Here is a 55,932-nt window from a genome sequence, read left to right as displayed (position 1 = left end):
GCTATGCAGAAATCGTGCGCGCTGCTGATGAAACCCTTAAGCATGCATTAATCGAAGAATCAGAATTTATAACAGAGAATGATATAAAAATCATGCTTAATGAGCGTCGTCAAATGTCGCATCAATTTGCCAGCTGTAAAGTCTAATCAACTATAAACTTCCAGGGTAGTTAAGTTATGTCAGGGAATGACGATAAAAGACGACACTTTATTATAAGTGGTAGCATTACATCAGCCCCTTATATTTCCCCCAGAAGAGGTGGAGAATCAAAGTCTCTACCTCTTCGTAATCGCAAAGAACACGGCAGAGAATTATTGCGACAATTAAAAGATTTAGAACCATCTTTTAATGAAGCACGTGAAGCACAGAAAAATGTAGGAATGAAAGACGACATAGGCTTCTATGTTGAGTTTGAGAGCTTTACTGATATAGAGCTAGCTTTCCAATCTCTTGCACGAGAAAAGTCAGGCATAGAGCTACTCAATGTTAGACATAGTTCAGAAAAAGAAAAAAGCTTCGCAACTGTTTTAGTACCAGATGGCAAACTAAATATATTAGAAAAATTAGTATATGCCTATCTTGACTCTGAGAAAGATAGCATAACAAAAGACAATACAACTAAACCTAGAAACAGCGCTCTTTTAAACACTATATCACAAATTCGTAGTGCTACCCTCGAAGCTCTTTGGACTGACAGTCTTGAAGAATTTCCTGATAAAGACGACGAGGAATTTTGGTGGGAAGTATGGCTACCTAAAGATAAAAAGTCAGAAGAGAAAGTTGTATATTTCAAAAAATTAGCTATTGAGCTAGGATTCAAGGTAGCTAAAGGAGCAGTTTCATTCCCTGAGCGAAGTATTGTTATGGTATATGGCTCAGCAAAAAGGATGAAGGTCTCATTAAAAACATTAAACATGATTGCCGAGCTGCGAAGGGCCAAGGAAACTGCAGAGTTCTTCGACAATCTAATACCTAGTGAACAACGTGAATGGGTGGATGATTTACTCAGACGAACTAAATACTCACTAGAATCAGAAACAGTTCCCTATATATGCTTGCTAGATAGCGGTGTAAATACTGGCCATCCTTTTTTAGCTCCGGCTATATCTAAAAAAGATCTACATACAATTGATCCTAACTTTGGAAGCAACGATCAAAATGGTCACGGTACAGCAATGGCTGGTTTAGCTATCGCAGGGGATTTAACTCCATGGCTGTCTTCTCAGACCAATCTCAATATCATACATCGTTTAGAGTCTGTTAAATTATTATCCGATAGTGGTGCTAACGGTAGCGATTCAATAAACCATGGTTATTTAACTGTTGAAGCCGTTTCTCGTCCAGAAATAACTGCCCCGGACCGTTCACGCGTGTTCAGCATGACAATCACAGCTCGTGACAATAGAGATCAAGGGAGACCATCTGCTTGGTCGTCCACAGTAGATAGATTAGCTATTGACGCAGACAATGACTTCGAAACTCCTAGGTTGTTTATTCTTTCCGCAGGGAATATCACAGACTCCCAAGCTTGGACCAGATATCCTAGCAGCAATTCTAAAGATAGCATACATGACCCCGCACAAGCATGGAATGCTCTTACAGTCGGAGCTGCGACTGAAAAGGATTACATCACTGAGAGTGATACACAAGATTATACTCCTATCGCACCTAAAGGTGGGCTTAGCCCCTTTAGCACTACATCTAAAACATGGCATCCTCATTGGCCATTAAAACCCGATGTAGTATTTGAGGGTGGGAATGTGGCTGCAGACACTCTTGGGGCAGCATGGATGCCCAGTTTATGTCTTCTTACAGCAAATTTTGAACCGCAAGAACGACTACTCACTACAGCAAATGCTACAAGTGCAGCTACGGCCTTAGCCTCCCGCATGGCAGCTCAACTTATGGCTGAATACCCACATCTATGGCCAGAGTCTATACGAGCTCTAATAGTTCACTCTGCAAGGTGGACCACTGCAATGCATAAGACTTTTTTACCAAAGGGTTTAAAATCTAACAAGTCAGACTATTTACAACTTGTTCGTCACTGTGGCTTTGGTATGCCTAATCTCAACCGTGCTATGTGGAGCTACAACAACTCTCTTACTTTAATTAATCAAGAGAGCATCCAGCCATATAAAAAATGCCGCAAGAACGGCACTAGTATGAATGAGATGAATATTCATCACCTCCCTTGGCCGCTAGAAGAGCTAGAGGCTCTTGGTGAAACAGAAATAAAAATGCGTATAACCCTTTCCTATTTTATTGAACCAAGCCCATCGGCTCGAGGAATAACCTCACGTTATCGCTACGAATCTCATGGTCTACGCTTCGACGTTAAACGACCATATGAATCAGAACAAGATTTTCGGAACCGAATTAATTCTCACTCAGATGATGAAAACAGTGACAGCAATTCAAGCAAAGGGAACGACAACAACTGGATAATAGGCCCAAACAATCGTCATAGAGGATCGATCCATTCCGATATTTGGGTGGGTAGTGCTGCCGAGCTAGCGAGCAGGGGTATGGTAGGTATATGCCCAACAATGGGCTGGTGGCGTACACGAAACAAGTTTGGTCGATATGTAAAAAAAGTACGCTATACATTAGTGGTTTCTCTTGAAACACCAGAAACCAATATCGACCTTTATTCTTTAATTGCTAACAAGATCACCAACACAGCTACTATTAGCGTCTAAATAAAAGCTTATAACTTATAGAGAAGAGTCATAATATATAGTCGAGTTATGGCTCTATCTCTCACACCTCGACCACTACCACCGGCAGGCGCGGAGCCACGCCAGTGATCTGGTCCCCCTCCACGTAGACCATGCCGCCCACCTGGGCATCGCCCTGGCAAGTGCGTACCCCACCCCCTACCAGATCCACGCGAACGCGCGAGCCGCTGACGCTGATCACCTCGCCTACCTGGCGCGGCGTGGTCGGCAGCAACGCCAGCAGGCGGCGATATGGATTGGCCATGCTATCCCCCTCCTTTGCTTGAACTGATACCACACGACGCCATCACAGATGGAATCTCTGCAGCTCGATAGACTGACGCACGCTCAGGGCACGCCCCTGCAGGCTGGCGCTGACGCTCACGCCACGCGAGACACCACGCCAGCCATCGCACTCGATCATCATGCCAGGCAGCAGCAGGCCGCCCAGAGAGGCCGCCAGGGGCATCTGCATGCTCTCGGTGCTCTGGCGTAGGGTAGCGGCCAGCTCAGCGATCCCGCGCGATTGGGCCGGTGCCTGATCGGTGATCAGGGCATCCACCACGGTGGGTGCCAGCTGATCGCCTGCGGTGCCCTGCCGGATGATCTGGGCCTGGATGCCGCCGGTGTCGCCATGGAGCCAGACGGCATTGCGGGCATCGCCTGGCTGCTGATCGCTGCCCAGCTGGGTGATGATGTCACGCGGCACCGCCAGATCGACCTCGCTCTCAGCCCAGCTCCAGGGTGCTGCCTCGAAGCGTGGCGCCACGATGATGGTCTGATCCTGCTGATGGGCCTGCACATAGCCGCCGGCCGCCTGAGCGATCCGCGAGATGGCGTCGATGGGCGCGAGGCTGTCATAACTCCACGCGCCGGCGGGCACCACCCAGTCAGTCATGCGCCAATCCAGTGACCAGCCCTCTGGCAGCTCAGCACGGGCGAGCTGCGAGGCGGTGGCCTGGCTGTCCTCGGTGTAGCTGCGCGCGGTGGCGTAGGGCGCGCCCAGGTACGCCGCGAGCGAGCGGCCGCTGATGGTCACGCTATGGCTCTGCCAGCTCTCAGAGCGTCGCCAGCCATCCACCAGGCACCGCCACTGCTCGCCATTGATCTCGGCCATCACCTCCACCGGCTGGCCATCGGTGCCAGTCACCAGCGCTTGAGCGTCACGCCCTGCCAGGCCGGCAGAGAATGACCATGCCCAGCTGTCAGCGTCGATGCTGAGCGTCATCTGGGTGGCCGGCAGCTCCAGGCCATCGGAGAGGCGCACCAGGCGCGCGGAGTTTTGCACGATATAGAGCCTTTTGACGGGAATGGTCGGGGTGGGTATCTCACACGTCAGACCGAACTGCAGTACCCACGGGGCGCTCGGCATGGCGTGGCAGAATTGCAGGGTGGTGCTGCCCTCCACCGGCTCGAGCACCGGCGGCTCAGGCGGATCTGGCGGCAAGTCGATGCCAGGCGGTGGCCGGCGGGCCTGCTCCCAGGGCACGCGCCAATCGTCGCCGGTGGTGCGCCCCTGCTGATAGGGCACATCCATCGTCACCGGCTCGAGGGTGCGGGCCTCCTCATAGCGCGAGCGCCGGCGGGCATCATTGCGGGGCGGGTGCTGATAGCCACTCGAGCGAGCCGTGGCAATGCCCTGCCCCTGCTCCCATACCGGCCGAGAAGCGCGGCGGACACGCGGCAGCTGCAGCCACTGGCTGCCACTGAGGGTGCCCAAGATGCGCTCGGCCTGCTCCCACCGCGAGCCACTGATGGCATCGGTGCGGGGCCGTGCCGACCACTGGCCCCCCTGGCTGGCCGCAAGCGTTGCGCCCTGCTCGAAGGCTGACGCGGTGGCTCCATAGGGGCGAGCCGGCTGCTCCCAGCGGGTGCTGCCCTGGGCCTCGAGCGGGACCGCGTTCTCGAAACGGGCACCGGCACTATCTGATGGCCCACGAAAGACATTGATGTCCCGAGTCATGGCGACATCGATAATCGCTGGTACGCCCAGCGTGGCGACGACCTCGATCAGCAGCCCTTGACTGAGCGTGGCATCCAGCTCTGGGGGCGGCAGCGTAGCATCTACTGCCAACGTGATCCGCTCTTCACCTTTGCCGCCGCTGAAATCCAACACCAGCTGAAGGGCATCGCCTGCCAACGGCTGCCCAGTGAAACGCAGATCGATTGAAGTCACATCAGGCCTCGGCGAAAATGATTCGACTGATTCGGGTAATGATGCCGCGATAAATCGTCGTCGAGCTGATGGTCACGTCAGCGCCTGATCCCTCGATGCCGACATCCAGATCCATCACCCAGCCACCCTCGCCATCCACCAATCGCGCCCAGGTGGCTTCGCCGTCGGCGTCGGCCATGACTTCCTCGAATCCGGCCCCTGTCAGCACTCCGCTCGAGATGTCAGCCGCGAAGGGTTGGGGCACCTCCAGCGTGGCCAGCGCCACCTGATCGGTGACGGCAGCGCTAGGTGATGGGCGAGAGCCTGAGTACACAACGAAAGATGCCGGCGACTCGCCGGCATCGATAGCGGTGGCAATGGCTGCCAGCCGCGCATTCTTCACTGCTGTCGAGAATTGGATCACGGGCTGTCCTCCAGCTCAGGATGCACGTTGTCAGATACCACCGCGTTCTGCTGCAGGGTGTGATCGAACGCCATCACAAAGAAGGCGCGACGCGGGTCGAGGTCCGTAAGTCGGTATTTGCCATCGGCATCACTCCACGTCTCGCGCACGATGCGGCCAGTGGCGCGCTCATGCACCCGCACCCGCCGGCTGACGGGCTGCGCCTGGATGTCCAGAACGGTGCCTGCAATGACGCCCATGCGCGTCGGATCAGAGACGCCGCCAGTCGGCGTGCCATTGGCACCACTGCCATCGACTTGATCGAGGTGCGACATGCCTACCCCTGCCGTTGCCTCCACCCTCTGATCGCTCATGCCTCTGCTATCAATCGCGGACGGATTGGGCACCGGCACGGTGGCGGTGGTATACCCTTGGGGCTTGGGGCGAGCTAGTGGGCGCATCGACTGCTTGGGCATCCTTGCCTCTGCCAGCATGCCGAAACGGGCCGTCAGCGCCAGTACCTCACTCTCAGTCAACAGCCGGTCATAGGACGTGAACGCTCCAATAGCGCCAATAAATCCATCACTGCCGGTGTCGGGGTTTGCGCCTATGGCAACTTGCGTGGCCTCAGAGTCGGAATGGCCAAACGCCGCATTGCTCTCTGACAGCACCCCATCTTCATAAATACTGACAACACCATCACCCACCAGCAGCACCAGAAAATGAGACTTTCCATCGAGCTTCAGCCGGTGATTGAGATAGGTATTACGATTTGCCCCAGCCCCCACCTCATAGAAGGTATACAGGCGAGCAGACACATCAATGCGCCACGAATAGTAGTTACTGGCCACATCCTCGCCAGGGCTGCCCAGCGTGACCAGGTTGGAAAAATTGTCGTGACCGATAGAATCCATGCGATAGAGCATGGCAATGGTGTGGTTTTTGGTCTTGATCATGGCGGGGCTACTGTCACTTCGCAGCATGGCCTCACCATCAAACGCCATGGCAGGCACGCCGCCTAGGGTGGTAGGTGTTGCCCCGACGATCTCAGCATCAATGCCCCCGACCTGATCGACCACCTTGCCCCCGGCCACGATGCTCATGTCATACGCCGCGATCTCCCCGCCAATCCCGCCGACTGCCCAGCTAGGGCGGAAGTCACGTACCGCAAGACTCATCGCTGCTTGGTCTTGCTCGGGTCTGGTTAGCGCTTGGTCATACCCTCGAACATCGACCACGCGCAGGTCAGCCACAGTGACCTGAGAGATGGTCAGCGTTTCGAGTGGCATGGCAGCCGCCGGCCTCTCGATGCCTTCTCGCCCATCCAGTGCCACGCCGATGCTTGCCCCGTCATGCGTGATAAAAACGGTGTGATAGTAGCCAGGGTAAAATCCCTGGGCCTGCACGCGCTCGCCGGATACGACAAGCCAGAGGCCATCAGCATCTGTCTCTAGCGCGATGCCGCTGTCACCCAGGACAAGGCTAGTGCCGCCCCCTGCTGACAGCATCCAGACCTCGAGCGTCCAGGGTGCCGCCAGATCCATCGGGAATGAGGCGTTAGCACCAGGCACGGCTAGATCAAGCTCTTTGGTCGCCTCGAGCATCTGGCTCGGCGTCCAGTCACCCAGCGCCTGCTGAGCGGCAGAACCGCCCAGCGCCTCCACTAGATCGCCATCTAGCGGGTAATGGTGTGTGAGTGCCATTTATACCTCCTGCCAGCGATCAAGCCGCCACGCCATCAACGTCTCCTTGCCGGCATTCCCGCGACTGGCCGCCAGGCGAAACATTACGGGCACACCATCCATCTGGGGCAGATTGTCTATCACCGCCTTGTCGTACCCTGCCCCCGTATGGAGTGGCTGCAACATCCCCGGCATCGAGCCACGCACGCCGCCTGACTCAATGACCAACATCTCGCCCTGCGCCACATAGAAGCCATTATCCTGCGGATTTGGGTAGCTGATCAGGCTGCCGATGCGATCCCCGACACCCTCCAACGTCCAGCCCACCGCCCCAGGCAGCTGGTGCCAGGCACGCGCGATACTCATCTCGACGGATGAACCAAAATAGGGAAGCGCGCTATACGTCTCGTAAGTGTCTGAAGTTGAGGACCAAGTGCCATCCTGCAATCCCGCGACCACACAATGATATGCATCGCCTGGGCGTACCGTCTTAATGTCACCCCAGACAAACACCCCGTGCTTGCCCTGGCCGCCATAGCGGTTGAGATAGAACATCGTCAGACCATCCCCCAACAATGCCCAGTCTCGCGTCGTCTCCTTTGCCGAATAGGGCCATTGCCGTGACGCGGCCACGGTATACGTGTCGATGTCGATCATCTGTTCAATGAGACTGACACGCGCCTGGCGGCCACTGTTACTGCTATGCCCTCCCCAGGTGCCATTCTCCACCATCAGCATCACCTCGGTGGCACGCTCGCTGGTACGCTTGAACACTGCGCGATGATTGTCAGCATCCTCTGCTGCGATCTCCCAGCCGCCCACGGGTGCCGTCTTGATCTCGATCAGATCGCCGGTCGCCTCATTGGCAGCGGGCGCGGTATCGAGCGCGAAGCGCACCCAGTCGCTGCCGATGGCGGTCACTCGATGCTCGCTATTGTAGCCAGCCTGATCTGCCCCGCTGATGGCGATTACCTGCCATTTGAGATAGCCATGACCACTGCCCACGCTCGCGGTGGCTTGCTGGGTAGCGCTGTCATACGTCAGCGAGGCAATGGGCTTGGTGTTGAAGCCGGTCACGAGGCAGGCTTTCAGCAGCTCGATCAGCGCACCATATTGGTCGCCATTCTCGGGGCTGCCGCCCATGTCACTGCTGAGCCACTTCACCGGAAAATCGGCCATCTTGAACGTCTCCAGAAACAAGGCCGCCCAGCGAGTGGCTGGGCGGTTGAGGGATAGAGGGTTGCGCCTGCCGGTGGCGGTCAGGCGTTGGCGTTGCCACGGATCTGCAGCCGGAAAGAATCTTGCTGGCCGCTGGCCGGCCCCTGCAGGATCACGCGCGCCAGCCACATCGGGAAGCTCGCGCCGATGGTCGAGAAGCGGATCACGTTGCCATTCACCCAGCCGGCCCCGAAGCCGCCCGCCTTGAGGGTCCAGTAGGGCACGCCGTGATTGGGATTGGTGGGGGCGGTGTCTTCATTGATATTGCCCACGCCAATCTCACCTACAGTGCGACCGATGATGCGGAACGTGCTCGAGCCGGTGAAGATCAGCGCCCAGTCTTCGGTGATGGCCCCGCGGTTGGTGATGATGGGCGGATAGGTGGTCACGTTGTACTCGGCCAGGGTGCCGTCTGCGCCGTCGTTATCATCCTTGCTCCAGTCCCGGTCCCAGCTGGCGAGGTCGAAGAAATTGGTGACGCGCGCCTGCAGGTCACCGGCCACCATCGCGGCGCTGACCAGAGTGTCATCTGACGGGTAGTCGTGGCTCAGATTGCCCTTGAGCGTCAGCACGCCTGAGAGGTCCACGTCTCCCACCAGCAGCATGTCCTCGACACGGTGCAGGGCGTACCAGGGTTCGGGGTGGGTGGCCGTATCAGGCGCGGCGAGCTGCACGGTGCCGGCATCGAGGTCTGCACTGTACTGGGTGGCCGGCACCTCCTCGCCGGCGGCGTCCTCCACCACCAGACTGGCCAGACGGGTGCGTCCCACATCCAGCGTGGTGCCATCCGCCAGCCCCACGGGGAATGGCGCTCGGCCAGTGTGGTGCACCACCACCACGCCGCCGGCACGATAGATGGGCACGCGGCCATCGCTGGGCAGGCGCACGGGGTCGATACCGATCAACTCAGCCTCGAGCGGCAGCGTGGTCAACACCACAGCATTGAAACGGGCCGTGCTGGGGATGATCTGTGTTGGTCGCCAGATCATGCCGTCATCATCCACCGCAGCGGCGTCATACCAGCTTTCTGACTTCTCGGCGGCCGTCAGGCTGGTATCGGCTACCCGCTTGCCGAACATGACGCGCACCACGCCCGTCTCGAAGCTCACGCTGCCTGCCATCTCGTCACCCTCGATTTCGCCAGAGAGTGCCGCCTGGCCGGTGATCGAGCGACCGTCGAGCGTGGTGGCCTGAATCAGTAGACCACCCACCTGCAGCGGCGAGCCGGGCGTGCGGAAGAAGGCTTCATCCAGCGTCCAGGTGCCGAAGGTAGACACGAGTGTCTGCACGGTGATAGTGGCGCTGGTGCCTGTTGGCCAGTCAGTGATGCGGGCATCGCCGCTGCCATAGTCGATGGTGCCCGCGAGAACGCCGGCCCCGTTGCTGTCCACGCTGCGATAGAGACTGCCCTGGCGATCGATGAACGTATCGCCTCGGAAGATGAACGACAGCGTGCCAGGCACGACGCTATCTTGCAGCAGGGGCATCAGCTCGACATCGAGCGGGGCGAGATCCTGGGTGATGGTGTGGGTGGTCGGGGCGGCGCTGTCCAGCTGGCTGGTCAGCCACACACTGGAACCATTCTCGAAGTTGTCGCGCTTCTCGTAACTGCCCCACTCACGGTTAAGGTTGTCACCGTCGTCCCACTCCTTGACCTCGCGGATCTTCTCGACCTCGAAGGTGACCGCGCCGGTGGCATAGTCGATGCTGCCCTCCCAGCCACCATGGAAGCCACCCTGCCCATCGTCGGTGATGGTGTAGGTGACATCAGCTTCGCCGCCGTTCTGCTCGACCGTCTCATAGGTGCCATTGCGCGAGGTGCTGGTCTCATTCTCGGAGCTGGACCAGGTGCGCGTGACGGTCCAGGTGAGTGACACACTGCCCGGCCGCACTGGCGCATCGCTGATAGTCAGGCTGACTAGCCCCGCCCCATTGGCAGACGGCAGGAATTGCTCGGTGGTCGGGGCGCCGTAGTCGTATTCGATCTCGACCTGAGAGTTGGCATCCGGGAAGGCGTCGCCGTTGAAAGCGACATAGGCCTCGCCCGGCTGGGGGTTGCCGTTGCGGTCTGCATAGCCATAGACGATGCGGCCGGTGGCGGCACCACTCAGGGTGCCCAGACCATCATCGGTGGCAGTCTTCTGGCTACCGCCAGCGATCCAACGCACGGTGACCGAGTTGGGCACCACGCCCGGATGCTCGAGCGCGAAGGTCATCCACGGCTTGTCGATGGTGGCCTGGCCGGCACGGTCTTCGTAATGTACCGGCGTACCCCAGCTGAACAGGATGGCGCTGCCCACATCCGGCATGGCGCTGAGCGTGACGTTGACCGAGCCACTGGTGTAATCCACCCGCCCTGCACCATTGCCGGTGAGGTCGCCATTGCTGTCTTCATCTCTGAGTTCGTACCACTTGCCCAGGCTGCGGAAGGCGATCACCACACTGCCCGGGGCCGGCAGCGGATTCAGGCGATTGACATAGGTGAAGCCGCGATTGTTGAGCTCTACCGCGATCTGGGTGGTGCTGGCGATCTGCGCCACCTCGAAGGATTGGCCGTTGCTGCTGACGGTGATACTCGCCGTGCCGCCCACTTGCACGTCGGTCACTGCCTGCTCGGTGGTGGTGGCCGGTACCAGTGGCGCGTAGGTGCTGGCGACCTGCACGGTGTTGTCACCAAACTCAGCGGGCTGGGCCAGAGTGCTGACGCCATAGTATCGGGCAGCATCAGTGCTCTGCCCTTCGCGGATTACGGTGTCAGGGTCCACGGTGCCGGGCTTGGGCTGCACGCCATAGACACGCTGGCGCAGCGCAGTGGATAGCCCCAGCGTCAGCACGCGGCGCTCGAACGTCTGCACGCTGCTGCCATTCAGATACTCGAAGGTGCGGATCTCGTGATCGATCTCTGTGATACGCACGTACTGCACCTCGCCGGCGAAGTCGCCCTGCTCGGTGATCAGCGCCAGCACATCGCCCAGGTCCGGCAATGGGGCCTCGGTCATCTGAAACGTGGTGAGGCTGCGTTGCCCGGCGAGCTGATCGCCCAGCAGTGTCATGCGTGAATTGACGCCGGCGGTGACATAGCTTTCCACATGGTCACGCGCGGACTCCCGCTCATCCGAGGGGGAGCCGGTATCGAACATCACCACGCTGACGTTCGGGTCGGATGGCACCTGATCGATGATCGCGTGGGCGCCGAAATACTGGGCGGTGTTGTCGGTCAGTACGCCGGCACCCACCTTGCGCAGCGAGGTGCGCCCTGCAGCGCGATCAAGATCAGAGATGTCATCGAATATCTCATTGCTCGCGCCGTCCGTCACGGTACGCCCGGTGAGGCGACCACCGCCGTCGGCGTTGTCGGTCATGCGCTCAGACTGCAGGATGCGGATGTCGCCGCTATGAATCGTGTCGTCGGCCATGTGGCTGGCTCCAGCAGGAAGGTAAGAATCAGGCAGTGATCAGGCGCAGCGTGATGGTGTAGGGGTGATCTGGCCCTTGGCCGCCAGCGGCGAGGCGATAGACCTCGGTGGCCGTGACCGCCTCACCACTGGCACGATCGAACACGCAATCGAAGGTTTGTCCATCGCCCCAGATGAGCGTCATGGGCGTGCCGTCAGGCCGTGGCGTGGCCGCCAGCTCAGTGAGGGCCAACGCGGTGGCACGAGTTACCCAGGCCCCGTTGCCACTGGCGAGGGTGATGGGACGCCCTGCCGCCTGCGCAGACTCCTCGATGATGAGTGCCCCGGTCAGCGTGGGCGTCTGCACCTGGCCGACACTGTGGGACACCAGCTCATCGGTCCACTGGATGTCATTGGGCAGCACAATGCCCTCAAGGGTGATCGCCATGGCGTTCTCTCAATAGAAATGAAACGCCCGCCATCAGCGGCGGGCCGTCGTGCGTGAGGCTAGGGCCAATCGATCAAGAAAAGTATCGGCCTCGCGCTCGTCCACCCCGTTGAGGGTGACGGTCTCGTTACCGATGTTGAGGTCTACCGCCACGCGGCGCTGGGCCTGCACCGACTGGGTGAGCTGGCTGGTACGGTTCTGGGCGTCACGGTTGTTCTCGCGCTGGGTGGCCTCAGCCTCCTGCACGTTGCGCTGACGCTCAGCCTCATCTGCCAAAGCCTGCTGCTTCTCCTGCTCAGACTGGGCGCGGATATCCTCAAGGCGAAGATCGTGGGCGCGTTCCGCCAGCCGCAGCGACTCCTGTGCCGCGCTGATGGTCTGAGCATCGCCCAATGCCCGGGCGGCGTTGAGCGCTTCCTGAAGCTCGGCCTGTTGCTGCTGATACCGCAGCGCCTCGACCTGGGCGCTATCGCCCTGCAGGCTGGCGAGCTCCGAGCGCAGACTGGCCAGCGTGTCACTCACGCTATCTGACAGCGACTCGACCTGACTGCGCACCGACTGGATGGAGCTTTCGAGGCCGGAAAGGTCCGACTCATCGAGCAGGTCGAAGCGGCGTGAGAGGTCATCCATATCCTGCGAGAGTGCACTGGCTGGCGCCCGCCCTGCCTCGATCTGGTCAGTCAGCGATTCCACGGCGATCTTCTGCTCGAGGAAAGCTATCTCGGTCTGACGTGACGTGGTGGCGAGGTCCGTCATCCAGGCCGTGAAGCCGGTGGAGTCGAGACGGGTGGCGAGGTTGTCACGAAGATCACCGATTTCATGATCCAACTCGGCAATGCGGTCCTGCATGCCCTCGATGCCTTCGGCCTGGGTGTCGATCCCCCAGTCAGTCGCAAAGGCCTGATAGGCGGCGTCACTGAGTGACCGCATCTGCTCTTCCGTCTCGTGCAGGGCATTGCTCATCAGCTGGGCAATGGTCTGGGCACTGCGCGTGACAGAGGCCTCTACCGTCTTGGCCGTGTCGTCAGAGGCCTGCTGCGCCTTGTCTCCCGTATCCCGGGCTGCCTTGGCCGTGGCTTCCTGCGCCTCGATCCACTGCGCCTTGAGCGTGCGAGCCCCGGTCACACCATCCTTGACCAGCCCATCGAGAACCGCGCCGAAAGCCTTGATGCCCTCGTCAGAGCTGATCTGCTCCTTGGCACCGACATAGGCACGGCTAAGCTCCTTGGCGGATAGCTCGCCGGTAGAGGCGATCTTGGTGAAGGCATCAATGGCCGAGCGTTCCGCCTCGGTCACACCGGTGCGGATCTCTTCCAGGGTGGTGCCCATGTCCTTGGCCAGGCGGGCACCAGCAGACTTCCACTTGGTCGCGAGAGTATCCGCGCCGGTCACGCCGTCATTCACCAGCTCATCGACCTGATCCTTGAGGGCGGCGATACCCTTGTCAGACTTGATCTTGTCCTGCGCCTTCTCGAAGGCCGTCGCCAGCTGCGCCGCACTCAATTCACCACTGGCCGCCAGCGTGGCGAAGGCATCGAGGGCCTCCTGTTCGCTGTCCGCGATACCACTGGACAGCTCGCCCAGCGAGGTACCGAGCGAAGTGGCGGCGTTTTCCAGTGCCTTCTGGCGTTTGGCGGCCGCATCCGCTGCCTGCTTGGCGGCCTTCTCTTCCTCCTCGGCACGGCGCTTCGCAGCAAGGGCAGCGGCTTCTTCTTCAGCCCGAGCCTTTGCCGCTGCAGCCGCTTCCTTTTCAGCTGCCGTCTCGCTGTTATCAAAGGCATTGGCGGCATCTTTCCCGGACTGCACCACGGACTTGGCGTAATCCCAGGTATCACTCGCCAGTTCTTTGACAGATTCGCGAGCTGAGCTCGCCTTGGCAGACAGAGTAGAAAAGGCCTCATCTGAAACCAGTCGGATCTTGTTGAGCCCTTTCGCCACAAACTCAGTGGCTGACAGCGCTCCGGCCTTGTAAGACGCCCAATACGTCTTCGCGACTGACAGACTTGTATTGACTGACTGGAAAACCCCTTTGATGGTGTTCCCGAGGAATTGAGCTGTATCGATGATCGTCTGCATTGAGCTGACAATCTGATCACGCTGCTGAATGAAGCTTGTGACCCACTCGCCACTTGCCCGAATGACCCCGCCGATAGCCGTGGCGAGGTCATCCAGCAAATCAGTATTCTCAGCCAGTGCCTGCTCTAAATCGGCAGACACCTGATTGACCGCTGGCGACAGCTCGCCCAACAAGCGATTACCAACTCCCTGCAGCCTTCCCTGCAAGCGCTCAATGGCTGCGTTGGTCGCTTGCAGATTGGCGATCTGCTCCGGGGACATGATCAGCCCCACCTCGCTGGCTTCTTCCATCAGCGCCCTAAGCTCAGCGGCATTGTCGGCAAGCAGCGGTTGCAGGCGCGTGGCATCGTCTGCCAGCGATTCCAGCAGGTTGACCTGAGAGGCCTGGGGCAGATCCTTCATGGCATCGGCCAGGCGCAACATCATCTCGTCTGGCGCCAGCTCGATCAGCTCCTCGGCCTTGATCCCCAGTGCATCGAGGGCGTCCTGCGCCTCACCGCCGCCGTTCTGGTAGGCGTCACCAATCTTGTCGGCAGTGTCCTTGAAGATATCGGCGGTCTTGTCGGCATCGATACCGGCATGCTGAAAGGCGTACTGATAGCCCTGCAGCGCCTGAGTGGAGATGCCCAGCGAGCGCGACGTGATATCCAACTGCTGGGCCATCTCGGCCTGCTGGGCGGTGTAGCGCGTGGCCCAGCCAACGGCCAAGCCCACACCCGCCACAGCGGCGGCAGCTGCGCCGGCGGCCCACTGCTGTAATGATGCGCCAGCCTTTCTGAAACGGCTTTCGCTGCGCTCGGCAGCCTCACCGGACTCGCGGGCGGCCGCGGCGGTCTCACGCAGGCCGGATGCCAGCGAGGTCACGTCGTCTTCCAGCTCACGGGAGGCACGGGCCAGGCGCTGTTCTTCATCGGCCAGGTTGTCGATGTCCACACCCGCGGCGTGGGCATCCTGCTGCAGGCGCGCGAGCTTCTGGGCCTGAGCCTCATGACCGGCGGTCGCCTTGCCGGCTGCCGCGCGGGCCTTGTTGAGGGCCTTTTCCTGCTGCTTCAATTCACGCTCGACCGGCTTGAGCTCTGCCGTCAGCTGGGCCGCACTGGCGCTGGCGTTCTGCCACTCTTCCTTGGCGTTATCCGTCGCTTCGCGTTGCTGCTGAAGCTCATCACGCAGGCTGTTGAGGCTTTGTGCCTGGGCATCGTAGGCGTCTTTCGCCTGCTCCACGGCACCACTGGCCCGCGACAATGCTTGGCGCTGCTCGTCGGTGGCGTTGGCGCTCCGGCCGATCTCGGACTTGAGATCACGCACACGCTGGGCGGCATCGCGCCATGCCTGACGGGCGGCGGTGGTGGCGGTCTGGGCGCCCTTGTAGCTGGTCTGCAGCTGGGTCAGCGTCTGAGTCTGTGCGACATGCGCCGCCTTGGCGTCGTCCGCTTCTTGAGTCGCCCGCTGTGTTGCCAGTCGGAGCGAGTCCGCACCATTGGCGGAATTCTCATACGCGGCCTGCAAGCCATCGGCCTTGTCCACGGCTTCGCGCATGGCAGCCCCGGCGTCATCCACGACCGCCGCGACCTTGTTGATCTGGGTGACCAGCTTCTGTTGCTGGCCGATGGCCGACATCTCTTCAGACAGGCGCTCGACCTCGGCTGAGGCCTCGCTGCTGTCCTGCCCGAGATTGTCCAGCTCGCTCATCAGCTTGCCGATGTCTTGCAGCCCATCGACCGCGGCCTGAATGCGCAGCTGAATGTCACTCTGATTGGCCATCGTGTCGTGCTCCGGACATGAAAAAGCCCGCCATATGGCGGGCTAGGTGGTGCAACTCACAGCAGGCAGGCTCAGACCTTGCCCGCCTTCTTCAGGCGTTCCAGCTGGCGCACCTCGACGGTGAGGGAGTCGCCGGCGACATATTCCTTGCCGGCGTGGCGATGCGCCTTCTTGAGCTTGACGCTCACCGAGTCGGTGGGCTCGGCTTCAGTGCCAGTTTTGCCTGTAGCGATCTTGTCGGTCATGGCTCGCTCCCGTTAGCTGTACATGGTGGCGGTGTAGGCGGCGCCCTTGCCGGGCGGCACCACCAGCGAGCCGGACAGCTGCCCGGTGATGAACTCGGTGCCCATCAGCTCGGTGGCCTGGTCCGCCGACAGCACGGCACGGAAGATCTCGACCCGGGTACGCTTGCCGGTGGCGAGGTTGATGCCATCCACCAGGATGTAACGCGGCTTGGAGATCTCGGTGTCCCCCATCACGCGATGGCCGGTGACCGCCTCGGTATCGTAATCCACGGTGACATCGCCTGCCGCGGAAGCGGTGCGTGCCTTGATCAGGCCGGCACTCAGGTTGATGTCGCAGTCAGCAGTGACATCGGTAGCGTCCTTGGTGACCACGACACTGCCCGCGGCCAGCGAGGAATGCGGCAGCGCCGCCCAGGCCCCTTCCGTCAGGGTCAGCGCCTCGCCGGTCACGCTATCAGCTTCGGCATCCGCCAGCTCTGCCGTGCCACCGAGCGTTTCTGCCAGCATGGCGGCCGGCATGGAATCGAACTGGATGGTGACACTGGCCGAATCGCTGGGCAGGTTGACGGCATCCAGCGCCTGGCCGTAGTTGTCCTTCTGGAAGGAAGGGCGGGAAATGCGGTTCACGCTGGTCGGCGTGATGCTCAGGGACGGCACGTTCATCGGGCCATTCAGGGCGCCGAACTTGCCGTCGGCATCCACCTCGGCCATGAAGATGTCGCCAGACATGATCAGGCCTGTGTCTTTGAAGTCAGCCATGAGTTACCTCGTGCGGGTGTAGGTGATGGTCACGGGCAGATAGATGGGAAGAATGCGGCTGCCCAGCTCCGCATCATCCAGTTGGGCTTCACCAGTCGTGATGGTGACCGCCAGCCCATCGAGCAGCACCTGGCTCTCCGGATAGATGGCGTTGTAAAGATCATTGAGCAGCGCATCCTGACCCGCACGCCCATGGGTCTTGAGGTCGAGGTAGGCCTCGATCTGAAGGCTGATCGATTCCTTGCGCGTCCCCCGCCCGGCACGGGCCTCCACGTTGCTGGTCAGACGACGGACATGCAGCAGTGGCAGCGGGGTCTCCGAGCGCAAGTTGATCTGGATGGCCTCGGTCTCGATATGCGCGATGTCGGTGGCATGGCCATTGGCCGTCGAGATGGCCGCCAGTTGTGCCACGAAGGCATCGATCACGCGGGTGATGGGCGTCATGTGGCTCTCTCCTTGGCCAGGCGAGCGAGGAAGCGTTGCTGTAGATCGAAGGCGACCTGCTTGCGCAGCTCGCCATTCACCTGATGATTCCAGTGGTTCTTGAGGGTCCAGCCGTTGGCACGGGTGAGGCGACGCTGGCTGCCCTTGCGGTAGCGCACCAGCGGTGTCTTGCTGCCGCCCTTGGGATTGACGAAGCCATAGACCCGCATGCGCTGGCCGCCCTTGCGAATCCAGATACTGGCGCGGGTGCCAGTGCCATCCTCCACCTCGGTGCGGTACTGCCAGAACTTGAAGGGCACCGGCGAGCGGCTGAGCGTAAGACTGGCGCTGGGCTTATCCTTGCTGGCCTTCTCGACCGTGATGCGCGAGCGCACCGCCGTCGGCCTGACCTTGCCATCGGCGCTGATGTCGTCGATGAGCTGATTGCGGGTCGCGGATGCCTGCTCATTGATGGCCGAGGTCATCGCGCGGCGGGTGGCCGCGGGGAGCGCCTTGAACTCCGCCAAGCTATCGGTCAACCCCTCGATGGCCACGCCCTTGGGCAGCCGTGAGTTCTTGCCACGCTTGCGCGCCATGCAGCCTCCTGTCAGCGAGGGATGGTGAACAGCTGCACGCTGATGCCGTCATCACTGCCTTCCACGATGCCTTCGATCTCGAGCGCCAGGCCGGCGATGTGGATCCTGTCGCCGGGCTCCAGCCACGGCCAGCGCAGCTCCGGCTGCAGCACCTCGACCACGTTGCGGGCCTCATTGGCCTGGCCGATGAAGATGTTCTGACGGTGCAGCCATGCCTGAATGGGGTAGGCCTCACCACTCATCGGCTCATACTCGGCCATCACGCCTTGCAGGCGACGCGCGGCAATCTCCACCATGCTGCGTGCCGGATCGAGGGATTCGATGATGAACAGCACTCCGTCGCGGCGGCGGATGATCTGGCCTGCTGCCAACTCATCGCGGGGCCGCATGCGCACCAGCGTGGAGGATGGGGCACGGATGCCCGACTGCTCTTCTCGCCCGGCACTCTTGGGCTCCACGAATTCGGCCCAGACCTCACGCAAGGTGGGCCAGCTGGGCGGATGCCCGGTGCGGCTACCCAGCAGGGTGACGCGATGACGAAGCTGTCCGGCGCGCATAGTCACCTCATGCGAAATGGTAATGGGTGTAGTGATCGACCAGGGCGCCCACGGCCATGGGTACCTCTGAGGTGATGGTGCCGATGACCACGGCTTCACGGGTCTCGTGCCAGTGGCCGATCAGCAGCAGCATCGCGGTGGTGATGTCGTCATCGATGACCAGCGCGTGCTCATCCCCTTCTGCCGGGATGGCGTCGTGGGTTTCATACAGCGTGCGCCCCGTGCGTCCTTCAATGACGCGACGGGCCGCATTGGAATAGGTCTCCAGGAGCTGATCGTCCTCGGAGAAGTCCGGCTCCAGCCGGACGTGCAGCTTGATGATGTCCAGCTCGAGCATGGGCGTGCCTCATGGGGTTGGCCCCAACAGGCAAGGGCCGCACGATGGCGGCCCCTGTGTCAGGTGGTGGATAAAGATCAGGCCGCCTTGCCGGTCAAGGCCTTGATGGCGGCGGTATCCTGCAGCACGCAATCGAAGCGATGGAAGGCGAGGAAGGCCGTCTGGTCGAACTCGGCATAGCGTTCGACCAGACGCTTGAGCGTCATGTAGTTGATGCGGCGAATCACGAACTGCTGGAAGTCACCGGCGAACATGAATTTCTTGCTCGCGGCCATGTCCTCGAAGCCCTGATCAATGAAGTAGGCCTGACCGAGCACAGTAGATGGCGCCAGGCCCGCGACGGCCGGCAGCCACAGCGGGCGACCCTGGCCATCTTCCATCTCGGTGATCTTCTGCAGGGTGTTGTCGTTGAAGCCCAGACGGAAGTTCGCCGCGCGACGGTACGCCGGATCAATGCTGTGGATCAGCTTGGTGATGTCCTTCCAGTTCAGGCTGGCCGCAGCGGCTGCCGCCACGGTGCCAGTGACCGAGGTGGCGAGGCCCTTGGGCTGCTGGGGAGTGCCGGCACCGGTACCGCTCACCAGGTACTTGGCTTCGGCGCGACCGATACGGGAGCCGATGCGCGAGGCCAAAAAGCCCTCGATGTCAAAGGCCGAGTCCTGCAGCAGCTCGTTGGAGACACGGATGACCTTGGAGCTCAGCTTCTTGGCGCCGAGGTTCTGGATGCCGAACTCGACATCCTTTTCACTGGCGGCGGTGTTCTCGCCCAGCAGCTCGCCCTCTTCCCCGGTACCGTCAGACACCGGCCATTCGATGGTGGCGCCATCGGAGGTATTCAGGATCTGGGCGACCGAGGCCAGCCCGCCATAGTCCTGCATGGACTCATGGATGCGGTTGAGCATGGTGGTCGGGACGGTGTAGCCGCCCTTGTCATTCTCGCCCGCTGCCTGAGCTCGCATCTCACGCATGATCGCGCGCTGCTCTTTGCTCATGTTGCCCATGCCTTCACGCACGAAGGCATCGAAGGCCGCGGCACGCTGCTCATCCACGCTCGGGCCCTGGGACTGTCCAGCTTCAGACGTCTGAGACTGGCCGCGCAGCTCCTCTTCGTTGTCACGCACGAAGCGCTGATCTGCATCGCGCAGGGCTTCTTCGCGATCGATCTTGTCCTGCAGGCCATCCAGCTCGCTCTTCATGGACTGCCACTGGCTGCGCTGCTCATCCTTCCATTCGGTGTCGCCGGCATCTTCATGCATCTTGCGCATGTCCTTGGCGATGGCCGCGTACTTCTGCTTCAGTTCAGAGAGTTTCATGTAGCCTCCACGGGCTCAGGCATTGATGAGTTCAAGGAAGCGCTCGCGGGCGCGGCGCTGATTGACGGCACGCTGCGTGATCTCTCGGAGTTCATCGCAACGGGCTTGGAGCGACCGCTTGGCGGCGCCCGCATCGGGGTAGGCCGGATAGGTCACGGGGGACACATCCAGCAGGCGGCTGAATCGGTGAATGGTGCGCACGATCACGCCGTGCTCGTCCTCGCCCCACTCGTCACCATCGGGGGCGACACGGAAGGCGAAGCTGGAACCGGTGATGTCACCCCGTGCCAGCGGCGCCATGACCAGATCACGCACCGACTGGGTGTCGGGTGGGTCGATCTCATAACGCAGGCCCTCTTCATCCACGGACAGCGACAGCGTGTTGCTGAGGGTGCGGCCGAGCACGAAGTTGGGGTCATGGTTGAACAGGGCGCGCACGTCATCGCCCAGCACGTTGTCGAATGCACCGGGGGCGATCTGCTCCTTGAACATGCCCATGATCATTTCGCTGCGCTTGTTGAAGACGGCGCCGTGACCAATGATCCGCAACGGCTGCCCTTCTTCGCCCGCTTCGGCGCGGACCTCGCACGTCAGGGCGCGCTTTTCTGTCTCACTCATGATGTGGAGTCCTCGGGCGAGGGTGACTGGCCCAGCTGACTGGCTGGGGTGGCGTTGACGCTGATCAGCATCTCGCTGAGGCCATCGCGTGGGTTCATGTCTTCCAGGGCGCGGACTTCGTTGCGATCCATCCAGCCATCGGTGATGGCCTTGTGATAGAACTCGGCACGCTCCGTGGGGGTGCCGCGCAGCAGCCCGGCGAGGTTGAACTTGGCGTAGTAGCCAGCCCGACGCTCGGTGGGCGTGAAGATGGCGCGGTTGATCTCCTGCTCCCAGTTGATGACCCAGGGCATCATCGTGTGCCGCACGAACTGGATGGCCTGCTCGGAGATGTTCGAGAAGGTGGCCTTGTCCAGGTCGTTGATCATGTGCGCGGGCACGTTGAAGATGCCGGCCACCTCGGAGCGGTTGAGCTTGCGCGTCTCGAGGAACTGGGCGTCCTCCGGCGCGATGGTGATCGACTTGTAATCCAGCTGTGCGGGGAGCATCAGCGTCTTGTTCTCGGACTGGCGCAGACTGGCCACGGCCTTGGCCCAGGTCTCCTTGAGGCGATTCCAGCTGTCGGCGCTCAAGCTGTCCTTGACGGTGACAAGCCCGGTCGGGCGCCCGCCTCCCTCGAAGAAATCCTTGCCGTAGCGCTGAGCCGCCAGCCCGAGGCCGATGGTCTCGGCGTGCTGACGCACCACGCTGACGCCGGTGCGATCGTGCGAGCCAAGCGCGCGAACGTGGATCATGTCCTCGGTGGCGACGGCACGTGAGCCATCCTCATCGGTGACGGCATATAGCCAGCGGTTGCCGCGCTTCACTGGGCTGCAGTTCCACGGGCAATGGCGTTGCAGGGAGACGGCATTGCCCCGCGCATCCCGAACCACCTCGGTGTAGCCATTGCCCCAGCCAAGCACGTGGGACTGGGCCGTCTCGCGCCACTTGTAGCTGGTCTGCCAGTCGTTGGGCTCGTCATGCAGCAGCTGATACGCGGGGTGGTCCGTGGCGGCGGTGATGACGCCGTTCTGCTTGCGCATGACGTGCAGCGGCAATTGCGCCAGCGAGGATGACAGCACGTAGATGCAGGCGTAGACCGCGCCAAGCGTCATGGCGCTCTGCTGGTTGACCGTGATGCTGGAGTCGCCATGCAGATAGTCCGCCAGCGTCTGACCGGTGAGCGGTGTTGCCGGGTTCTCGACCGAGCGGGTGGAGAACAGTTGATCGAGAATCATGAGGCCCCCTTGCGCATGGCGCGTGCGCCGAGCAGTGCCAACACCAGTAGCAGGCTGCCACTGACCATCAGCGCGTCCGCGAGGCCGAATCGCAGGTACAGGCCGCCCGTCAGGCTGGCGAAGCCGGCCAGCCCGAGGGTGTCGAACAGTAGGTTTCGCATGTCACATGACCAGGAAGTCGTCGTCTGAGAGGGAGTCGAGAAGGCTGGGTGGCTCGACATCGAGGGTGATGGCACGCCCCAACGCCATGAGCAGCGCGATGATGCCGTCGATCTTGTTGTCGGCGGCTTCCTTGCGCGGGTAGATGTTCTCTTTGGCGTCGGCCTTGGCGACCACATTGCTGGCCATCCAGGTGAGCAGCGGGTCAGCCGGGTGCGTGAAGCGACCACCAGTGACGGCGGCCTCCATCTCGCGCATGGCGGGGCTCATGTTCTGGACCGTGTTGCGGTACTCGATGACCGGCGCGCCTTCCTGCATCAGCTGATGGGCGAGCTGGGTGGCTCGCCACGGATCGTAGGCGACTTCCTGCACATCGAAGCGACTGGAGAGATCGAGGATGTCTTGCCGGATGACCTCGAAGTCGAGCTCCTCGCCATCAGTGATGATCAGGTGGCCGGAGTTGACCCAGCCCTCATAGGCAGCGCGGTTGCTGCTGGCGCGCTCGATCGCACCTTCCGGCAGGTAGCTGCGCACGAAGGCACGCCACTCGACCTTGGCGTCTTCGCGCACCTTGCGGAAGATCAGGCCGATGGCGGCGATGTCGGTCTTGCTGGCAAGGTCAACGCCCAGCCAGCAGGGCTCGCCCTCCATCTGGTCCAGCGACATCGAGTCATCGCCGGCCGCCAGCCAGGTGGCCATGTTCAGCCAGGCGCTGCGTGCCGAGACCCAGACATCGAGGTGCTTGGTCAGAAAGGAGTTCTGGCGACTGGGATACTGGATGGCATCGCGCTGCGCCTTGAGCAGGAATTCCTCGCTGACGCTGACACCGAAGTTGGGGTTGGCCTTGCGCAGCACGTCCGGTGACTGCCAGTCGTCGCCCTCATCGATGGTGTAGATCAGCGCGAAGAGTTCAGGGTTATCAACCACACCCTCGAGCATCTGCTGCGCTTGCCGGCGCTTGTCGTAGCAAGGGCCAGCGAGGTTGAAGCCGGCAGTGGTGATGATGAACATCAGCGGCTGATCGCGGGCACCCATGCCGGTCAGCATGGTCTCGTAGAGGCTGGGCGATTGGTGCTCGTGGAACTCATCGACAATGGCGCAGCTGGGGCTCGAGCCGTCGCCCGGGTCACCGATCATCGGTTCCAGGCGGGAGCCGTCACCGGGGATGCTGATGTTCTTGGCCATCACCTCAATGCCGGCGGCGCTGATCAGGGCCGGTGACTTCTGCAGCATCAGCTTGGCCGGGCGGAAGACCTCCCAAGCCTGCTTCTCTGTGGTGGCACCACAGTAGACCTCGGCGCCGTATTCCCCATCGGCGGCCAGCATGTAGGTGGCCACGCCAGCGGCGATCACTGACTTGCCGTTCTTGCGCGGTACCTCGATGTAGGCCTCGCGGTAACGGCGCTGCCCGCTGCGCTTGCTCATCCAGCCGAACAACACACTGAAGATGAAGAGCTGCCAGGGTTCGAGCGTGATCAGCTTGCGTTCGCGCGCCCACTTGCCCTTGGTGTGAGGCAGCAGCTGGATGAAGGCGCATGCCCGCTCGGCGGCGTCACGATCGAACCGATAGGGAAAGGCGCGCGTCTTGGCCGCCTTCTGTTCATCGACATGACGCTGGCAGGCAAGGCGGACCCACTTGCAAGCGGGTATCCGGCCAGCCACCACGTCCCGAGCGTACTTGTTCGCAGCATTGACGTTGGGATAGCTGGCCATTGAGTGTCATCGCTTGTTGCCACCCAGCAGCTCGGCGAAGGGGTTGGCGGCATCCTTGGACCCGGGCACGGCCAGGCGAGCTCGGCTGGACGGGTCGAGACCGAGTGCGCTGCCGAATGTGGTCATCTGGCGGGCTGCCTCATTCTTCGCGGTCAGAGCTGGGTTCTTGATGGGGGCACCGGTGGCAGGGCTTTCCAGCACCAGGCCGCATTGCTGGATCTCGACCACGGCCTGACGCCAGGTGGCGTAGGCATCGCAGTAGGCCTCGAGCTGATGCAGGTCAGAGCGCGTCAGGATCTTGGAGCCGACCAACCAGGGCGCGAGCTTGTCCCAGGCATCACGGCCGATCTCGCATAGCCAGTCGGGTGCCGGCGGGACTTCATCAAGTGCATCGCCCTCGGGCTCGTCATGGTTGATGGCACGCTTGCCGGCGTTGCCCTGCACCGCCTTCAAGTGGCTTGGTTTGGGCTTGCGACCTCGTGTCATCTGAGAATCCTTCGCGCTAGGCTGATTTTTCAATTTCGCGGGTGTGAGAAAGAAACGTAACGGAACGGTGGCCGCCCCCAAAGGTGGTAGAGATTGCACCCCCTCCCCCCTCTCAGGGCCTGCCTAAATCTCCTGATCTGGCCGCCAGTGCCTCGCTTGCCGTCTTGGCTTGGTGGCAGACCTTGCAGATCGCCTCGAGGTTGTCAGGAGCATCTGTGCCGCCCTGAGCCTTACCCACAATGTGATCAACTTCAGTAGCTGGCGTGATGCGATTCACGCGCTCACATGGCTGACAGAGGTAGCGATCACGCTTGAGAATCGCGTTTCGCAATCGCCGCCATGGCCGACCACCTCGTCCTTGCCCGCCTCGCTTACTCTTGCCCCAGTTGATAGCGCGATCGACATGCGCCTCGCAGTACCCGTGAGAGGCAGCCGTCTTGCCACCACACATGGGTGCCTTGCAGGGTCGTGGTGGTTTGATAGGCATATAAAGCCCTCAACATGAGCGTCGATAGATATTTTTATTCTTATTGATGCAACTAATTTAGTGCACCAAGATTAACAAGACATATCTACACAAAGAGAGGCCGAGATGACGGCTCCTAGCAGCATCCGCGTGGTCGCTAGAGGCAACCAGTGGGCCGTGAAGCGAGAGGGGAAAACGCTGTGTATCAGATGTTTTACAACACAATACGATGCGATTGATTACGCACGCGCCCTCGCGGCCCGACTGAGAACCAAGCTCGTGATTGAAGCAAGAGGCGGAAACATTGTTGATAAATACTCACCATTACTACAGTAAGAACTACACATATATCGATCACAGGAGCCTTTCATGATGCTCGAGCTATATCTCTACCGCTGCACTGACGGCTGGGCAGTACGTCGTGAGCTCGAGGATATGCCGCACAAGACATTCAAGCAGGAAGCCGAAGCCCGTGAGTACGCAGAGGCTCTCGCCCATATCAAGGGATACAAGCTCTATGTCATCCGCGACGGAGGCACTGGGCGAGACCGCGTGCTGTGACCAGGGCAAGGGAGTGATCATGAGTCGATGGGTAACGCCATCTGGAGCTCTTGCCGCCAGTAGTCAGCGCGAGACTCCAGCGCCGGCTTGACCCACCGATGGCTGGCCAGCTCGCGACCGGCAAGGCTGCCCTTGGCATTCTGGTCATCCAGTGCGCGACAGGCCTTCTCGAACTCTTGCATAGCGCTCAGCTCACCGCGCATCAACGCATCGATGCGCAGGTCACACCAAACGGCGAAATCGACATCCAACCATCGAGCAAAGACCACGGCCAATTTAGGATGCAGCCACGTTCCACCTTCACTCCCGGCCTTTGTGATCACTAGACCTGACTTCTTTGCCAGCCTCAGCATCTTGGCCTTAGAGGCAGACCTTACGCCATCTAACTGCTTGATAATATTGAATTCCCGCAGAAGATCACCTTTACCAATAGCTTTAGAAAGGGCGGCTATATACCTGATGCTGTCACGCTGCACCAGCCAATCATTCGGCTCCTTCCCAAAGCGCTTGGCAATGTCGGTGGCATTGATCCAGCCATCCGTGTTGAAGCGGATGAACTGTCCTTCGTAATCGAACGGGATAACGTTTGTCATCGGTAGAAGCCTTTTAGAGATAGAGCCTGTCACCCAGGAGTCGCCAACCCAGAGAGGCCCGATGAAGCCATCGGCGCTCCTCAGGCTCTATCCTGAAAGGCTCTGGTAAGTGCCGGGCGCGGGTGAAGCGCCCACAAAAAAGCCCCGCCGGAAGGCAGGGCTTTTCAATTCTTGTGGTGTTACTCAACAGTCGTCTGCTCGACCCCATCAGGGCCATCGGACAGGCGCTCGAGGATCGAGGCCGTCGCCGTGCGGTCAGCATTGAAGCGACGGCGCTGTGACTCATAGTCAGCCAGCAGGCTGAGCAGATCGCGGTTGGATGTCACTGGCCGATCAGGGGCAGGCAGTGGATTGAGCAGGTAGCTCGGCACTTCGGGCGTGCACTGCCACTCAGTGGGCATCACCACTGGCTTGCTCTCGAAGGCGCTGCAGCCACTCAGCAGCAGCGTCAGGCACAGGCCGGTCAGCCCAATCCCCAGTCGGCGCATCGTCTCTCTCCATCCGGCGTGCAGCTGCCCTGGCAGCCATGATTGAACGGTCATCCAGAGCGCGGCTGGCCTCGCGTGCCTCCAATGCGACGGACAATCGCTTCATCTGATTGCCGTAGTGCAGCGCCATCATCTCGAGCCCGCGGTTGACCGCCTTCTCGGTGGATAGCTCAGCCTTGAGATCATTGGCATGCTGCTCGGCCTTGGTCGCCTCATAGGTCTTCATCGCACCCCAGCCCAGCACCACTGCCATCAGGATGACCTCGATCTTCACGCCTGATATCAGCTTGCGGCCCCATGCCCACGCGGTCGTGATCAGTGCAGCCATCGTCCCAGCACCTTATCGAAGATGGCGTCAGACTTGGCACGCAGCCACTCGACACCGAGGAAAGCGATCGCAGCCCCGATGGCCACGGCCATGTCCTGATCCAAGCCGCCCCAGTCCAGCAGCGGCTTGAGCGCCAATGTCAGGCCACCCACCAGGGTCGCCTCGAGCAATGACTTGTAGAAGCGGCCACCAGCATGCAGGCCGCGCAGCAGTGCGATCACGAATGACAGACCCGCTGCATAGAGGTTGGCTTGATACGGCTGTAGCCACTCCAGCAGCATCTGCCATGTCGATGGATCGCGGTGTGGCATATCGGCGGGCTCGTGGTCGTCGTCATGCATATGGCCTCCTGAGTCGGTAGGCCCTGCGTAGTTCGTCGTTATCGTTATGCGATGTGGCCGCCAGCACGCACGTACACGCCCAGCAGCTCATCGGTATCAAGCTCACGCTGCCCGTACCCTGCCCCCGGCAAACTCGCCCAGATGCGCCGACAGGCGTGGATGGCCTCACCGATGCGCCCGTCATACACCAGCCCCAATGCCCGGCACTGGCGGATCAACTGCTTGGCCGCCTCATCCTGAGAGGCTGGCGAGAAGTCCGGCAGGTGGAAGCGCTTAGCCAAGTCATCCCAGGTACGGATCAGAAATTGATAGCGGCCAGCTGCCGTCGAGTGAATGCCCAGATTCGGCAGCCATACCGACTGGCGGGGGTGATCATCGAAGCCATCGAAGGTCTTGCCACCCACCAGCACGTCATAACCCTCAATCGAGCTGAAGCGGGGCGTACCCTCGGCATAGGCAATGGTGTCCAGGAAGGCCGCCAGATTGCTGGCGTCATCAGCTGCCTGATCAACAGGCGCATCGAAGCCCACCAGCTCGACCTCATCGAGCCAGTGCGCGGGGGCATGTGCAGGCATGGGAATCACCGGTAAGCAGATACGAAAAAGCCCCGCCGGATGGCAGGGCTCGGAAAACACATGGAACACACTACGAATATTGTCTGCGGGAACGACCGTGCTTCAGCGCTGCCAAAGCAACCTCGTGAGTGAGCCGTGTAAATTCACATTCCTCAATGACAACATCCAAGTCTATCCCCATGTCGTCACACACAATGCATAGAGACTCGCCAAGAGGCCTGAAATCGCCCCCTTTGGCCATCTCCACATGAGTCACACAAATGATGTCATCGAGCATGGCCGTCCTTAAAGGAAAAAGTCCGATTGATACCTCTCGCTTGCTCCAGCCTGCGCGCAAGCTCCTCCTCGTGACAGGCCGAATCTGCTATGTCACTCGTCAGTCCTACGTGTCTATAGCGTTCGAGTAGCTCCGAGAAGGTTAGCTCATCCCGGTTTCGCTCTCTATTCAGCAAAGCCCCTAGAGCTAGAAGCTCCGAAGGGTCAGCCTTAGCTCTTTCAACGAGTCCAGCGTCTATGTGATTCATGTTATCCCCTGCTCAGAGTGCCCCCATCAGTGAGGGTGAGCCATATCGGGGAGAAGAGCCAAGTTACCTATCAACGATATATAAACCAAAAAGCCCCGCCAGATGGCAGGGCCTTGAAATGAGTGGTGATCCAGAGACACAAGAATCACACAGTAGCTGAATCGTACCCTCAAACCCCCGGTTGTGCAACATATGGTAGTCAGGCGGCCATCTCGGCCTGAGAAAGCACCATATGCAGTAGAGATTCACGCGCTCTCGTGGCCGCTCTTTGCAACGACTTCACAGTACTGAAGGGCTCTGCCACCTTCACTGCCCCGGGCACCCACCCCAGCCGCGCCAGAATCGCCACCTGCGCCGACACGGCCTGCGATTGGGTCATCATGCGCGGCGACTGGCAATGCTGCACCGGCGGAATGGCATAGGCCGCCAGCAGTACCGCCATGCGCTGCCGATCACTCAGGCGTGACAGCAGCGCTGCCGCCATCGTCCGCCACTGGCTTTCCTGCTGATAACGCTCTGCCGCCTTGCCGACGTGATCCACCAGGCCCGTGCACTCACCACGCCCTTCCCCCATACCGCCCACTGATGACACCTGATGCCATCCGGCATTCTGATGGCGCAGCCCGGTGCGATACTCGATCTCTTCCTCGAGCAGCTCATCCAGAGCATGTGCCAACGCCTGCTGACGCCTCACGCCCTCCGGCAGCTTCTCGATCAAGCGGAAGGTCTCCGCCAGCCCCATATCCTCGATCCGCTGCATGTCCCCTCCTGCTCCGTGAGCCTTATGCCGTTGCCTTGCGCCACTCACTGCCATGCGGCATAACTTCTGGCTCACCGGCCACCACCGTCTCGGGCCAGCTCGCATAGGCCACCAGCACCGCCTTGGCCTCATCCACGCCCTTGGCCAGTACCGCCAGATAGCCATTGCCCTCCATCTTCTCCAGCCACTCACGCTGAGACTTCGCCAGGGCGGCATCGTGAGGGGGCGCAGCTTTGAACTCGATGTAGAGCCCGTGATGCCCACCGCGGGCTGTGGCCACCACCAGGTCACTCACTCCAGCCCGCACGCCTTGCATCTTGAGGTCTGCCGCTGTCTTCTTGTTGCGCTTCCCGCCATTGGGGACGTGGTAGACCACACCGCCCAGCAACTGCCCTACCTGCATGCCGTTCTGCTGCTGAGCGTACAGCCAGCGAATCAGCACCTTCTGCTCCAACCCTTCACGATCGATGCGTGGCGCCGACTTGCGGGCTTTACCGGCGGTACGGTTTGGCGACTTGCGGGCCTCCACCTTGGCGGAAGGATGTGTTGCCCAGCTCATTCAGGTCTCCTTTGCGCCGACTGCCAACGTCGGAAGTTGGCGATGATTCGTGGCAGCATCTGGCCAGATCGCTTGCTCTTGTCCATCTCGGCCAGGGACGAAACACCACACGCTTTGCAGAGGAAATCCACGCCATCCTCATATTGATGAGTCCCATCCGGAATGGTGTTCTCATCAAGCTTGTAGCGATGCCGTTTGGCGTGATCGAGAAATAACAAGAACCCCTCAGCAGCCAACAGCATCTCGGCCATCTGGGCATACTTGCCCTCTATGCTTGCCATCACCCTGCTCCCCTTATCCGAACACCCTTGGCGTTGTAGTGTGGCCTACCCAAAGCAATGCAGCGCTTGCACGTGCCCAGGCACCCCGCCAGCTGTTGGATCGCTACCCGCTTACCACAGGCGAAGCAGCGGCGCCGGGTAGAAGGGTTCGGCCGCGCGAAGCTGCCAGCGGGGCGATAGCTCACTGCAGAGCTTCCAGCATGTCGGGCTGAGATTTGCCCCGCGTCAGACGCAGCAAGCGATACTCATGGGCCGCACTCCCCCCGCGGCGGCGACTCTCCACTCTTACCCCATGATGGCGACGCAGATCTCGCAAGCGCGCACTGATGGCAGCTTCACTATCCAGCCGATCGAAGCGGGCAAGGATCTCGGCGGCCAGCTCATGCAGCATCAGCCATGAGCGCGATTCACTGAGCGCCAGATAGGTACGGCCCAGCTGACTTGCGGGATTGTCCAGCGTCGCACGTCGTGGCCGTGGGGTTCTGCCAACATTGGCACCGCCCGTGGTTATGAATGCATGATGCTCATGATTACCCATGTGCTAACCCTCCCCGCATAATCTTCAGTGCTTGAGTCGGTGTGATGCCTACCAGATCCCCCGCTGCTTGGCGTGCTTTGTCTTCCCCCGCCATGGCGGCACGTTCTGCCGGTGACAGTTGGCCGTCATGCCCAATCGCTGCTTGCGGCTTGAGGTCATCACCCCGTGCGAAACGCTCCACCACCTGCTGGTAATACACGCGGAAGGCGCGTTCGTGCTTGTCCATGCGCTGATAACTGGCAGAGGCCATGCCGTGAAGGTCCATGTACTCGCCCGCGGCGGCGATGGCCTCATGTGGGTACGGCTTGCCGGTGAAGGCGTGGTCCTGCAATGCCTGCCAGGCAGTGTCGAAGTCCGGCAGGCCCAGCCCCTCGGGTGTCATCTGGCATAGCTCGGCGAACTGCATGGCGCTGTCAGGCGGGAAGGCGTTGCCGCGCTGTTGGAGCGACTTGGCCGTGCGGGCTTTCTCGGCCTGCAAGCCACAGCGCAGGTGCTGGGCACTCAGGTGGCTCAGGGCCGCAAGCCACTCACCTTCCGCGTCACAGCTCACCCATTGGCCATTCTCTTCAGTGCCCCAACCCATCTCGCGGCAGCGGCGGTGCCAATGGGCGCCATGCAGCTGGGCCAAGCGATCGAACAATGCATCCACCGCCTTCTGGCTCACCCGTGGCAGGTCATCGCAGCCACTCGCCATCGATGATGTCGCCGGACGGCGGCTGGCCTTCGGCTTGTTCACGGCGGCGCTGCTCAATGAGTGCACGCCCTTCAGCGGCTGAGAGTTTCGAGTTACGGATTGGACCAGTTGAGCGACGGCTTCCATGGGTGCCTCCAGTGTTGCGAGCATGGTTGTTGTTGGATGAGGTGTTGGTGCTCTGGCTCATGCGGGCCTGACGGGCCGCCTCTCGCTTGCGGTTATCACTCACCCAGCGCACGAACTTGGCGCACCAGGCATGATGCGAGTACGTCCGCCCCGGTTGATCCGCAAAGTGCGCGGTGAAGTCCGCCAGCTCGCCCTGATCCCATGTCAGCGATGGATCACCGCGGCGCAGCGTCTCTGTCTGCCAGTGGGTCGCATCTGGCTGCCAGTCCAACGTCATCGGCATCTGGCGGGCGCCGGCAGTCACTTGCGGCTGGCCGCTGTCAGCCTGTTGAGCGGCATTTGCAAAGATCGGGTGCTCATCAGAGTCAGCAGCAGGCTTGGCAGATGCTTCCTCTTCATCTCTACCTACCATCAGTGCCTCAAGCTCTTCTGGTGACGGCTCATCGGCGGCTTGCTGCTGCTGAGTCACGCCCATGGAGAGACGGTAGAAATTCGAGGTTTGACGGCCGGTCTTCGTCTGACGTGGCACCACTTCCATCAACCCCTGCTCGACCAACGCCTCAATCGAGCGCTGTACCGTGCGCATCGAACAGGCCATCTCATCTGCCAGGCGACGGATGGACGGCCAGCACACACCCTGCTCATTCGCGTAATCAGCCATCAGCATCAGCAACAACCGTGGCCCCGCCTTGATCGCTCCCGGCAGCGTGGGCATCGCCTCGCGAGCCCATGCCATCGCTTGAAGACTCATGCCCCACCTCCTGCCAACTTCAAGTGACGTGCCGCAAGTTCCCGGTGCCACTTCATGCCGCCCAGCTCATCGCCCTTGTCACCGCGGCGGGCAGCGAGAATTGCATTGCACTTGTGCCAAGTGGCATAAGCTTCGTGATACTCACGGGCCCGCACCGGCTGCTCATGGCGGACATCTTCTCGCTGAGCAATATGACGACTCGCGCGAGCCATCTCGGCTTCAATACGTGCCGTACTCATGCTTGCCATTATGGACATGCCGTTACCTCATCACCCTTGGCAGCCATCCCCAGCGACAAGCGCTCATAACGTCCTGCCTCGCTCATGTGGTGGTCGATCGACAGGGTGCGGCGAGCATCTGCCTGAGCCGACTCACCCTGCCCCTTGCCGCACTCCAGCAAGGCCACTACGGCCAGGTGGTGCTGCATGCTCATGCGCAGATCAATCACGCCACCCACTCGCTCACGCTGCTCTATAGCCACCGCCAACCGGTAGGTCTCTGTCTTGAGCTGCTCGCAGCCCCATCCGCGATAGCTGGTCAACATCTGCCTGGCTTCACTCGTCTTGATCGTCATGCCATACTCCCTTGGCATAGTGAGATGCATTCCCCCGGATTGGTTTGGACGCCTTCGGGGGATTTTTGTATCTGGTGCCCGGTTACCGGCCCACCACCTTCAGCGGCTTGCGCATCGCCTGCAGCTGGCCCATCAGGGTGCTCATCTGCTGCTCGATGGCCTTGTGCTGCGCCTCAAGCTGCGCCGCCTCTTCCTCGTCTACCTCGCCATCTGCAATCGCCGCCTGAATCAACGCCGCCATCGCACCCTGCCCCTGCTGGGCATCCAGCACTGACGCGAACACGTCACCACGGCTCACCTCGCCCTTCTCGCAGCGCGGCACCGCCACCATGCCCAGGTAATCAAGGAACGGGGCGATCAGGCGCAGCTGATGCTCGCGGTCCACGTTCCAGAAGATCCCCACCACGTCGATCAGTCGCATCGGCATGGGGTCGTCCTCGGCCACCCGGCGGTAAAGCGACTTCACCGACATGCCGATATCGCTTGCCAGCACCTTGGGGCAGCACTCGAAAACCACGTCATGCACCGCATCCAGATAGGTATCCATGTCACGTTCGGGGGCTGTATGGCTGTCCATGGTGAATCTCTCCGTGTTCGTTCCGTTTAAGCCGATATGGGCGGCTGGCTATGCTGTGGGTGTCAGGCGGTGTGCTTATCGCGGCCAAAGACTCGTGGACAAAGGTGTTCAGCCAGAAACGCTCCATCGGTTAATCGCTCTGCTCTCAAGGCCGCTGCGGGCGACATTCCATTTGTGCCGCAAACCCAGTGGGAGACAGACCCTTGATCAACCCCCAAAGCCTCAGCAGTCTTTCGTTGGTTCCCGAAGTGGGCGACAAGACGCCTGTAGATATTGCTCATACAACACCCCTCTATGCGATTTCTCATATTCTAGAGCATGCGAAAACTCATTTGCAACAACATGAGCATGCGCATAACAATCCCGCCATGGAACTCAAAGACAGAATCAGGTCTGCCCGAAAGGCAGCCGGACTCACCCAGGTTCAGCTAGCCGAGCGGGTTGGAATCGACCAATCGGTCATTTCTAGTCTCGAGAGAGGCAAGCACCGGGGCTCGACACATACGATCGCCATTGCGCATGCGCTCGGCGTCAGCGCGAGATGGCTGGCTACTGGCGAAGGCGAGATAACTGAATATTGGGCAGCCGTCGGAAGCGACGCCAGTGAGCTGGTACTCCATGAAACGGAAATCGTGGAGGGGACTGAGCCTCTCAGGGATGACGAGGTTGAGATTCCGTATTTCCGCGAGGTTGAGATGGCGGCGGGCGATGGCCGCACCCAGGTCATCGAGAATCACGGGGCGTACATGCGCTTCAGCCTGCCGCGCCTGGCGCGCGCCGGGGTAGATCCCAAGCAGGCCGCCTGTGCTACCGTCTCTGGGGATTCCATGGAGCCAGCCATCTTTGACGGCTCACCCATCGGCATTGACAAGAGCTGCCGCCACATAATCGACGGCAAAGTTTACGCGTTGGATCACGGTGGGATGCTGCGCGTGAAGCGCCTCTACCGCTTGCCGATGGGTCGCATGCGAGTGGTCAGTGATAACCACATCGAGTACCCGGAGGAGGTCTACACCCTGGGTGATCCGGATGCCCCGAAGATCATCGGTCGTGTCTTCTGGTGGGAAACCTTTGCCTGAGAAATCCTCGCTCGCGCGCGTAACCAGAGAGAGTGGTTCTAATAGGTAGGTTCTAGGTACGACAATGGCGTCACCCTCCCCCTGACACTGGTGACACCCTCCCCAGCTCACCTCCACCCGAAGCCCCTCCAACAAATGATCGACCCGCCCACCGTGGCGGGTTTTTTATTGCATGCCACATAGCCCCAAAGCTCAATATGGGAAAAATATGCGTAATCTCATTGACCAATAATATGAGCATTGCCATAATCATCCACATCGACACGGCACATCGCCATCGTCACTGAGTGGATTGGAGCAGCCCATGACCGACACAGCCCGCAAGCATCGTTCAGCCATCACCCTCGCCGTCATCGTCGGCGGTTTGGTCACGCTCGCCAGCCTCACCCAGCATACCGATGGCCCGCGCCAGCTAACCGCCAGCGAAGCCGAATACTGCGAGATGACCGCCATGTGGCAGGAAGACGCCAAGGCCGGTTTCGCCGAATCACAGCGCCGCGGCTGGCCGGACTTCCATCGCAATGCCGCCAGCCTCTGCCCCCTCAGATTACGCATGGTCAGCAGCTTGCCAGTCGCTGATCGGACCTCGCCCCACGGCCAGCAGGTGGTGCCAGTGGGATTGCGAGCATAACCACCCGCAGGTAAGGCGCCGGTGCCAACCCTTCGCTAGCGGCCTTACCCCCGACACCTGGGCAAGTGGTGTGACAGCTGGAGAGACAGCGCTTATCAGAGGGCATCGGCACTGCCGGTATCGCCTGATGAGTCCCGAACCGCCGGGCAATGCGGCTGCTCTTTAACAATCAGGCATGCCCAGCCCGCCCGTAGCGATAGACACGCGAGAGGCCGCTGGGAGTACGCCCGCCTAGGGCTGTTGAAATACTGGGCATGGTATGGGGCTTTGCCAATGGCAGAGCCCACCCGAGAGTGCATCACTGTGCATTCCCGAGTGGGCCACCCACCATCAGTAAGAAGCGAGGGCGAACGCCCTACGCCGGAGTTTCATCGTGCGCTGCCTGTGCTTCCCCGCCATGTCCCTGGCGGGGCTTCTTTGGCATTGGTGTTGCACCGCAAAAGAATCCAAGTACCTTTTCAAAGCGAGAAAGACCCTTATCATTTTCGTACCATTCCATGTAAATGCAGGCATTTCGATGTGCAATGTTTTCAAGAGCGGTCGTTGGCCTAGAGTTAAAATCCGAAACTTCCTTGCACCTTGCTCTGACTTCAGCATCATCAAGCTCATCGAAATCAGATATGAGGTTGGCATAACGCTTCATCTGAGCATCCGCCACCCCTGCCTTCTCACTGAAGCGCCATACAAGCTGAGCTGCGGATAAGGTCGCGACAAAAATACCAAACCAAGCAGCATTTCCGAACGAACCAAAAACAGCAGTGCCAAGTAAAACAAGACAGAACGTAATCAGATCACCGAAACGCCGATTAAAGCGTTCTGTCATCTTCTCCACATGGAAAGAATACAAAACATTGAACCTTAGTATCTCTCTTTGATCGGTCATGATTGCCTCATTGTAGCTATAGCTTGGGCTTAGGTGATGGCGGTGGTGGAGTCACTTTGTGATTAGGAACATGAGTTCTCCTGCCGTCACTTGGGATTGGAGGAGGAGTTTTCCCTGAATCTTTACCTGATGTACTCATTGCAATAACTCCTGGCTGTTGTGGTGTATTGCCAGATTATCACAGCTTTATAGAGTCTCCTGCTGTTGTGGTGATAGCAGGCGCGTCACCTGCGTAGTGGTGAGCAAGCCGGGGCTGACCGGCACCTCATTCGCAAACCCTGACCTTGCCCACCCCAACCGGTGGGCCTTTTTGTGCTCACACGCCAGTCTCTTCTGGGGGCCGACCTGTGCGCTCAATCACTCAAGGAGGCCAGCATGGCCCGCGGCATCAACAAGGCGATCCTGATCGGCCATCTCGGCCAAGACCCAGAGGTGCGCTTCACCCCCAGCGGCTCAGCCGTGGCCAACCTCAGCATCGCCACCACCGACAAGTGGCGAGACAGGCAGACCGGCAACGTCCAAGAACGCACCGAATGGCATCGGGTGGTGATGTTCAACAAGACCGCCGAGATCGCTCAGCAGTACCTCAAGAAAGGCGCTCAGGTGTATATCGAAGGACGCTTGCAGACTCGCAAGTGGACGGACCAGCAAGGCATCGAACGCTACAGCACCGAGATCGTCGCCAATGACATGCAGATGCTCGGCGGTTCCGGTGGCGGTCAGCCATCCCAGGCACAGCGTCCGCCAGCTCAGCAGAACTATCAGCAGCCACCCCAGCAGCAAGGCGGCTATCAGCAACCGGCGCCCGCCAGCACGCACCACGGTGTAGGTCAGCCACCTGCAGGCCAACAACAGCCGAACAACTTCGGGGCTCCGCCAGCCGGCAGCTTCGATGACTTTGATGACGAGATCCCGTTCTAGGGAATGACCATGATTCACCCGCTACTCATCGCCGCCACTTGCCTGGCGGCTTTCTTTTGCCTGCTCGCCGGTGGCTGGCTCGACACACTGCTCACCAAGGATGACTGACATGACCCGCGATCAACTGATGGAAAGCCTGCTGCACCTCCCTCACCCGTGGCCGCGGCCCGAGACGGACTGCAACCTGCCGACCGACAACGGCCACGGCGATCTCGAGGGCTGGATCAAGGGCCCGACCAACAACGAATGGCACTACGCATGGATCGGCGCCCATGAGCGCCGCATCGTCATCACCCGGGAACAATGGGAAGAGGCGTTGCTGGCACACGTTCACCATCTCGAGCGACCAGTCAGCGATGCGGTCGCAACCATCTCAGCAGATGAAGTCGATCCAAGCGACTGGAATGGTCCCCCTTTCCTGCCGCCAGTGGGGTGCGTGTGCGAAGCCAACTACTGCGAGGAATGGCGCAAGTGTGAGGTGATAGCGCTTTTCAAGCAGCCTGCCGGCATGGTGGCGGCGTTCATCGTTGATTGCGGTAACGGGGTGATGTCCCTAGATGCGTACGGGGCCGATTGCTTCCGCCCCATCCGCTCCGATCGAGAAAAGGCGGTCGAGGAGATGAAGCAGATAACCAAGGCCGCAGCTGACGCTCATAAGCGCGAGCTGCACGGGGCACTATCGGAAGAGTACCTATTGGGTGCGCTCTACGACGCAGGCCATCGCAAGGTGACGCCATGAACGTCATCGACCTCTTCGCCGGTGGCGGTGGATTCAGCACCGGCGCCAGTATGGCCGGCTGCAATGTGGCATGGGCCGCCAACCACTGGCCGGATGCTGTCGAGTGGCACAGCCGCAACCATCCGAACGCAGCGCACATCTGCCAGGACTTGCATCAGGCGGATTGGAGCCAAGTGCCCGCGCATGACCTGATGCTGGCGTCGCCCTGCTGCCAGGGCCACAGCAAGGCGCGAGGCAAGGCCAGCGGCAACCCTCAGCACGATGCCAGCCGCTCGACTGCCTGGGCAGTGGTATCAGCTGCCGAGTATCACCGGCCGCCAGCCATCCTCGTGGAGAACGTACCCGAGTTCCTCGATTGGCAGCTCTACCGCCCCTGGGTGCTGGCCATGCAGGCGCTGGGCTATGCCGTCAGCCCGCATGTGGTAGATGCCGCTGACCTCGGCGCCCCACAGAACCGCATCCGCATGTTCCTGGTACTCACCCAGTCCGCCCAGCCGCTCAAGCTGAACCTGCCGACACTCGATCACCTGCCGGCCGCCAGCTTCATCGACTTCGAGGCAGGCCGCTGGCAACCCATCGAGAAGCCCGGGCGCGCCGCCGCCACCCTGGAGCGAGTTCGTGCTGGCCGTACCACTCACGGTGACCGCTTCCTGATCAGCTACTACGGCAACACCAAGACAGGACGCTCGCTGGATCGCCCCATCGGCACCATCACTACGCGCGATCGCTGGGCCATCGTCGATGGCGACCGCATGCGCATGCTCAGCCGATGGGAATGTCGATCGGCCATGAGCTTTCCTGATACCTACCAGCTGCCGGATAACCACCGTCTCGCCGTGCACCTGCTTGGCAACGCGGTATGTCCCACGCCGGTCAGTCACATCATCAAGGCGCTGCAGCAAGCAGCATGAGCGTGAGGAGTCTATGCGTCAGGTATCGCAATCAACGTGGGAGCCGCCAGCGCATAGCCCATGCCCCCAGTGCGGTGGCAGCGGCACATTCCATGGCGTCTTCCATCGCTCACCTTGTGCCCACTGTCACGGCACCGGGTACGCCGCAAAGGATGGTGAAGCACTACCACTGGAAGACCTGATCGTGATGATCAGCAAACGACGAGATCACTGGCGCCGTAAGTACACATTGATGATGCAGGTGCCCGGTGTGCAAGACGCGATGGCCAATCATGCCACCGCGCAAGAAGAGCAGGCCTTGGGCTATAGCTCGGGCCGTTATCAAGGTGACTAGACAGGAGATGACCATGACAGACACAGCCACTCACCGGCCGCTGCGCTTCCTCCGCACCCGTGAAGTCTGCGAGAAGATAGGTCGCAGCCGCTCATCACTCGAGAAGCTGCTGGTAAAAGACCCCGACTTCCCGCGCCCCATTAAAGATGGCATTGGCCGGGCATCGACCAACTATTGGTACGAACATGAGATAGAAGCATGGATGAGCCAATGGGCTATGCAGTTACGTCCCGCTGACGACGCTTGAACTTGTCCCGCTTAGCCTTGGTCATGCCGACTTCCAATGCTTCAAGGTAGTCGGCATACCACTGCATCATCTTCCGCCTCTGCTCAAGGTACGACGCCTGGTTGTACACGCCCTCCAATCCGATCGGCTTGTGCGCAAGCTGCATCTCCGTCCACTGTAACGGCCACCCATGCTCACTCAGCAGCGTCTTGGCCGTGTGGCGGGCTCCATGCCCCGTCATCCTCTCCTTATACCCTGCATTCGAGAAGCAGCGATTGATCGCAGCATCCGACAGGACAGGTAGCTTTGCTCCCTCCCCAGTGAATACATACCTCGATCGTCCAGAAAGAGGACGCATCTCTTCAAGCGCTTGCAGTGCTTGACGGCACAATGGCACGACATGATCGCGGCGCATCTTCATTTTCTCCGCGGGGATATGCCACGACTTGCCTTTGATCTCGCCCCACTCCATCCATCGCACCATGCCTGGCCGCGATGCCGTCCACACAACCATCCAAGCAGCCAAGCGAGTAGACCGGCGGCTGGTCGTCATACGCAGTGCACGCAAAAAGTCTGGTAGATCTTCTTCCAGAAGATGAGGGCGAGGTTTGGAAGCTGGTGCCGGCGCTGCTACATCCAGCAGATTGGAAGCTGGATTATTCTCGCAGTAGCCGTGAGCAATGGCGAAGTCGAAGATCCGGCGCAGAAAAGCCCGGGACTTCTCGGCGATATTGAAAGCCTTGCGGGCCTCAATACCTTTCTGAACGCGCACGCAGTCAGCTCGGGACACATCAGCAACTGCCATATCTCCCAATGCAGGCAACGCATCATTATCGAGCCAATGTCTCATCTTGGTCAGCGTCTTGGCTGACCTCCCCTGCATCTGCTTGTGCTCGTACCACTGCTCCGCGACAACCCCAAAGGTCCGGACACAACCGCCCCCTCTAAGGTGCTCCCGGGGATCAATGCCGTCGGCTACCAATTCGGCAATCTGGATAGCTTGAGCTCGCGCTTTCTTGGCCTTGGTGTCCGGGTAACCCCCTACTCCCATGAACGACCACTTTTGCGTGATCGGGTGTTTGTAGCGAACCTCCCAGCGCTTGCGGCCAGATGGCGACACGACGAAGTAGAGACGGTCCAGGCCATAGGCCTCGCGATACTCACGCGTTTCTGGCTCGAGGGTAGACAACACGGTGTCTGCAAGCGGTCGCCGCTTGATAGCATCACGCTTCATGTATGGTGCCCATGTATGGTGGAACCTCACCATACACCACACCATACACGGGCCTCTAGAGTGGATACATGTATAAATGTACAGTATTACGGACGAAAAAAAGGTAAAACAAGGAGTTACGAGAATATAAGAGGAGGGTAAAGCAGGAAAAAAGGGGGACTTGGCGCCCCCTGCAGGAGTCGAACCTGCGACCTGCCCCTTAGGAGGGGGCCGCTCTATCCAGCTGAGCTAAGGGGGCGTAGCGAGCGGAAGTATAAGCCATTGAAGTGGCGAGATAAACCCGACAATTGCTGCACCGCCTGCTTCACGCCCCTTCGTCGTCATCCACATGCTGGAGGCGCTGGAGCAATAACCTGAAGGCATGCTCCACGCCTGATTTCGGTGCCATGCCCCCTGGCTGACTGAGACAGCCTCATGAACATGCCTCCCCTACCCTTTCGACAATCGGGCCTCCGCGTCGCCAATCACCTCTGCCATCGGGCGCGGGCGCCCCAGCAGGTAGCCCTGGACTCGCGAGCAACCCATGCGCCGCAAGACTTCGAGTTGCTCCGTCTCTTCTACGCCTTCCGCCACGACATCGAGTGACAGGGCGCGCGCCATCATCAGCATGGCACGCACGATCTCATTGCCCGTGGTATGCGTGTCTGGCGCATCCTCGAGAGACAGGTCATTGATGAAGCTGCGATCTATCTTCAGCTCCTTGAGCGGCATACGACGCAAACGCGACAGATTCGAGTAGCCGATGCCGAAATCATCAATCGAGAAGCTCAGGCCCAAGGCTGCCAGCTGGTCAATCTTCTCGAGCATTGCCGCTTCATCATCCGTCGCCAGGCTCTCGGTGATTTCCATACGCAAGAGCTCAGGCGCGAAGTCATGTTGCGCCAACAGCCTGGTGACCTGCGGCACGAACTCGCTGCTACGGAACTGCACCTGACTGACATTGACCGCCATCGGTAGCGCATAGCCTCGGGCGGTCATGGCGGCAAGCTCGCGACAGACCTTCTCCAGCACCCAATGCCCCAGCTCGAGAATCAGTCCGGACTCCTCCGCGATGGGGATGAAGGTCGCTGGCGAGACCATCCCCAGCTGCGGGTCATGCCAACGCAGCAATGCCTCGGCGCCACACAATTGCGGCTCACCACTTTCGGGCAGGGAAAATTGCGGCTGGAGGTGGACACTTAGCTGCTGGCGAGACACGGCCTCACGCAGCGCGTGTTCCATCCGGGCGGCATCGATGATGCGCTGGCGCATCTCGGGCGCGAAGAAACACAGCCGTGCACGCCCGGCCCCCTTGCTCTCATAGAGCGCGATATCCGCTTGATGCAGGAGGTGACTCCAGGCATCGCCCTCTTCTCTATCGATCTCGGTGTGCTCCACCTTGCCGGCCGGCAACACTTGCTGAGAGCAGGCGCCATAGCCTTCCTCATGACGCGGATAGAGCGTGATTCCCAACGAGCCGGTCAACTGATGCGTTCGCCCTTCAAGCTCCAGCGGCTCCTGCAGTCGCTCCAGCATCTGCTCCGCCACCTGGCGCGCTCGGCTAGCCGCTTCGCGCGGCCCACCGGCTCTCGGTGACAGCAGCACGATGAACTCGTCTCCCCCGTGGCGCGCGAGGAAGTCCTGCGGGCCCAGCATCTCTGCCAGACGCGAGGCGACCTGCTTGAGTGCCAGGTCACCGGCATCGTGTCCGAGGATATCGTTGAGACGCTTGAAGTGATCGAGATCCAGGAACATCAGCGCGCCCATCTCGCCGGGCTGGGCCTGCTCCGCCAGCTCACAGAGATGACGACGCACGAGGCGCCGATTGGGCAAGCCGGTCAACGAGTCGTGCAAGGCCTGATGCGTCAGTTGCTGGTCACGTCGATAGCGTTCAATCGCCAGTCTGGCCACCTTGACCGCCACTTCGAGCAAGCCATGGTGAGTCGCATCGAAGACCTCGCCTGTCTCGGCATAGAAGGCAAAGCTGCCCAGAGGGTGGTCGTCGCCATCGAGAATCGGCATCGAGAGGCAGGCATCCAGCCCCAACGCATGCGGATGCTCACGGAAGCCCTCCCAGGCAGGTTCCTGCGCGATGGAAGGCGTCATGACCGGCTTGCGCCGCCACATCGCCGTCCCACAGGTGCCCACGCCTTCCCCGATCTTCAAGCCGCGGGTGAACAGCATGAAGCTTGCCGGCAGACTGGGCCCCTGACCTGCCACGATGGTGCGGCCCACATCATCCAGCAGCAACAACGAGGAGCGCACCTGAACCGCGGCGCCTTCGATGGTCAGGCACAGGTCTCGCAATGTCTTGTCCAGAGACTGGCCTGCCGCCACAGCTTCCAGCAGCTCAAGCTGGGAGTGGCTCAACATCAAGGCTCGGTGCATCTGGGTAATATCCGTCTGCAACCCCAGATACCCTTCCACCCGCCCCCTGGAATCCTTGAGCGGAATGCAGCGCAGCCGCAATCGCAGTGGTTGGCCATTGCTGTCGTAATGCACCAGCTCCTCATCGCTGGGTTCGCCGCGGCGGCGCTGTTCACGCAATCGGGTGATGACCAGCAGATCGGATGCCGGCCCCATCAAAAATTCACTGGGCACCTTGCCGACCACCTGCTGCTCTCGATAGCCGAGAAGCTGCTCAAAGGCGGGGTTGACCCAGCGAATGCGCCCTTCGAGGTCGTAGCAACAGACGCCGTTGCTGGTGTGATCCAGCAGCTGATTCAGCAAGCCTTCGGCTTCCTGGCCATTGGCGGGCCGGGAAGTGCTCGGCATGGTGCCAAACGATGTGGTGTCACTCACTGGCGTATCCTCAGCAGACTCCTCTGCGATCCTGGCTGGATGACATGCCGAGCCTCAGGACTCGGCGAATTACCAGCACCAGCGTGCCGGATCCTCGGCACCAGTATGCGGCCTATGTCTCAGTGATATTAACCCACTGCGATGCGTTGAATATGAGTCCAGCGTCATTCGATCGGCACTGGCGTCGATCATCATTCGACTCTCGAGCGCCGCTCAGGCCTTTGAATCGAGCGCGCTCACTCCCACAACACTGACAGCGCTCACATTTCAGATGCCCTGACAGCATGATCCACACGGCAGCGTCGGGCGTAGTACACACATCACGCCATTCGCCACGGAGAGCCACTCCTTGAACGCTCTGCTGCCCTTTGTGTCAGTCACACTCTGCATGTTGCTATCGGGATGCGGGCCGCACTACCTTGCGGCCCATGACATCCACCAGGCCCCTTACCTTGATGAATCCTCCGCCTCATCCCATCTCGTGACCCGCGACGCCACGTCGCTGGCATGGGCGTCCTGGCAACCTGCGCAGGTAACCCCTCAACGCGCCATGCTGCTTGGCCTGCACAGCTACGGCGACTTCCGGCTGGCATATGCCGATCTGGGCCCGTGGCTGGCCGGACGAGGCATCGTAACCTACGCCTATGACCAACGCGGTTTCGGGGAGTCCAGCCAGCAAGGGCGATGGCCGGAGTCCTCGTTGCTGGTCGAGGACCTGGTGGACGCCATCACGGTACTGCGCCAGCGCCACCCGAACCTCCCCTTGATCGTGGCGGGCGAAAGCATGGGCGGCTCGGTGATACTCAATGCCCTCGCCCAACATCCGGCGCTGTCGATCGATGGCAGCCTGCTCGCCGCCCCGGGCGTCCGCGGCGGCATCCGCTGGCGCTATCTGTACAACGCAGGACTCTGGACGGCGGCGCACCTTATCCCAGCGACCAGCGTGGAGGTGCCACGCAGGTACCCCGAAGGAGAACTCAAGCCCGCGGCCGCCAGGCGATTGGCCGAGGATTCCCGCGTCGTGCATTCCGTGCGCCTTGATGCCTATTACGGCCTGATTCGCTTCACGGATCACGCCAGCGATGACATCGCAGCACTTTCTGCTAACACACGACTGCCGCCCACCCTGCTGTTGCACGGTGATCGCGATGAGACCGTGCCCCGTGTGGCCATCGAGCGGCTGGTCAGCGACTGGCCGAGCGCCTCACGCGATACGCTCGAGATTCATTACCTGCCCGAGGCGCCCCATCTGCTGCTGCAATGGCACGACAGTGACCAGATACGTGGGCGGATAGCACACTGGTTGGACCAGATCCTGCCAGCGCCCGCTTCGTGAGCGTAAGAACAAGGGTAAGTGCGAGAACGAGGCGATGGACGTGACACGCCGCGTCGTGCCGATAGCGCGTGCCTCACAAACAGCAACGCCCCGAACAGGGTTCGAGGCGTTGCTGTCTATCTATCTAACTACCGCCCCTGCGAGGGGCATGCTGACCGCTAACCAGCAATCACTGACGCGCGGTCTTCAGGGCATCAGCCAGTTCACGGGTCAGGGCGTGCACGGCTTGAGTACCCTGCTCCGGCGTCTCGGCATTGGCCTGCAGGTCGATCAAGGCAGAACCGACCACCACACCGTCGGAGAAACGCCCGATCCGTGCCGCCTGTTCAGCGGTACGGATACCGAAGCCGACCGCGACCGGAATATCGGTATGTTCACGAATGCGACCGACCTCGGCCTCGACCTTCTCGGCAGTCGGTGCCGCGCCGCCGGTCACGCCATTGCTGGAGACGTAGTAGAGGAAGCCCGAGGTGTTGGCCAGCACACCCGGCAGGCGCTCGCTGTCAGTGGTCGGCGTAGCGAGGCGAATGAAGCTGATGCCCGCTTCGCTGGCCGGGACGCACAGCTCGTCATCATGCTCCGGCGGCAGATCGACAACGATCAGGCCGTCGACGCCGGCCTCGCTCGCCTGCTCGAGAAAACGGCTCACGCCACGACGATAGATCGGGTTGTAGTAGCCCATCAGCACGATGGGGGTGTCCTGATCGCGCTTGCGGAACTCGCTGACCATCGCCAGGGTGCGGTCCATGGTCTGGCCGGCCTTCAGGGCACGCTGGGTGGCATGCTGAATGGCCAGGCCATCGGCCATCGGGTCCGTGAACGGCATGCCCAGCTCGATGACATCGGCGCCGGCGTCCGCCATGCCGAGGAAGGTCGCGAGGCTGGCATCGTAGCCGGGGTCGCCCGCAGTGATGTAGGTCACCAGCGCGGCACGATTCTCGGCGCGCACGGCAGCGAAGCGACGGTCAAGACGGCTGCTGGCAGTAGTGTCGATAGCGGAAGTGCTCATCAATAGACTCCGAATTTGCTGGCCTGCAGGCATCGATGACACCTGCAGGTGAAGAAGGCATGGGGCGCTCAGATTCGATCAGCGACTGACGACTCTGACGCCGGGCAACACGTGACAGACCCGGGGTTACTCGCCGTCAGGGTTCAGGCCCAGTTCATCGGCCAGGTGATGAGTCACGGTGGCCATGTCCTTGTCACCACGGCCGCTCAGGTTGACCACCATCAGGTGGTCCTTCGGCAGGCCCGGCGCACGCTTGATGACTTCCGCCAGTGCGTGGGAGGACTCCAGCGCCGGAATGATGCCTTCCAGACGGCACAGCATCTTGAAGGCGTCCAGCGCTTCCTGGTCGGTCGCGGCGACATATTCGGCACGCTTGATGTCATGCAACCATGCGTGTTCCGGACCGATACCCGGATAGTCGAGACCGGCGGAGATGGAGTGCGCATCGCCGATCTGACCTTCTTCATCCTGCAGCAGGAAGGTGCGGTTGCCATGCAGAACGCCCGGCAGGCCGCCCTTGAGGCTGGCGGCATGACGCGGAGTCTCAAGGCCCTCACCAGCGGCTTCGACACCGATGATCTCGACGTTTTCCTCATCGAGGAACGGGTGGAACAGGCCCATGGCATTGGAACCGCCGCCGATGCAGGCGACCAGCGAATCCGGCAGACGCCCTTCCTTCTCCTGCAGCTGCACGCGGGTTTCCTGACCGATGATGGACTGGAAGTCACGCACCAGCTGCGGGTACGGGTGCGGCCCGGCCACGGTACCGATGATGTAGAAGGTGTCATCGACGTTGGTGACCCAGTCACGCAGCGCCTCGTTCATGGCATCCTTCAGCGTGCCATCACCGGCGGTGACAGGCACGACCTTGGCGCCCAGCAGCTGCATGCGCTGCACATTGGGCTGCTGGCGATGGATATCGGTGGAGCCCATGTAGATCACGCAGTCCAGCCCGAAACGCGCCGCCACGGTGGCAGTCGCCACACCGTGCATGCCGGCACCGGTCTCGGCGATGATGCGCTGCTTGCCCATGCGGCGAGCGAGCAGTACCTGGCCCAGCGCGTTGTTGATCTTGTGAGCCCCGGTATGCATCAGGTCTTCACGCTTGAGATAGATCTTGGCGCCGCCCAGCTGCTCGGTCAGACGCTCGGCGAAATACAGCGGGCTCTGGCGGCCGACATAGTCCGCGGACAGGCCAGCCAGCTCCTCGGCGAATGCCGGGTCCTGCTTGGCGGCTTCATACTCGCGTTGCAGGTGCAGAATCAACGGCATCAGCGTCTCGGCAACGAAGCGGCCGCCGAAATCACCGAAGAAACCCTTGGCATCAGGCCCTTGGCGCAGGCTGGGGGTAGCAGTCGTCTGGCTCATGCTGAACTCCTCGAATCGTGTCAGTGGCTGGTCTCACATACTGCGCAAGGCATCTGCGGGGCCAGCGATATGGTGATCATCCTAGCGCTGCAGGCACTGGAAGAAAAACGATAAATTCGCCAAGATGTGTGAGAAAATCTCACACATGGTCGAGACGGTCACTGCCGCGCAGCCACCCTTCCCATGCAAAGGACACGTCCAGCACTCGCCCAGCCCTTGCTCAGGAGACACACTATGGAGCGCACCGAGCTACTGCCTCCCCTCAATGCCCTGCGCACCTTCGATGTGGCGGCTCGCCATGAGAGCGCCTCGCGCGCCGCAGAGGAGTTGCATGTGACCCACGGGGCCGTCAGCCGTCAGATCCGCCAGCTGGAAGACGCACTCGGCACACGCCTGTTCGATCGCGCCGGACGTGGCCTGACACTGACACAGGCCGGCCGTGAGCTGGCGACCGCGACCCGTCATCACCTTGGCGGTCTGGCACGCGTGTGCGGAGCACTGGCACGCAGTGATGCGCGGGCGCCCTTCGTGCTGAGCTGCCCGGGGTCGTTTCTGGCACGCTGGTTCATCCCCCGACTGGGGGCACTCAAGGACGCCCTGCCGGAACTCGAGCTGCACCTGACCGCCAGTGATGACAACGAAGGGCTGCGCAATGGCGTGGACGGGGTCCTGCGCTTCCAGACGCCGCCCTTTGATGACGCCGAGCATCAGGAGACGCGCGTGCTGGGCACCGAGCGCATCGGGCCCGTCCTGCGGCCCGACAGCGAGTGGCTGAGCGAGGCATCCAGCCCCCCTTCCCCCGAGGTTCTGCTTGGCCTGCCCCTGCTGCATACCCGATCGCGCCCGCAAGCCTGGCCGGATTGGTGCTCACGCCAGGGGCTATCCAGTGAGGGGCTTGATTACGCGCAAGGCTTCGAGCACCTCAACTACCTGCTCGAGGCGACACTGGTCGGGCTGGGCGTCGGCATCGCGCCGGACTATCTGGTGGAGGAAGACCTGCGCAGCAAGCGCCTCGTGGCCCCCTGGGGCTTCGTCGAGACCGAGGCATGTCTGACGCTGACCTTGCCGCAGGTCGGCCGCGCTCGTGCTCGCCACCCGCATGCCGAGGCGCTGGGCGAATGGCTCGCCCGGGAGCTGGCGACGGCACCGCCCCACTAGCCACACTTTGTGACAGGCATAAAAAAAGCCAGTCACAAGGACTGGCTTGCCCGGACATGTATCCAGAGGATAGCGCCGGAAAGATCGTGAATCCGCTCAAGGAACCATCGCAACCTGCAACGCAGGCTGGAAGCGAGGATGGGCGAACAACCCTGCGCATTGAACGACGCAGCCACCCTCGGCAGAAATGATCGAGGAGCCATGGCTGGCTCGACTCGAAGACTTCACGTCAGGTGGCCAATCCTTATCCGAGATGGAGGACTCGAGATGAAGGGTGACGGCCTGACGCGTTTCAACTGTCAGCATCATATCTTTTAGTCCGCGAACAAAAAAGAGCCCAAACAGCAACAGACCTTTGCTGGAGAAGCACCATCAATCGCTCGCATGGCCGACCGGTATCAGTGACAGCCAGGGGCTGCAGCGCCCTTGTCCGAGGCGAGGGCCCCTGAGGCGCGATTCGGCGGATTGTTGCCACCGAGTAACAGACGCTGAATATCCGTGGCCGCCATCGGCTTGTAGAAGTAATAGCCCTGGATCAGGTCACAACGCATCTCGCGCAGCAACTCCAGCTGCTGTTCGTTCTCGACCCCTTCCGCGACTACCTCCAGCCCGAGGCGATGACCGAGGAAGACCGTGGCCTCCATGATGGCGCGGTCCTTGGGCTCCTGGGCGCACTCGATCACGAAGGAGCGATCTATCTTGAGCGCCGTCACGGGCAACAACTTGAGATAGCTCATCGAGGAATAGCCGGTGCCGAAGTCATCGATGGCGATCTTGTAGCCACGGTCGTAGAGCGCCCGCAGGCTGTCGCGCACCTTGATATCGGCATCGATCAACACGTTCTCGGTCAGCTCGATACCGATGTCCCGCGGTGTCAGCCCGTATTCCTCGACGTAGGCCTCAAGGCGGGTGAAGACATCCGAGCTGATGGCCTGGCGTCCGGAGATGTTGATGTCGATCCGGTAGCCCTTCAGCCCCATGGCGCGCCATTCGGCCTGCTGACGACACGCCTGGCGGATGACCCAGTCTCCCAGACGCTCGATCAGGTTGGTGCGCTCGGCGACCTTCACGAAGTCGGAGGGCGGAATATAACCCTCGGGAGAATGCCAGCGCAGCAGCGCCTCGAAGGATTCGATGCGCTCACTGCGCGCCGCCACCTGCGGCTGGTAATGCAGCGACAATTCCCCTCCGCCGTCCTGATTCAGCAGCGCCTGCAGACGTCCGGCCAGATGGTGCTGATGCAGCATCTCGTTGCGGACTTCCTGATTGAAGAACTGATAGCCATCGCGCCCGGCCAGCTTGGCACGATGCTTGGCGACATCGGCATTGCGCACCAGCTCGGCCGCCTCGCTCCCATTCTCGGGATACAGGCTGATGCCGATACTCAGGCGCAGCAGCAACTGGCGCCCTTCGATCTCGAAGGGTCGCTGGAAGTCCTGACGAATGCGCTCGACCACCGACAGGGCATCACTCTCGTAATCCAGTCGTGGCATCGCCAGCACGAATTCATCGCCACCAAAGCGCGAGAGCAGATCCTGATTGCGCTGGAAGCCCTGCAGACGCTTGGCCACGCTGCGGATGACGCGGTCACCCATCTCGTAACCGAGGGTGTCATTGATCTCGGTGAAATGATCGATATCGAGAAACAGCACCATCAGAGTGTCGTCATGACGCTGACATTCACTGAGCGCCTCACCGAGTTCGCTCTCGAAGGTCTGGCGATTGGGCAACTCCGTCAGGGGGTCGAAGCGCGTCATGTAATCCAGATCACGCTGGACCTTGCGCTCACCCGCCAGATCGATGTCGATACAGAACATCAGCGGGTTGTCAGTGCGCTCTCCCAACATCACATGGTGGGAAAAGACAGGCACGGGGGCGCCTGACTTGTGCTTGAGCTCAAGTTCACTGGAGGGGATCTCGATACCCTGAGAGACCCAGGCATGGTGTGCGTCCACCACGACATCTGCCATCGTATCCGGGATCACCAGAGTTTCCAGGCATCGTCCACGAGCTTCCTGCTCGCTATAGCCGTATAGCCGCTCGCTGGCCTCGTTCCAGTAGATGACGCGGCGCTGGCTGTCATAGCCCTGAACGGCGACGCGCGGCAGACTTTCCAACAGCTCTCGAAAGCGCTGATCACTGACGGGAAGTCCCTTGCTGGTCGAGAGGCCAACCATACTCGTCTGCATGACCGCCTCCTGCGTATGCTGATGATGTGACACCTGACGCTTGCGAGATAGCATGATGCCCGCAGTTGCGCCAAGAATCACCATCAGTAACGCGGTTGGCCATCGACCCAGCATGCTCTGGCCCCACATCACCACCACCATCAACGTCAGTACCACGGCAATGATGACGGGACGAGAGCACAATATTCCGGCGGCCCTGCTGGCCTGGCGGAACCCTTTAGCCATGTTGAAGGATACCTCCGCTGCCGTCCTTCGCCTGTTCGCCGGACTTCGGCGGGGCAGATCAACTCGTGACGAAATGTCACTTCGAACGAGTTCTCTCACACGCAGAACGAGTTCTTGTCGTGATGAGAAAAGTCTAAGGGTCTGCTGCGCGTAAACCCAGCGTCTTGCAGCGCCTCTCGATAACTATCCTCAACGCTTCATGCAGTGCCAGACGGCCTGAACCTGCGTTGCGCTGCTCGCCTGCAAAGGGCGAAGAATAGCGCTAATGACTTACATAATACCAGTCGATTAGATTACTCATACCTCGACATTGGCCATGTACCCATATTGATGATACTTGCGCGAGATTAGCGTGTTACCGCCATGGTACGGGTTTGACTATCTCGTGCGCACCTTCCCATTCTCCTCGACGTTGCCAACGCAACACCTTCCATTTGCGCCCAAGCGCACAAAACGTCGAGGAATTTCATATGAACATCGCAAATCGTGGCGTACGTCAACTGGCCGACTCTTCCCGCAAGATCACCCTGGAACAGGGCGGCCTGGTGGAGCACTACCCGACCCCCAAGACGGACACCACCCCCTTTCGCCTGCCGCTTGCCTCGCAGTACTGGCCGGAGGCAGTCCACGAGGAGCTGGCACGCCAGCATTGGAGCAAGGCATCCATCACCTCCCAGATCGACCTCGAGGCCTGGCAGGGCTTCCTGAAGGACCTGCCGCGTGACCCCTACGTCAACACCCGCTGGAAGCGCATGTCCTGGCTGCACCTGAACGACCAGCATGAAGTCGAGACGCTGGGCGAATGTCCGATGGCCCAGGGCGGCAAGTTCAATGACGCCGCCAGCATGGCTGACCGTCTGCGCTATTACGCACCGCTGGAAGAGAGCTTCACCGAGCGCGAGGATGTGCGCGCCTTCGTGAAGGCCTGGGCCGACATGTGGGGTATCGGCCCGCGTGAACCGATCCTGATGCAGATCACCGGCGTGCGCGGTGATGGCACCATCGACCCTCTCCAGGGGCAGGGCATCCACGCCGATGGCTGCAAGTACCTGAGCATCCTGGTGCTCAACCGCGAGAATGTCAGCGGCGCCATCAACACCCTCTATCAGGACAAGGCAGGCAAAGAGCTGCTGACCACCACGGAGCTGGCACCGGGCGAGGTCCTGCATATTCACGATGACCAGCTGTTCCACAGTGTCAGCTCCATCACCCAGGAGAACGCCGGCGAGCACTTCGAGCGCTTCATCATCATCATCAACTGCTCGTTCATCGACGAGTTCCAGAACCGCATGCTGCGTCGTCATTTCCCGGACGCCGTCCTCAACGACTGCGAGTGAGCAACGGATTGCTCGCGAGCCATCGCAGCGAGACGCATCGCAACTTGCGGCGTCGTCTCATCTGAAGCCCCGCCGCGCAGAAGCCACGATGCCGATGCCACCCGATACGTGAAACCCTGTTCTGAGCGCCTGCATCCCTGAGCGCCCAAGCGCCAGAGTACCTATGTGCCTGAATACCTGAGTACCTGAGCGCCCGAGCCTCATGGCGTCAGACACAGGAAAGAAGAAGGAGAACCTGCCATCAGGTGACGCACTGTCACAAGATGCGCGCCGACGAAAACGTGCATGTGCAGCACCCAGCGCCAGCCGGGCCACCGGCTGGCGCTTTTATATGCCACAGAGCGCCCGCTTCGCGCTTGCCTTGAATCATGCATCTGTCCTGTTACACGATTCTTCCTTCTTCTCTCTCTCTTCTCTCTCTTCTCTCCTCTTCCTTCTGCTCTCTTCACTCTTTCCTTGTTCTCGATTTCTCCTCCTTGATCCCCTCCTCTTGTTCTGCTCTCCCGCGCCGCCACGCTTTGCATTACTCTGGTGTCTTGCGCTTGGCGCTCTCGCCTGTAGAGACGCGCTTGATTGCATCGTCGCTTTGGCGGCGCTGTCCTCCCCTCTATGCATCAGGGACCTCTCATGACCTTTGAAAGCGGGCTGACCTTCTTCATTGCCATCTTCCTGTTTGGCATCACCCCCGGGCCTGGCATCCTGGCGCTGCTGGCGCGCGGCATGAGCCAGGGTGGCAATGCCTGCGTGCCGATGGCCGTGGGCATGAGTCTCAGTGATGTCTGCTACATGCTGGCGGCGGTATTCGGCCTGTCGGCACTGGCCACGCATTGGGGCGAAGTCTTCGTGGTCATCCGTATCCTGGGCGCCGCCTACCTGCTCTATCTCGGCTACAAGTTATGGACGAGCTCACCGACACTGGAGGAAGCTGAAGTCCCCAGGCTACGTGGCAACTGGTGGAAAGGGTTTCTACAGGGCTTTCTCATCTCGGCATCCAACCCCAAGGTCATCCTGTTCTATATCGCCTTCCTACCCACCTTCATGGATATCACCCGGCTGTCCGGCAGCGATATCGTGATCGCCGCCGGACTCAACCTGAGCGCATTGCTGCTGGGCGTGGTGCCGGTGGGCTATCTCGCCGGGCGTGTCCGCCGCTATCTGCGTTCGGCGAAGGCGGTCAAACGCCTCAATCGCAGCGCCGGCGGCCTGATGATCGGGGCAGGTGGCTATCTGGCATTGCGCGGCTGACGCCTGAACGACGCTCCATGTGACGCGAGCGCCTTGCACAAACACAAACGCCCCTGCCGATTGGCAGGGGCGTTTGTGTCGAGAGGCATGGGGTGGGATTGCAGAGCGCTTGCGCTCAATCCACGGCGTCAGTGCACGCTGTCGATGCTGACGTCAGCACCAGTGCCCTGCGCTTGCCGCCCTTACTGACGGATACCTTCGATGACCAGATACAGATCGACGGTGGCCGCATTCGGGCCAAGCTTGGAGGTATCGATGCCGTAATCGGCGAGCTTCAGCGTGGTGGTGCCTTCAAAGCCCTGACGGTAGCCGCCCCACGGGTCTTCACCGCCGCCGATATGATCCACATCCAGGGTCACGGGCTGCGTCTGGCCGTGCAGCGTCAGGTCGCCCTTCAGCTTGCCGGAACCATCGCCGGTGGACTCGAAGCCGGTCGAGGTGAAGGTTGCCGTCGGATATTGAGAGACATCCAGGAAGTCGGCCGACTTGATGTGCTTGTCGCGTTCGGCGTGGGCGCTGTCCAGGCTATCGACCTCGACCTCTACCGACACCTTGGCATCTTCCGGCTTGCCCTGGTCATAGGAGAAATCACCACTGAACTCCTTGAACTGCCCCAGCACGTAGGAGTAGCCCAGATGGCTGATCTTGAACTGGATGAAGGCGTGCTGGCCATCGGTATCGATCGTGTAATCGGAGGCCTGTGCCTGACCCGCCATCAACGGCAACGACGCCGCCATGAGACCTGCCACCAGTGACTTGCCGAGGAAGGATGTCTTGTTCATGTTGGTGCTCCTTGAGAGGTTTCGTCACATCTGGCGTTCGAGCGTACCCAACGCCTTCCTTTTCGTCAGCGCAGCGGCCGAATCATGCGCCGCAACGTGTCCTGCCCATCCAGCAGGTGATGCTTGAATGCTGCCGCCGCATGCCCCAGCGACAGGATGATCAGCACACAGGCAGCATACCAATGCACCTCACCTGCCAGCGATGCCTGGTCCTTCAGCCCCGAGATCACTGCCGGCACTTCGAAGAGATCGAATACCTTGATGCCACGCCCGTCAGCGGTGGAAATGAGGTAACCCGAGATCATCACCACCAGCATCAGCACGTAGAGCAACACATGGCCGATAAGCGCCGCGCGCTGTTCATTGCGCGTGCCGTGCGCCTGCGGGGTCGTCTGGCTCCAGCGCCAGGCAAGCCGCACCAGCGTCAGCACCAGCAATATCACCCCGACCGAGCGATGCCACCACGGACCGAGCTGGTACCAGGCATCGTAATAGCCAAGCGACGTCATCCACCAGCCCAGCGCGAAGAGCCCGACGATGGCCAGCGCCGACAGCCAATGCATCACGATGACAGGCCAGCCCCAGCCCCGTCGAGAATTACGCCACATGAGGTGCTCCTGATGACAGTCTTCACCTGACCATCAAGCTGGCAGGTTCTTTGAGCAAGAGCTTAACCAGTGCCCGAACGGACGCCAACCCTTGCGGGCAACGCCAGCGAAATTGTCCAGAGACACCAACGCCCGGCGGAACCGGGCGTTGGTGTGCAAAGGCAGGCGTTACGGGACTCAACTCGCGAGGCGATCAAGTCCGCGCGCCAGATCACGCTTGATGTCGTCGAGATCTTCCAGGCCGACGGCAATACGCAGCAGGCCCTCTTCGATGCCGGCGGCCGCTTTCTGTTCATCGCTGAGGCGACCGTGAGTCGTGGTGGCCGGGTGCGTGATGGTGGTCTTCACGTCGCCCAGGTTGCCAGTGATCGACAGAATGCGCGTCGCATCGACTACCGACCAGGCCGCCTCGCGACCACCCTTGACCACCACCCCCAGCACCGCACCGAAGGCCTTCTGCTGCGCCTTGGCCAGTTCATGCTGCGGATGGCTCTCAAGTCCGGAGTAATGCACCCGCTCGATCGCCGGATGCGATTCCAGCCAATGTGCCAGCGTCAGCGCGCGTGCACAGTGGGCTTCCATGCGAATGTTCAGCGTCTCCAGGCCCTTGAGGAAGACCCAGGCGTTGAAGGGGCTCAGGCACGGCCCGCAGGTACGCACCACGCCATAGACCTCCTCCATCAGCGAGGAGCTTCCCACCACGGCGCCACCCAGCGTCCGGCCCTGACCATCGAGATACTTGGTGGCGGAGTGGATGACGATATCGGCGCCCAGCGTCAGCGGACGCTGCAGGGCTGGCGTACAGAAGCAGTTGTCGATGGCGAGCCAGGCGTCGTTCTCATGGGCCAGCGCCGCCAGTGCCTTGATATCGCCAAGTTCGGACAGCGGATTGGACGGCGTCTCGGCGAACAACAGCTTGGTGGCCGGCGTGATCGCGTCGCGCCAGGCATCCAGATCCTTCAGTTCGACGAAGCGCGTGGTGATGCCCAGCTTGCCGAAGTACTTGGTGAACAGGCTGACACTCGAACCGAAGATGGAACGCGACGCGACGATTTCATCGCCGGATTCCAGCAACGCCAGCACGGTGGACATGATCGCGGCCATGCCGGAACTGGTCGCCACGCAACGCTCACCGCCTTCCATCGCCGCCAGGCGCTCCTCGAAGAAGCGCACCGTCGGATTGGTGAAGCGCGAGTAGATGTTGCCGGCTTCATCGCCCCCGAACTTGGCTGCGGCCTCAGCGGCGCTGCCATAGACGAAGCTTGAGGTGGTGTAGATGGGCTCGCCGTGTTCCTGCTCGGCACCGCGCAGGTGACCGGCACGGATGGCAAGCGTCTCGAGGCCCAGCTCATCGCGGGAAAGACCGGCGCGGGAAAGATTGTCGTCGTGCATGGTGTCCAGTACCTCTACTGATGGAATCTACTGCCCTGTGAATCACGATCCAGCGTCACGCGCCGCTGTGACAGGTCGCGTCGACAGCAAGAAGAAGGAAAAGCGATGCGCCAATGTTACCGGTTTTGAACGCGCAACGGGCCCCGGATTTCTCCGGAGCCCGTTGCGGTTCGCTCATCGCGTGATTGCCTGCCGAGGATGGCAGGCAGCCGGATCAGTCGAGATCTTCCGAATCGTTGTGCAGATCCACCACCGCGTGGGTCTCGCCAGCGCTCTTGGCGCCATCGTTGCGCGAGGCACGCAGGTCGCTCAGATAGGCTTCGTCGATATCGCCGGTCACGTAGACACCGTCGAACACGGAGCAATCGAACTCATCCAGCGCCGGATTGACTTCACGACAGGCGTCCTTCAGGTCATCGAGGTCCTGATAGAACAGACGGTCAGCGCCGATCAGGTCCGCGATTTCCTTCTCGGTACGGTCATGGGCGATCAGCTCTTCCGCCGCCGGCATGTCGATGCCGTAGACG

59 protein-coding genes and 1 tRNA gene (2 of these 60 only partly in view) are annotated in these 55,932 nt (G+C 60.8%); 14 read left to right on the top strand and 46 right to left on the bottom strand.

Annotated features, from left to right (window positions below):
- On the top strand, positions 1-146 hold the end of the coding sequence (locus tag H2O77_RS05410) for an ATP-binding protein (protein WP_215824107.1). 844 nt of this gene lie to the left of the window's left edge; 146 of the gene's 990 nt are visible here — the last part of the coding sequence; the start codon falls outside the window, past its left edge; the stop codon is at positions 144-146.
- Between the two features lie 30 nt (positions 147-176).
- Positions 177-2,702, top strand: coding sequence for a S8 family peptidase (locus H2O77_RS05405; protein ID WP_215824106.1), 2,526 nt, complete (start codon positions 177-179; stop codon positions 2,700-2,702).
- Positions 2,703-2,763: 61 nt separating this feature from the next.
- Here H2O77_RS05405 and H2O77_RS05400 read toward each other — a convergent pair whose 3' ends face one another.
- The 21 genes from H2O77_RS05400 to H2O77_RS05300 all read right to left on the bottom strand — a co-directional run bounded on the left by H2O77_RS05400 (position 2,764) and on the right by H2O77_RS05300 (position 24,732).
- On the bottom strand, positions 2,764-2,985 hold the full coding sequence (locus H2O77_RS05400; protein WP_215824105.1) for a hypothetical protein: 222 nt from the start codon (positions 2,983-2,985) through the stop codon (positions 2,764-2,766).
- A gap of 42 nt (positions 2,986-3,027) precedes the next feature.
- Positions 3,028-4,896: a hypothetical protein gene (locus H2O77_RS05395; protein WP_215824104.1), complete on the bottom strand. Its 1,869-nt coding sequence runs from the start codon at positions 4,894-4,896 to the stop codon at positions 3,028-3,030.
- A 1-nt stretch (position 4,897) separates the two neighbouring features.
- Entirely contained in the window at positions 4,898-5,299 is a 402-nt protein-coding gene (locus H2O77_RS05390; RefSeq protein ID WP_215824103.1) for a hypothetical protein, read from the bottom strand.
- Positions 5,296-6,981 carry a LamG-like jellyroll fold domain-containing protein gene (locus tag H2O77_RS05385; protein ID WP_215824102.1) on the bottom strand — a complete coding sequence of 562 codons (1,686 nt, stop codon included), beginning with the start codon at positions 6,979-6,981 and terminating at the stop codon, positions 5,296-5,298. The genes H2O77_RS05390 and H2O77_RS05385 overlap by 4 nt, the downstream gene beginning before the upstream one ends.
- On the bottom strand, positions 6,982-8,139 hold the full coding sequence (locus tag H2O77_RS05380) for a hypothetical protein (protein WP_215824101.1): 1,158 nt from the start codon (positions 8,137-8,139) through the stop codon (positions 6,982-6,984).
- Positions 8,140-8,219: 80 nt separating this feature from the next.
- Positions 8,220-11,594 carry a hypothetical protein gene (locus H2O77_RS05375; RefSeq protein ID WP_215824100.1) on the bottom strand — a complete coding sequence of 1,125 codons (3,375 nt, stop codon included), beginning with the start codon at positions 11,592-11,594 and terminating at the stop codon, positions 8,220-8,222.
- Between the two features lie 28 nt (positions 11,595-11,622).
- The gene (locus tag H2O77_RS05370; protein WP_215824099.1) at positions 11,623-12,021 is read right to left on the bottom strand and encodes a hypothetical protein; all 399 of its coding nucleotides are present in this window, start codon (positions 12,019-12,021) and stop codon (positions 11,623-11,625) included.
- Positions 12,022-12,054: 33 nt separating this feature from the next.
- Positions 12,055-15,858 carry a hypothetical protein gene (locus tag H2O77_RS05365; RefSeq protein ID WP_215824098.1) on the bottom strand — a complete coding sequence of 1,268 codons (3,804 nt, stop codon included), beginning with the start codon at positions 15,856-15,858 and terminating at the stop codon, positions 12,055-12,057.
- Between the two features lie 71 nt (positions 15,859-15,929).
- Complete coding sequence (locus H2O77_RS05360) at positions 15,930-16,103, bottom strand: hypothetical protein (protein WP_215824097.1); 174 nt, start codon at positions 16,101-16,103, stop codon at positions 15,930-15,932.
- Between the two features lie 12 nt (positions 16,104-16,115).
- Complete coding sequence (locus H2O77_RS05355) at positions 16,116-16,862, bottom strand: hypothetical protein (RefSeq protein WP_215824096.1); 747 nt, start codon at positions 16,860-16,862, stop codon at positions 16,116-16,118.
- Between the two features lie 3 nt (positions 16,863-16,865).
- Positions 16,866-17,306: a hypothetical protein gene (locus H2O77_RS05350; RefSeq protein WP_215824095.1), complete on the bottom strand. Its 441-nt coding sequence runs from the start codon at positions 17,304-17,306 to the stop codon at positions 16,866-16,868.
- Positions 17,303-17,881, bottom strand: coding sequence for a phage tail protein (locus H2O77_RS05345; protein ID WP_215824094.1), 579 nt, complete (start codon positions 17,879-17,881; stop codon positions 17,303-17,305). Before H2O77_RS05345 ends, H2O77_RS05350 begins: the two co-directional genes overlap by 4 nt.
- A gap of 11 nt (positions 17,882-17,892) precedes the next feature.
- The gene (locus H2O77_RS05340; RefSeq protein WP_215824093.1) at positions 17,893-18,438 is read right to left on the bottom strand and encodes a head-tail adaptor protein; all 546 of its coding nucleotides are present in this window, start codon (positions 18,436-18,438) and stop codon (positions 17,893-17,895) included.
- A gap of 7 nt (positions 18,439-18,445) precedes the next feature.
- Positions 18,446-18,775, bottom strand: a complete 330-nt coding sequence (locus H2O77_RS05335; RefSeq protein ID WP_215824092.1) for a head-tail connector protein — start codon at positions 18,773-18,775, stop codon at positions 18,446-18,448.
- A gap of 77 nt (positions 18,776-18,852) precedes the next feature.
- The gene (locus tag H2O77_RS05330; protein ID WP_215824091.1) at positions 18,853-20,088 is read right to left on the bottom strand and encodes a phage major capsid protein; all 1,236 of its coding nucleotides are present in this window, start codon (positions 20,086-20,088) and stop codon (positions 18,853-18,855) included.
- 15 nt (positions 20,089-20,103) lie between these two features.
- Positions 20,104-20,706, bottom strand: a complete 603-nt coding sequence (locus H2O77_RS05325; protein ID WP_084208182.1) for an HK97 family phage prohead protease — start codon at positions 20,704-20,706, stop codon at positions 20,104-20,106.
- Positions 20,703-21,923, bottom strand: coding sequence for a phage portal protein (locus tag H2O77_RS05320; protein ID WP_215824090.1), 1,221 nt, complete (start codon positions 21,921-21,923; stop codon positions 20,703-20,705). Before H2O77_RS05320 ends, H2O77_RS05325 begins: the two co-directional genes overlap by 4 nt.
- Positions 21,920-22,084: a hypothetical protein gene (locus H2O77_RS05315; RefSeq protein WP_166019415.1), complete on the bottom strand. Its 165-nt coding sequence runs from the start codon at positions 22,082-22,084 to the stop codon at positions 21,920-21,922. The genes H2O77_RS05320 and H2O77_RS05315 overlap by 4 nt, the downstream gene beginning before the upstream one ends.
- A 1-nt stretch (position 22,085) precedes the next feature.
- Positions 22,086-23,795, bottom strand: coding sequence for a terminase TerL endonuclease subunit (locus H2O77_RS05310; RefSeq protein ID WP_166019414.1), 1,710 nt, complete (start codon positions 23,793-23,795; stop codon positions 22,086-22,088).
- Positions 23,796-23,801: 6 nt separating this feature from the next.
- Positions 23,802-24,281: a phage terminase small subunit P27 family gene (locus H2O77_RS05305; RefSeq protein WP_215824089.1), complete on the bottom strand. Its 480-nt coding sequence runs from the start codon at positions 24,279-24,281 to the stop codon at positions 23,802-23,804.
- Positions 24,282-24,393: 112 nt separating this feature from the next.
- A complete protein-coding gene (locus tag H2O77_RS05300) occupies positions 24,394-24,732 on the bottom strand; it encodes an HNH endonuclease (RefSeq protein ID WP_240548722.1) in 339 nt (112 codons plus the stop codon).
- Positions 24,733-25,116: 384 nt separating this feature from the next.
- On the opposite strand from H2O77_RS05300, the gene H2O77_RS05290 reads away from it, so the two are divergent.
- Positions 25,117-25,308 (top strand): DUF2188 domain-containing protein, encoded by a 192-nt coding sequence (locus H2O77_RS05290; RefSeq protein ID WP_215824087.1) that lies wholly within the window; start codon positions 25,117-25,119, stop codon positions 25,306-25,308.
- 17 nt (positions 25,309-25,325) lie between these two features.
- Here the strand turns inward: H2O77_RS05290 and H2O77_RS05285 are convergent, their stop codons facing one another.
- The 14 genes from H2O77_RS05285 to H2O77_RS05220 form a co-directional block, all read right to left on the bottom strand.
- Positions 25,326-25,901, bottom strand: coding sequence for a KilA-N domain-containing protein (locus tag H2O77_RS05285; RefSeq protein ID WP_215824086.1), 576 nt, complete (start codon positions 25,899-25,901; stop codon positions 25,326-25,328).
- 179 nt (positions 25,902-26,080) lie between these two features.
- Entirely contained in the window at positions 26,081-26,308 is a 228-nt protein-coding gene (locus tag H2O77_RS05280) for a hypothetical protein (RefSeq protein WP_215824085.1), read from the bottom strand.
- Positions 26,292-26,717: a hypothetical protein gene (locus H2O77_RS05275; protein WP_175089174.1), complete on the bottom strand. Its 426-nt coding sequence runs from the start codon at positions 26,715-26,717 to the stop codon at positions 26,292-26,294. Before H2O77_RS05275 ends, H2O77_RS05280 begins: the two co-directional genes overlap by 17 nt.
- Complete coding sequence (locus H2O77_RS05270) at positions 26,705-27,058, bottom strand: phage holin, lambda family (RefSeq protein WP_131431534.1); 354 nt, start codon at positions 27,056-27,058, stop codon at positions 26,705-26,707. Before H2O77_RS05270 ends, H2O77_RS05275 begins: the two co-directional genes overlap by 13 nt.
- A 44-nt stretch (positions 27,059-27,102) precedes the next feature.
- A complete protein-coding gene (locus tag H2O77_RS05265) occupies positions 27,103-27,633 on the bottom strand; it encodes a glycoside hydrolase family 104 protein (protein WP_215824084.1) in 531 nt (176 codons plus the stop codon).
- 723 nt (positions 27,634-28,356) lie between these two features.
- On the bottom strand, positions 28,357-28,917 hold the full coding sequence (locus H2O77_RS05260; RefSeq protein WP_215824083.1) for a hypothetical protein: 561 nt from the start codon (positions 28,915-28,917) through the stop codon (positions 28,357-28,359).
- A 22-nt stretch (positions 28,918-28,939) separates the two neighbouring features.
- Entirely contained in the window at positions 28,940-29,476 is a 537-nt protein-coding gene (locus tag H2O77_RS05255) for a VRR-NUC domain-containing protein (protein WP_240548721.1), read from the bottom strand.
- Positions 29,473-29,757 carry a hypothetical protein gene (locus H2O77_RS05250; protein WP_176676551.1) on the bottom strand — a complete coding sequence of 95 codons (285 nt, stop codon included), beginning with the start codon at positions 29,755-29,757 and terminating at the stop codon, positions 29,473-29,475. The genes H2O77_RS05255 and H2O77_RS05250 overlap by 4 nt, the downstream gene beginning before the upstream one ends.
- Before the next feature lie 181 nt (positions 29,758-29,938).
- Positions 29,939-30,295: a hypothetical protein gene (locus tag H2O77_RS05245; RefSeq protein ID WP_215824082.1), complete on the bottom strand. Its 357-nt coding sequence runs from the start codon at positions 30,293-30,295 to the stop codon at positions 29,939-29,941.
- Positions 30,288-31,031, bottom strand: coding sequence for a replication protein P (locus H2O77_RS05240; protein WP_215824081.1), 744 nt, complete (start codon positions 31,029-31,031; stop codon positions 30,288-30,290). The genes H2O77_RS05245 and H2O77_RS05240 overlap by 8 nt, the downstream gene beginning before the upstream one ends.
- Positions 30,970-31,782, bottom strand: a complete 813-nt coding sequence (locus H2O77_RS05235; RefSeq protein WP_215824080.1) for a DnaT-like ssDNA-binding domain-containing protein — start codon at positions 31,780-31,782, stop codon at positions 30,970-30,972. The genes H2O77_RS05240 and H2O77_RS05235 overlap by 62 nt, the downstream gene beginning before the upstream one ends.
- A gap of 331 nt (positions 31,783-32,113) precedes the next feature.
- A complete protein-coding gene (locus H2O77_RS05230) occupies positions 32,114-32,440 on the bottom strand; it encodes a hypothetical protein (protein WP_215824079.1) in 327 nt (108 codons plus the stop codon).
- An 82-nt stretch (positions 32,441-32,522) separates the two neighbouring features.
- Positions 32,523-33,017, bottom strand: a complete 495-nt coding sequence (locus H2O77_RS05225) for a phage regulatory CII family protein (RefSeq protein ID WP_215824078.1) — start codon at positions 33,015-33,017, stop codon at positions 32,523-32,525.
- Between the two features lie 62 nt (positions 33,018-33,079).
- Entirely contained in the window at positions 33,080-33,298 is a 219-nt protein-coding gene (locus H2O77_RS05220) for a Cro/CI family transcriptional regulator (RefSeq protein WP_215824077.1), read from the bottom strand.
- Here H2O77_RS05220 and H2O77_RS05215 point away from each other — a divergent pair.
- Entirely contained in the window at positions 33,221-34,096 is an 876-nt protein-coding gene (locus H2O77_RS05215) for a helix-turn-helix transcriptional regulator (protein WP_240548720.1), read from the top strand. The two genes, H2O77_RS05220 and H2O77_RS05215, sit on opposite strands and share 78 nt — an antisense overlap.
- A gap of 304 nt (positions 34,097-34,400) precedes the next feature.
- A complete protein-coding gene (locus H2O77_RS05210; RefSeq protein ID WP_215824075.1) occupies positions 34,401-34,727 on the top strand; it encodes a hypothetical protein in 327 nt (108 codons plus the stop codon).
- Positions 34,728-35,082: 355 nt separating this feature from the next.
- Here the strand turns inward: H2O77_RS05210 and H2O77_RS05205 are convergent, their stop codons facing one another.
- Complete coding sequence (locus H2O77_RS05205; RefSeq protein WP_215824074.1) at positions 35,083-35,610, bottom strand: hypothetical protein; 528 nt, start codon at positions 35,608-35,610, stop codon at positions 35,083-35,085.
- A 375-nt stretch (positions 35,611-35,985) separates the two neighbouring features.
- Here H2O77_RS05205 and ssb point away from each other — a divergent pair, with 375 nt between their 5' ends.
- The 5 genes from ssb (at position 35,986) to H2O77_RS05180 (ending at position 38,762) form a co-directional block, all read left to right on the top strand.
- Positions 35,986-36,531, top strand: a complete 546-nt coding sequence (ssb, locus tag H2O77_RS05200; protein WP_215824073.1) for a single-stranded DNA-binding protein — start codon at positions 35,986-35,988, stop codon at positions 36,529-36,531.
- Between the two features lie 109 nt (positions 36,532-36,640).
- On the top strand, positions 36,641-37,270 hold the full coding sequence (locus H2O77_RS05195; RefSeq protein ID WP_215824072.1) for a hypothetical protein: 630 nt from the start codon (positions 36,641-36,643) through the stop codon (positions 37,268-37,270).
- A complete protein-coding gene (locus H2O77_RS05190; protein WP_215824071.1) occupies positions 37,267-38,181 on the top strand; it encodes a DNA cytosine methyltransferase in 915 nt (304 codons plus the stop codon). Before H2O77_RS05195 ends, H2O77_RS05190 begins: the two co-directional genes overlap by 4 nt.
- 184 nt (positions 38,182-38,365) lie before the next feature.
- Complete coding sequence (locus H2O77_RS05185; RefSeq protein WP_215824070.1) at positions 38,366-38,515, top strand: hypothetical protein; 150 nt, start codon at positions 38,366-38,368, stop codon at positions 38,513-38,515.
- Between the two features lie 13 nt (positions 38,516-38,528).
- Positions 38,529-38,762, top strand: coding sequence for an AlpA family phage regulatory protein (locus H2O77_RS05180; RefSeq protein ID WP_215824069.1), 234 nt, complete (start codon positions 38,529-38,531; stop codon positions 38,760-38,762).
- Here the strand turns inward: H2O77_RS05180 and H2O77_RS05175 are convergent.
- The 3 genes from H2O77_RS05175 to H2O77_RS05165 form a co-directional block, all read right to left on the bottom strand.
- On the bottom strand, positions 38,731-39,975 hold the full coding sequence (locus H2O77_RS05175) for a tyrosine-type recombinase/integrase (protein ID WP_215824068.1): 1,245 nt from the start codon (positions 39,973-39,975) through the stop codon (positions 38,731-38,733). The two genes, H2O77_RS05180 and H2O77_RS05175, sit on opposite strands and share 32 nt — an antisense overlap.
- Before the next feature lie 161 nt (positions 39,976-40,136).
- Positions 40,137-40,213, bottom strand: a tRNA-Arg gene (locus tag H2O77_RS05170).
- Positions 40,214-40,404: 191 nt separating this feature from the next.
- The gene (locus H2O77_RS05165) at positions 40,405-42,756 is read right to left on the bottom strand and encodes an EAL domain-containing protein (RefSeq protein ID WP_215824067.1); all 2,352 of its coding nucleotides are present in this window, start codon (positions 42,754-42,756) and stop codon (positions 40,405-40,407) included.
- A 550-nt stretch (positions 42,757-43,306) separates the two neighbouring features.
- On the opposite strand from H2O77_RS05165, the gene H2O77_RS05160 reads away from it, so the two are divergent.
- Positions 43,307-44,092, top strand: coding sequence for an alpha/beta fold hydrolase (locus tag H2O77_RS05160; RefSeq protein WP_215824066.1), 786 nt, complete (start codon positions 43,307-43,309; stop codon positions 44,090-44,092).
- 169 nt (positions 44,093-44,261) lie between these two features.
- Here the strand turns inward: H2O77_RS05160 and trpA are convergent, their stop codons facing one another.
- Together trpA and trpB are read right to left on the bottom strand one after the other, a co-directional pair.
- A complete protein-coding gene (trpA, locus tag H2O77_RS05155) occupies positions 44,262-45,101 on the bottom strand; it encodes a tryptophan synthase subunit alpha (protein WP_107335249.1) in 840 nt (279 codons plus the stop codon).
- 126 nt (positions 45,102-45,227) lie between these two features.
- On the bottom strand, positions 45,228-46,469 hold the full coding sequence (gene trpB, locus H2O77_RS05150; protein ID WP_215824065.1) for a tryptophan synthase subunit beta: 1,242 nt from the start codon (positions 46,467-46,469) through the stop codon (positions 45,228-45,230).
- 234 nt (positions 46,470-46,703) lie between these two features.
- Between trpB and H2O77_RS05145 the strand changes: the two genes are divergently transcribed.
- Positions 46,704-47,627: a LysR family transcriptional regulator gene (locus tag H2O77_RS05145; protein WP_054554924.1), complete on the top strand. Its 924-nt coding sequence runs from the start codon at positions 46,704-46,706 to the stop codon at positions 47,625-47,627.
- A gap of 398 nt (positions 47,628-48,025) precedes the next feature.
- On the opposite strand, the gene H2O77_RS05140 is transcribed toward H2O77_RS05145, so the two are convergent.
- A complete protein-coding gene (locus H2O77_RS05140) occupies positions 48,026-49,816 on the bottom strand; it encodes an EAL domain-containing protein (RefSeq protein WP_240548719.1) in 1,791 nt (596 codons plus the stop codon).
- Positions 49,817-50,511: 695 nt separating this feature from the next.
- Between H2O77_RS05140 and H2O77_RS05135 the strand changes: the two genes are divergently transcribed.
- Both H2O77_RS05135 and H2O77_RS05130 read left to right on the top strand, forming a co-directional pair.
- Entirely contained in the window at positions 50,512-51,378 is an 867-nt protein-coding gene (locus H2O77_RS05135) for a 2OG-Fe dioxygenase family protein (RefSeq protein WP_215824064.1), read from the top strand.
- A 627-nt stretch (positions 51,379-52,005) separates the two neighbouring features.
- A complete protein-coding gene (locus tag H2O77_RS05130) occupies positions 52,006-52,623 on the top strand; it encodes a LysE family translocator (RefSeq protein ID WP_213113872.1) in 618 nt (205 codons plus the stop codon).
- A 182-nt stretch (positions 52,624-52,805) separates the two neighbouring features.
- Here H2O77_RS05130 and H2O77_RS05125 read toward each other — a convergent pair whose 3' ends face one another.
- The 4 genes from H2O77_RS05125 to purF form a co-directional block, all read right to left on the bottom strand.
- On the bottom strand, positions 52,806-53,405 hold the full coding sequence (locus tag H2O77_RS05125) for a YceI family protein (protein WP_215824063.1): 600 nt from the start codon (positions 53,403-53,405) through the stop codon (positions 52,806-52,808).
- Between the two features lie 65 nt (positions 53,406-53,470).
- Complete coding sequence (locus H2O77_RS05120) at positions 53,471-54,013, bottom strand: cytochrome b (RefSeq protein ID WP_215824062.1); 543 nt, start codon at positions 54,011-54,013, stop codon at positions 53,471-53,473.
- 177 nt (positions 54,014-54,190) lie between these two features.
- Positions 54,191-55,405, bottom strand: coding sequence for an O-succinylhomoserine sulfhydrylase (locus tag H2O77_RS05115; RefSeq protein ID WP_153635332.1), 1,215 nt, complete (start codon positions 55,403-55,405; stop codon positions 54,191-54,193).
- 214 nt (positions 55,406-55,619) lie between these two features.
- A protein-coding gene (gene purF / locus H2O77_RS05110) for an amidophosphoribosyltransferase (RefSeq protein WP_215824061.1) crosses the window boundary here: on the bottom strand, positions 55,620-55,932 show its end. The gene runs 1,202 nt beyond the window's last position; only the last 313 of its 1,515 coding nucleotides appear in the window; its start codon lies off the right edge, out of view; the stop codon is at positions 55,620-55,622.

Origin of the sequence: Cobetia sp. 4B (assembly GCF_018831605.1) — a bacterium.
Classification (GTDB): Bacteria; Pseudomonadota; Gammaproteobacteria; order Pseudomonadales; family Halomonadaceae; genus Cobetia; species Cobetia amphilecti.
This window is presented reverse-complemented; position numbering and strand designations above follow the sequence as displayed.

What these genes read in the sequence shown, in the direction of transcription:
- H2O77_RS05405 (WP_215824106.1), top strand. Translation starts at nt 177, where the DNA reads ATGTCAGGGAATGACGATAAAAGACGACACTTTATTATAAGTGGTAGC.
- H2O77_RS05400 (WP_215824105.1), bottom strand. Translation starts at nt 2,985, where the DNA reads ATGGCCAATCCATATCGCCGCCTGCTGGCGTTGCTGCCGACCACGCCG.
- H2O77_RS05385 (WP_215824102.1), bottom strand. Translation starts at nt 6,981, where the DNA reads ATGGCACTCACACACCATTACCCGCTAGATGGCGATCTAGTGGAGGCG.
- H2O77_RS05380 (WP_215824101.1), bottom strand. Translation starts at nt 8,139, where the DNA reads ATGGCCGATTTTCCGGTGAAGTGGCTCAGCAGTGACATGGGCGGCAGC.
- H2O77_RS05375 (WP_215824100.1), bottom strand. Translation starts at nt 11,594, where the DNA reads ATGGCCGACGACACGATTCATAGCGGCGACATCCGCATCCTGCAGTCT.
- H2O77_RS05370 (WP_215824099.1), bottom strand. Translation starts at nt 12,021, where the DNA reads ATGGCGATCACCCTTGAGGGCATTGTGCTGCCCAATGACATCCAGTGG.
- H2O77_RS05365 (WP_215824098.1), bottom strand. Translation starts at nt 15,858, where the DNA reads ATGGCCAATCAGAGTGACATTCAGCTGCGCATTCAGGCCGCGGTCGAT.
- H2O77_RS05360 (WP_215824097.1), bottom strand. Translation starts at nt 16,103, where the DNA reads ATGACCGACAAGATCGCTACAGGCAAAACTGGCACTGAAGCCGAGCCC.
- H2O77_RS05355 (WP_215824096.1), bottom strand. Translation starts at nt 16,862, where the DNA reads ATGGCTGACTTCAAAGACACAGGCCTGATCATGTCTGGCGACATCTTC.
- H2O77_RS05350 (WP_215824095.1), bottom strand. Translation starts at nt 17,306, where the DNA reads ATGACGCCCATCACCCGCGTGATCGATGCCTTCGTGGCACAACTGGCG.
- H2O77_RS05345 (WP_215824094.1), bottom strand. Translation starts at nt 17,881, where the DNA reads ATGGCGCGCAAGCGTGGCAAGAACTCACGGCTGCCCAAGGGCGTGGCC.
- H2O77_RS05340 (WP_215824093.1), bottom strand. Translation starts at nt 18,438, where the DNA reads ATGCGCGCCGGACAGCTTCGTCATCGCGTCACCCTGCTGGGTAGCCGC.
- H2O77_RS05335 (WP_215824092.1), bottom strand. Translation starts at nt 18,775, where the DNA reads ATGCTCGAGCTGGACATCATCAAGCTGCACGTCCGGCTGGAGCCGGAC.
- H2O77_RS05330 (WP_215824091.1), bottom strand. Translation starts at nt 20,088, where the DNA reads ATGAAACTCTCTGAACTGAAGCAGAAGTACGCGGCCATCGCCAAGGAC.
- H2O77_RS05325 (WP_084208182.1), bottom strand. Translation starts at nt 20,706, where the DNA reads ATGAGTGAGACAGAAAAGCGCGCCCTGACGTGCGAGGTCCGCGCCGAA.
- H2O77_RS05320 (WP_215824090.1), bottom strand. Translation starts at nt 21,923, where the DNA reads ATGATTCTCGATCAACTGTTCTCCACCCGCTCGGTCGAGAACCCGGCA.
- H2O77_RS05315 (WP_166019415.1), bottom strand. Translation starts at nt 22,084, where the DNA reads ATGCGAAACCTACTGTTCGACACCCTCGGGCTGGCCGGCTTCGCCAGC.
- H2O77_RS05310 (WP_166019414.1), bottom strand. Translation starts at nt 23,795, where the DNA reads ATGGCCAGCTATCCCAACGTCAATGCTGCGAACAAGTACGCTCGGGAC.
- H2O77_RS05305 (WP_215824089.1), bottom strand. Translation starts at nt 24,281, where the DNA reads ATGACACGAGGTCGCAAGCCCAAACCAAGCCACTTGAAGGCGGTGCAG.
- H2O77_RS05300 (WP_240548722.1), bottom strand. Translation starts at nt 24,732, where the DNA reads ATGTGTGGTGGCAAGACGGCTGCCTCTCACGGGTACTGCGAGGCGCAT.
- H2O77_RS05290 (WP_215824087.1), top strand. Translation starts at nt 25,117, where the DNA reads ATGATGCTCGAGCTATATCTCTACCGCTGCACTGACGGCTGGGCAGTA.
- H2O77_RS05285 (WP_215824086.1), bottom strand. Translation starts at nt 25,901, where the DNA reads ATGACAAACGTTATCCCGTTCGATTACGAAGGACAGTTCATCCGCTTC.
- H2O77_RS05275 (WP_175089174.1), bottom strand. Translation starts at nt 26,717, where the DNA reads ATGGCTGCACTGATCACGACCGCGTGGGCATGGGGCCGCAAGCTGATA.
- H2O77_RS05270 (WP_131431534.1), bottom strand. Translation starts at nt 27,058, where the DNA reads ATGCATGACGACGACCACGAGCCCGCCGATATGCCACACCGCGATCCA.
- H2O77_RS05265 (WP_215824084.1), bottom strand. Translation starts at nt 27,633, where the DNA reads ATGCCTGCACATGCCCCCGCGCACTGGCTCGATGAGGTCGAGCTGGTG.
- H2O77_RS05260 (WP_215824083.1), bottom strand. Translation starts at nt 28,917, where the DNA reads ATGCAGCGGATCGAGGATATGGGGCTGGCGGAGACCTTCCGCTTGATC.
- H2O77_RS05255 (WP_240548721.1), bottom strand. Translation starts at nt 29,476, where the DNA reads ATGAGCTGGGCAACACATCCTTCCGCCAAGGTGGAGGCCCGCAAGTCG.
- H2O77_RS05250 (WP_176676551.1), bottom strand. Translation starts at nt 29,757, where the DNA reads ATGGCAAGCATAGAGGGCAAGTATGCCCAGATGGCCGAGATGCTGTTG.
- H2O77_RS05245 (WP_215824082.1), bottom strand. Translation starts at nt 30,295, where the DNA reads ATGGGTAATCATGAGCATCATGCATTCATAACCACGGGCGGTGCCAAT.
- H2O77_RS05235 (WP_215824080.1), bottom strand. Translation starts at nt 31,782, where the DNA reads ATGCTGATGGCTGATTACGCGAATGAGCAGGGTGTGTGCTGGCCGTCC.
- H2O77_RS05230 (WP_215824079.1), bottom strand. Translation starts at nt 32,440, where the DNA reads ATGACGATCAAGACGAGTGAAGCCAGGCAGATGTTGACCAGCTATCGC.
- H2O77_RS05225 (WP_215824078.1), bottom strand. Translation starts at nt 33,017, where the DNA reads ATGGACAGCCATACAGCCCCCGAACGTGACATGGATACCTATCTGGAT.
- H2O77_RS05220 (WP_215824077.1), bottom strand. Translation starts at nt 33,298, where the DNA reads ATGAGCAATATCTACAGGCGTCTTGTCGCCCACTTCGGGAACCAACGA.
- H2O77_RS05210 (WP_215824075.1), top strand. Translation starts at nt 34,401, where the DNA reads ATGACCGACACAGCCCGCAAGCATCGTTCAGCCATCACCCTCGCCGTC.
- H2O77_RS05205 (WP_215824074.1), bottom strand. Translation starts at nt 35,610, where the DNA reads ATGACCGATCAAAGAGAGATACTAAGGTTCAATGTTTTGTATTCTTTC.
- ssb (WP_215824073.1), top strand. Translation starts at nt 35,986, where the DNA reads ATGGCCCGCGGCATCAACAAGGCGATCCTGATCGGCCATCTCGGCCAA.
- H2O77_RS05195 (WP_215824072.1), top strand. Translation starts at nt 36,641, where the DNA reads ATGACCCGCGATCAACTGATGGAAAGCCTGCTGCACCTCCCTCACCCG.
- H2O77_RS05190 (WP_215824071.1), top strand. Translation starts at nt 37,267, where the DNA reads ATGAACGTCATCGACCTCTTCGCCGGTGGCGGTGGATTCAGCACCGGC.
- H2O77_RS05180 (WP_215824069.1), top strand. Translation starts at nt 38,529, where the DNA reads ATGACAGACACAGCCACTCACCGGCCGCTGCGCTTCCTCCGCACCCGT.
- H2O77_RS05175 (WP_215824068.1), bottom strand. Translation starts at nt 39,975, where the DNA reads ATGAAGCGTGATGCTATCAAGCGGCGACCGCTTGCAGACACCGTGTTG.
- H2O77_RS05160 (WP_215824066.1), top strand. Translation starts at nt 43,307, where the DNA reads ATGCTGCTTGGCCTGCACAGCTACGGCGACTTCCGGCTGGCATATGCC.
- trpA (WP_107335249.1), bottom strand. Translation starts at nt 45,101, where the DNA reads ATGAGCACTTCCGCTATCGACACTACTGCCAGCAGCCGTCTTGACCGT.
- trpB (WP_215824065.1), bottom strand. Translation starts at nt 46,469, where the DNA reads ATGAGCCAGACGACTGCTACCCCCAGCCTGCGCCAAGGGCCTGATGCC.
- H2O77_RS05145 (WP_054554924.1), top strand. Translation starts at nt 46,704, where the DNA reads ATGGAGCGCACCGAGCTACTGCCTCCCCTCAATGCCCTGCGCACCTTC.
- H2O77_RS05140 (WP_240548719.1), bottom strand. Translation starts at nt 49,816, where the DNA reads ATGCAGACGAGTATGGTTGGCCTCTCGACCAGCAAGGGACTTCCCGTC.
- H2O77_RS05135 (WP_215824064.1), top strand. Translation starts at nt 50,512, where the DNA reads ATGAACATCGCAAATCGTGGCGTACGTCAACTGGCCGACTCTTCCCGC.
- H2O77_RS05130 (WP_213113872.1), top strand. Translation starts at nt 52,006, where the DNA reads ATGACCTTTGAAAGCGGGCTGACCTTCTTCATTGCCATCTTCCTGTTT.
- H2O77_RS05125 (WP_215824063.1), bottom strand. Translation starts at nt 53,405, where the DNA reads ATGAACAAGACATCCTTCCTCGGCAAGTCACTGGTGGCAGGTCTCATG.
- H2O77_RS05120 (WP_215824062.1), bottom strand. Translation starts at nt 54,013, where the DNA reads ATGTGGCGTAATTCTCGACGGGGCTGGGGCTGGCCTGTCATCGTGATG.
- H2O77_RS05115 (WP_153635332.1), bottom strand. Translation starts at nt 55,405, where the DNA reads ATGCACGACGACAATCTTTCCCGCGCCGGTCTTTCCCGCGATGAGCTG.